At 70.2% G+C, this 53,637-nt stretch carries 63 protein-coding genes and 1 pseudogene (1 of these 64 only partly in view); 37 read left to right on the top strand and 27 right to left on the bottom strand.

The genetic code is table 11. The features are described 5' to 3' along the window. From QSJ40_RS00310 to QSJ40_RS00295, 4 genes are all read right to left on the bottom strand, one after another. A protein-coding gene (locus QSJ40_RS00310) for an alpha/beta hydrolase family protein (RefSeq protein WP_285728324.1) crosses the window boundary here: on the bottom strand, window positions 1–152 show its 5' portion. The gene continues 841 nt to the left of window position 1, outside the view; only the first 152 of its 993 coding nucleotides appear in the window; it begins with the start codon at window positions 150–152; the stop codon falls past the left edge of the window. Continuing rightward, window positions 149–1,234 (bottom strand): alpha/beta hydrolase family protein, encoded by a 1,086-nt coding sequence (locus tag QSJ40_RS00305; RefSeq protein ID WP_285728323.1) that lies wholly within the window; start codon window positions 1,232–1,234, stop codon window positions 149–151. The genes QSJ40_RS00310 and QSJ40_RS00305 overlap by 4 nt, the downstream gene beginning before the upstream one ends. Further along, entirely contained in the window at window positions 1,231–2,088 is an 858-nt protein-coding gene (locus QSJ40_RS00300) for a sulfurtransferase (protein ID WP_201023902.1), read from the bottom strand. Before QSJ40_RS00300 ends, QSJ40_RS00305 begins: the two co-directional genes overlap by 4 nt. A gap of 76 nt (window positions 2,089–2,164) precedes the next feature. Next, entirely contained in the window at window positions 2,165–3,037 is an 873-nt protein-coding gene (locus QSJ40_RS00295; protein ID WP_058871926.1) for an ArgP/LysG family DNA-binding transcriptional regulator, read from the bottom strand. 72 nt (window positions 3,038–3,109) lie between these two features. Between QSJ40_RS00295 and QSJ40_RS00290 the strand changes: the two genes are divergently transcribed. From QSJ40_RS00290 to QSJ40_RS00275, 4 genes are all read left to right on the top strand, one after another. After that, a complete protein-coding gene (locus QSJ40_RS00290) occupies window positions 3,110–3,715 on the top strand; it encodes a LysE/ArgO family amino acid transporter (RefSeq protein ID WP_204782418.1) in 606 nt (201 codons plus the stop codon). 43 nt (window positions 3,716–3,758) lie between these two features. Further along, a complete protein-coding gene (locus QSJ40_RS00285) occupies window positions 3,759–4,361 on the top strand; it encodes a dihydrofolate reductase family protein (protein WP_285728322.1) in 603 nt (200 codons plus the stop codon). A 68-nt stretch (window positions 4,362–4,429) separates the two neighbouring features. Continuing rightward, window positions 4,430–4,783: a YciI family protein gene (locus QSJ40_RS00280; protein ID WP_006214006.1), complete on the top strand. Its 354-nt coding sequence runs from the start codon at window positions 4,430–4,432 to the stop codon at window positions 4,781–4,783. 66 nt (window positions 4,784–4,849) lie between these two features. Then, on the top strand, window positions 4,850–5,191 hold the full coding sequence (locus QSJ40_RS00275; protein ID WP_281196863.1) for an SRPBCC family protein: 342 nt from the start codon (window positions 4,850–4,852) through the stop codon (window positions 5,189–5,191). A gap of 33 nt (window positions 5,192–5,224) precedes the next feature. Here QSJ40_RS00275 and QSJ40_RS00270 read toward each other — a convergent pair whose 3' ends face one another. Beyond that, a complete protein-coding gene (locus QSJ40_RS00270) occupies window positions 5,225–5,644 on the bottom strand; it encodes a GNAT family N-acetyltransferase (RefSeq protein ID WP_285728321.1) in 420 nt (139 codons plus the stop codon). Window positions 5,645–5,851: 207 nt separating this feature from the next. On the opposite strand from QSJ40_RS00270, the gene QSJ40_RS00265 reads away from it, so the two are divergent. From QSJ40_RS00265 to QSJ40_RS00240, 6 genes are all read left to right on the top strand, one after another. Beyond that, window positions 5,852–6,337 (top strand): Lrp/AsnC family transcriptional regulator, encoded by a 486-nt coding sequence (locus QSJ40_RS00265; RefSeq protein ID WP_206391195.1) that lies wholly within the window; start codon window positions 5,852–5,854, stop codon window positions 6,335–6,337. Continuing rightward, a complete protein-coding gene (locus QSJ40_RS00260; protein WP_206391196.1) occupies window positions 6,330–7,103 on the top strand; it encodes a hypothetical protein in 774 nt (257 codons plus the stop codon). The genes QSJ40_RS00265 and QSJ40_RS00260 overlap by 8 nt, the downstream gene beginning before the upstream one ends. Next, window positions 7,100–7,795, top strand: coding sequence for a hypothetical protein (locus QSJ40_RS00255; protein WP_206391197.1), 696 nt, complete (start codon window positions 7,100–7,102; stop codon window positions 7,793–7,795). The genes QSJ40_RS00260 and QSJ40_RS00255 overlap by 4 nt, the downstream gene beginning before the upstream one ends. A 104-nt stretch (window positions 7,796–7,899) precedes the next feature. Continuing rightward, a complete protein-coding gene (locus QSJ40_RS00250) occupies window positions 7,900–9,300 on the top strand; it encodes a dihydrolipoyl dehydrogenase family protein (RefSeq protein ID WP_082331102.1) in 1,401 nt (466 codons plus the stop codon). Between the two features lie 164 nt (window positions 9,301–9,464). Further along, complete coding sequence (locus QSJ40_RS00245; protein WP_006213996.1) at window positions 9,465–10,415, top strand: L-lactate dehydrogenase; 951 nt, start codon at window positions 9,465–9,467, stop codon at window positions 10,413–10,415. A 145-nt stretch (window positions 10,416–10,560) separates the two neighbouring features. Beyond that, the gene (locus tag QSJ40_RS00240; protein WP_058871916.1) at window positions 10,561–12,162 is read left to right on the top strand and encodes an L-lactate permease; all 1,602 of its coding nucleotides are present in this window, start codon (window positions 10,561–10,563) and stop codon (window positions 12,160–12,162) included. A gap of 90 nt (window positions 12,163–12,252) precedes the next feature. Here the strand turns inward: QSJ40_RS00240 and QSJ40_RS00235 are convergent, their stop codons facing one another. Further along, complete coding sequence (locus QSJ40_RS00235; RefSeq protein ID WP_285728320.1) at window positions 12,253–12,837, bottom strand: DUF421 domain-containing protein; 585 nt, start codon at window positions 12,835–12,837, stop codon at window positions 12,253–12,255. 148 nt (window positions 12,838–12,985) lie between these two features. Between QSJ40_RS00235 and QSJ40_RS00230 the strand changes: the two genes are divergently transcribed. Together QSJ40_RS00230 and QSJ40_RS00225 are read left to right on the top strand one after the other, a co-directional pair. After that, complete coding sequence (locus tag QSJ40_RS00230; protein WP_285728319.1) at window positions 12,986–13,306, top strand: nucleotide pyrophosphohydrolase; 321 nt, start codon at window positions 12,986–12,988, stop codon at window positions 13,304–13,306. Continuing rightward, complete coding sequence (locus QSJ40_RS00225) at window positions 13,293–15,059, top strand: DNA/RNA helicase domain-containing protein (RefSeq protein ID WP_285728318.1); 1,767 nt, start codon at window positions 13,293–13,295, stop codon at window positions 15,057–15,059. The genes QSJ40_RS00230 and QSJ40_RS00225 overlap by 14 nt, the downstream gene beginning before the upstream one ends. 63 nt (window positions 15,060–15,122) lie before the next feature. Here the strand turns inward: QSJ40_RS00225 and QSJ40_RS00220 are convergent, their stop codons facing one another. Both QSJ40_RS00220 and QSJ40_RS00215 read right to left on the bottom strand, forming a co-directional pair. Beyond that, entirely contained in the window at window positions 15,123–15,839 is a 717-nt protein-coding gene (locus QSJ40_RS00220; protein WP_285728317.1) for a hypothetical protein, read from the bottom strand. A gap of 91 nt (window positions 15,840–15,930) precedes the next feature. Further along, a complete protein-coding gene (locus QSJ40_RS00215; protein WP_285728316.1) occupies window positions 15,931–17,415 on the bottom strand; it encodes a protein adenylyltransferase SelO in 1,485 nt (494 codons plus the stop codon). 271 nt (window positions 17,416–17,686) lie between these two features. Here QSJ40_RS00215 and QSJ40_RS00210 point away from each other — a divergent pair, with 271 nt between their 5' ends. From QSJ40_RS00210 to efeB, 6 genes are all read left to right on the top strand, one after another. Next, window positions 17,687–18,631 (top strand): winged helix DNA-binding domain-containing protein, encoded by a 945-nt coding sequence (locus QSJ40_RS00210; RefSeq protein ID WP_285728315.1) that lies wholly within the window; start codon window positions 17,687–17,689, stop codon window positions 18,629–18,631. 121 nt (window positions 18,632–18,752) lie between these two features. Continuing rightward, on the top strand, window positions 18,753–20,060 hold the full coding sequence (locus QSJ40_RS00205) for an aromatic amino acid transport family protein (protein WP_006214275.1): 1,308 nt from the start codon (window positions 18,753–18,755) through the stop codon (window positions 20,058–20,060). A gap of 353 nt (window positions 20,061–20,413) precedes the next feature. After that, window positions 20,414–21,193 (top strand): glycosyltransferase, encoded by a 780-nt coding sequence (locus tag QSJ40_RS00200; RefSeq protein WP_006214276.1) that lies wholly within the window; start codon window positions 20,414–20,416, stop codon window positions 21,191–21,193. Then, a complete protein-coding gene (locus tag QSJ40_RS00195; protein ID WP_235044730.1) occupies window positions 21,190–21,726 on the top strand; it encodes a hypothetical protein in 537 nt (178 codons plus the stop codon). Before QSJ40_RS00200 ends, QSJ40_RS00195 begins: the two co-directional genes overlap by 4 nt. Beyond that, window positions 21,723–22,127 carry a hypothetical protein gene (locus QSJ40_RS00190; RefSeq protein WP_006214278.1) on the top strand — a complete coding sequence of 135 codons (405 nt, stop codon included), beginning with the start codon at window positions 21,723–21,725 and terminating at the stop codon, window positions 22,125–22,127. The genes QSJ40_RS00195 and QSJ40_RS00190 overlap by 4 nt, the downstream gene beginning before the upstream one ends. Continuing rightward, the gene (gene efeB / locus QSJ40_RS00185) at window positions 22,127–23,476 is read left to right on the top strand and encodes an iron uptake transporter deferrochelatase/peroxidase subunit (RefSeq protein ID WP_006214279.1); all 1,350 of its coding nucleotides are present in this window, start codon (window positions 22,127–22,129) and stop codon (window positions 23,474–23,476) included. Before QSJ40_RS00190 ends, efeB begins: the two co-directional genes overlap by 1 nt. 31 nt (window positions 23,477–23,507) lie before the next feature. On the opposite strand, the gene QSJ40_RS00180 is transcribed toward efeB, so the two are convergent. The 3 genes from QSJ40_RS00180 to QSJ40_RS00170 form a co-directional block, all read right to left on the bottom strand. After that, entirely contained in the window at window positions 23,508–24,035 is a 528-nt protein-coding gene (locus QSJ40_RS00180; protein WP_006214280.1) for a hypothetical protein, read from the bottom strand. Between the two features lie 67 nt (window positions 24,036–24,102). After that, window positions 24,103–24,387, bottom strand: coding sequence for a YrhK family protein (locus tag QSJ40_RS00175; protein WP_006214281.1), 285 nt, complete (start codon window positions 24,385–24,387; stop codon window positions 24,103–24,105). An 81-nt stretch (window positions 24,388–24,468) separates the two neighbouring features. After that, window positions 24,469–25,443 (bottom strand): TIGR03571 family LLM class oxidoreductase, encoded by a 975-nt coding sequence (locus QSJ40_RS00170; protein ID WP_285728314.1) that lies wholly within the window; start codon window positions 25,441–25,443, stop codon window positions 24,469–24,471. 58 nt (window positions 25,444–25,501) lie between these two features. On the opposite strand from QSJ40_RS00170, the gene QSJ40_RS00165 reads away from it, so the two are divergent. The 3 genes from QSJ40_RS00165 to QSJ40_RS00155 all read left to right on the top strand — a co-directional run bounded on the left by QSJ40_RS00165 (window position 25,502) and on the right by QSJ40_RS00155 (window position 28,237). Continuing rightward, entirely contained in the window at window positions 25,502–26,134 is a 633-nt protein-coding gene (locus QSJ40_RS00165; protein WP_271403893.1) for a hypothetical protein, read from the top strand. A gap of 73 nt (window positions 26,135–26,207) precedes the next feature. Next, window positions 26,208–26,711, top strand: coding sequence for a DUF4282 domain-containing protein (locus QSJ40_RS00160; RefSeq protein ID WP_285728313.1), 504 nt, complete (start codon window positions 26,208–26,210; stop codon window positions 26,709–26,711). 158 nt (window positions 26,712–26,869) lie between these two features. Continuing rightward, on the top strand, window positions 26,870–28,237 hold the full coding sequence (locus QSJ40_RS00155) for a CHAD domain-containing protein (protein WP_285728312.1): 1,368 nt from the start codon (window positions 26,870–26,872) through the stop codon (window positions 28,235–28,237). A gap of 115 nt (window positions 28,238–28,352) precedes the next feature. Here QSJ40_RS00155 and QSJ40_RS00150 read toward each other — a convergent pair whose 3' ends face one another. Further along, a complete protein-coding gene (locus QSJ40_RS00150) occupies window positions 28,353–30,236 on the bottom strand; it encodes a BCCT family transporter (RefSeq protein WP_006214288.1) in 1,884 nt (627 codons plus the stop codon). 149 nt (window positions 30,237–30,385) lie between these two features. Between QSJ40_RS00150 and QSJ40_RS00145 the strand changes: the two genes are divergently transcribed. Genes QSJ40_RS00145 through QSJ40_RS00130 form a run of 4 tightly spaced genes read left to right on the top strand, consistent with a single transcriptional unit; the run spans window position 30,386 to window position 32,511 of the window. After that, window positions 30,386–30,895, top strand: a complete 510-nt coding sequence (locus QSJ40_RS00145) for a VOC family protein (RefSeq protein WP_006214290.1) — start codon at window positions 30,386–30,388, stop codon at window positions 30,893–30,895. A gap of 26 nt (window positions 30,896–30,921) precedes the next feature. Continuing rightward, the gene (locus tag QSJ40_RS00140; RefSeq protein WP_285728311.1) at window positions 30,922–31,626 is read left to right on the top strand and encodes a MerR family transcriptional regulator; all 705 of its coding nucleotides are present in this window, start codon (window positions 30,922–30,924) and stop codon (window positions 31,624–31,626) included. Between the two features lie 9 nt (window positions 31,627–31,635). Next, entirely contained in the window at window positions 31,636–32,127 is a 492-nt protein-coding gene (locus QSJ40_RS00135; RefSeq protein WP_285728310.1) for a GNAT family N-acetyltransferase, read from the top strand. A 6-nt stretch (window positions 32,128–32,133) separates the two neighbouring features. Then, complete coding sequence (locus QSJ40_RS00130; RefSeq protein ID WP_006214295.1) at window positions 32,134–32,511, top strand: MmcQ/YjbR family DNA-binding protein; 378 nt, start codon at window positions 32,134–32,136, stop codon at window positions 32,509–32,511. Between the two features lie 9 nt (window positions 32,512–32,520). On the opposite strand, the gene QSJ40_RS00125 is transcribed toward QSJ40_RS00130, so the two are convergent. Genes QSJ40_RS00125 through QSJ40_RS00110 form a run of 4 tightly spaced genes read right to left on the bottom strand, consistent with a single transcriptional unit; the run spans window position 32,521 to window position 35,724 of the window. After that, on the bottom strand, window positions 32,521–33,708 hold the full coding sequence (locus QSJ40_RS00125; RefSeq protein ID WP_006214297.1) for a thiolase family protein: 1,188 nt from the start codon (window positions 33,706–33,708) through the stop codon (window positions 32,521–32,523). Next, on the bottom strand, window positions 33,689–35,086 hold the full coding sequence (locus QSJ40_RS00120) for a class I adenylate-forming enzyme family protein (RefSeq protein ID WP_278857728.1): 1,398 nt from the start codon (window positions 35,084–35,086) through the stop codon (window positions 33,689–33,691). The genes QSJ40_RS00125 and QSJ40_RS00120 overlap by 20 nt, the downstream gene beginning before the upstream one ends. A 2-nt stretch (window positions 35,087–35,088) precedes the next feature. Further along, complete coding sequence (locus QSJ40_RS00115; RefSeq protein ID WP_006214300.1) at window positions 35,089–35,313, bottom strand: hypothetical protein; 225 nt, start codon at window positions 35,311–35,313, stop codon at window positions 35,089–35,091. Between the two features lie 6 nt (window positions 35,314–35,319). Further along, complete coding sequence (locus tag QSJ40_RS00110; protein WP_006214301.1) at window positions 35,320–35,724, bottom strand: hypothetical protein; 405 nt, start codon at window positions 35,722–35,724, stop codon at window positions 35,320–35,322. A gap of 150 nt (window positions 35,725–35,874) precedes the next feature. Here QSJ40_RS00110 and QSJ40_RS00105 point away from each other — a divergent pair, with 150 nt between their 5' ends. Beyond that, window positions 35,875–36,894, top strand: coding sequence for a zinc-dependent alcohol dehydrogenase family protein (locus QSJ40_RS00105; RefSeq protein ID WP_006214302.1), 1,020 nt, complete (start codon window positions 35,875–35,877; stop codon window positions 36,892–36,894). Window positions 36,895–36,963: 69 nt separating this feature from the next. Here QSJ40_RS00105 and QSJ40_RS12740 read toward each other — a convergent pair whose 3' ends face one another. The 4 genes from QSJ40_RS12740 to QSJ40_RS00090 are packed head-to-tail and all read right to left on the bottom strand — an operon-like array spanning window position 36,964 to window position 39,042. Beyond that, a complete protein-coding gene (locus QSJ40_RS12740; RefSeq protein WP_352155757.1) occupies window positions 36,964–37,191 on the bottom strand; it encodes an LbetaH domain-containing protein in 228 nt (75 codons plus the stop codon). 23 nt (window positions 37,192–37,214) lie between these two features. Continuing rightward, entirely contained in the window at window positions 37,215–37,388 is a 174-nt protein-coding gene (locus QSJ40_RS12735) for a hypothetical protein (protein WP_349654431.1), read from the bottom strand. A gap of 40 nt (window positions 37,389–37,428) precedes the next feature. Next, window positions 37,429–38,118 carry an MOSC domain-containing protein gene (locus tag QSJ40_RS00095; RefSeq protein WP_006214304.1) on the bottom strand — a complete coding sequence of 230 codons (690 nt, stop codon included), beginning with the start codon at window positions 38,116–38,118 and terminating at the stop codon, window positions 37,429–37,431. An 18-nt stretch (window positions 38,119–38,136) separates the two neighbouring features. Then, on the bottom strand, window positions 38,137–39,042 hold the full coding sequence (locus QSJ40_RS00090) for an aldo/keto reductase (RefSeq protein ID WP_040560643.1): 906 nt from the start codon (window positions 39,040–39,042) through the stop codon (window positions 38,137–38,139). A 116-nt stretch (window positions 39,043–39,158) separates the two neighbouring features. On the opposite strand from QSJ40_RS00090, the gene QSJ40_RS00085 reads away from it, so the two are divergent. Continuing rightward, the gene (locus tag QSJ40_RS00085; RefSeq protein ID WP_204782452.1) at window positions 39,159–39,557 is read left to right on the top strand and encodes a VOC family protein; all 399 of its coding nucleotides are present in this window, start codon (window positions 39,159–39,161) and stop codon (window positions 39,555–39,557) included. A gap of 52 nt (window positions 39,558–39,609) precedes the next feature. Further along, on the top strand, window positions 39,610–40,392 hold the full coding sequence (locus QSJ40_RS00080) for a thioesterase family protein (RefSeq protein ID WP_285728309.1): 783 nt from the start codon (window positions 39,610–39,612) through the stop codon (window positions 40,390–40,392). Window positions 40,393–40,543: 151 nt separating this feature from the next. On the opposite strand, the gene QSJ40_RS00075 is transcribed toward QSJ40_RS00080, so the two are convergent. The 5 genes and pseudogenes from QSJ40_RS00075 to QSJ40_RS00060 all read right to left on the bottom strand — a co-directional run bounded on the left by QSJ40_RS00075 (window position 40,544) and on the right by QSJ40_RS00060 (window position 43,672). Then, the gene (locus QSJ40_RS00075) at window positions 40,544–41,545 is read right to left on the bottom strand and encodes a bile acid:sodium symporter family protein (protein ID WP_006214308.1); all 1,002 of its coding nucleotides are present in this window, start codon (window positions 41,543–41,545) and stop codon (window positions 40,544–40,546) included. Window positions 41,546–41,609: 64 nt separating this feature from the next. Then, entirely contained in the window at window positions 41,610–41,978 is a 369-nt protein-coding gene (locus QSJ40_RS12730) for a RidA family protein (protein ID WP_081609482.1), read from the bottom strand. Between the two features lie 56 nt (window positions 41,979–42,034). Next, a pseudogene (locus tag QSJ40_RS12725) lies at window positions 42,035–42,280 on the bottom strand (FAD-dependent monooxygenase); the annotation flags it as partial. Window positions 42,281–42,785: 505 nt separating this feature from the next. After that, window positions 42,786–43,208 (bottom strand): hypothetical protein, encoded by a 423-nt coding sequence (locus QSJ40_RS00065; protein ID WP_285728308.1) that lies wholly within the window; start codon window positions 43,206–43,208, stop codon window positions 42,786–42,788. After that, on the bottom strand, window positions 43,205–43,672 hold the full coding sequence (locus QSJ40_RS00060) for an Lrp/AsnC family transcriptional regulator (protein WP_285728307.1): 468 nt from the start codon (window positions 43,670–43,672) through the stop codon (window positions 43,205–43,207). The genes QSJ40_RS00065 and QSJ40_RS00060 overlap by 4 nt, the downstream gene beginning before the upstream one ends. Before the next feature lie 166 nt (window positions 43,673–43,838). Here QSJ40_RS00060 and QSJ40_RS00055 point away from each other — a divergent pair, with 166 nt between their 5' ends. Together QSJ40_RS00055 and QSJ40_RS00050 are read left to right on the top strand one after the other, a co-directional pair. After that, window positions 43,839–45,062 (top strand): NAD(P)/FAD-dependent oxidoreductase, encoded by a 1,224-nt coding sequence (locus QSJ40_RS00055; RefSeq protein ID WP_053448110.1) that lies wholly within the window; start codon window positions 43,839–43,841, stop codon window positions 45,060–45,062. Window positions 45,063–45,078: 16 nt separating this feature from the next. Beyond that, window positions 45,079–46,029, top strand: coding sequence for a pyridoxal-phosphate dependent enzyme (locus QSJ40_RS00050; protein WP_285728303.1), 951 nt, complete (start codon window positions 45,079–45,081; stop codon window positions 46,027–46,029). A 94-nt stretch (window positions 46,030–46,123) separates the two neighbouring features. Here the strand turns inward: QSJ40_RS00050 and QSJ40_RS00045 are convergent, their stop codons facing one another. Beyond that, window positions 46,124–47,521 carry an SNIPE associated domain-containing protein gene (locus QSJ40_RS00045; protein WP_231861271.1) on the bottom strand — a complete coding sequence of 466 codons (1,398 nt, stop codon included), beginning with the start codon at window positions 47,519–47,521 and terminating at the stop codon, window positions 46,124–46,126. Window positions 47,522–47,842: 321 nt separating this feature from the next. Here QSJ40_RS00045 and QSJ40_RS00040 point away from each other — a divergent pair, with 321 nt between their 5' ends. The 6 genes from QSJ40_RS00040 to QSJ40_RS00015 all read left to right on the top strand — a co-directional run bounded on the left by QSJ40_RS00040 (window position 47,843) and on the right by QSJ40_RS00015 (window position 52,404). Next, window positions 47,843–48,055, top strand: coding sequence for a heavy-metal-associated domain-containing protein (locus QSJ40_RS00040; protein WP_006214316.1), 213 nt, complete (start codon window positions 47,843–47,845; stop codon window positions 48,053–48,055). Continuing rightward, window positions 48,052–48,237, top strand: coding sequence for a hypothetical protein (locus QSJ40_RS00035; RefSeq protein ID WP_006214317.1), 186 nt, complete (start codon window positions 48,052–48,054; stop codon window positions 48,235–48,237). Before QSJ40_RS00040 ends, QSJ40_RS00035 begins: the two co-directional genes overlap by 4 nt. 57 nt (window positions 48,238–48,294) lie before the next feature. Continuing rightward, window positions 48,295–50,619: a heavy metal translocating P-type ATPase gene (locus QSJ40_RS00030; protein ID WP_006214318.1), complete on the top strand. Its 2,325-nt coding sequence runs from the start codon at window positions 48,295–48,297 to the stop codon at window positions 50,617–50,619. A 95-nt stretch (window positions 50,620–50,714) separates the two neighbouring features. Continuing rightward, on the top strand, window positions 50,715–51,035 hold the full coding sequence (locus QSJ40_RS00025) for a metal-sensitive transcriptional regulator (protein ID WP_036307642.1): 321 nt from the start codon (window positions 50,715–50,717) through the stop codon (window positions 51,033–51,035). Window positions 51,036–51,205: 170 nt separating this feature from the next. Continuing rightward, on the top strand, window positions 51,206–51,937 hold the full coding sequence (locus QSJ40_RS00020; protein ID WP_006214321.1) for a hypothetical protein: 732 nt from the start codon (window positions 51,206–51,208) through the stop codon (window positions 51,935–51,937). A 26-nt stretch (window positions 51,938–51,963) separates the two neighbouring features. Next, the gene (locus QSJ40_RS00015; RefSeq protein WP_006214322.1) at window positions 51,964–52,404 is read left to right on the top strand and encodes a carboxymuconolactone decarboxylase family protein; all 441 of its coding nucleotides are present in this window, start codon (window positions 51,964–51,966) and stop codon (window positions 52,402–52,404) included. 71 nt (window positions 52,405–52,475) lie between these two features. Here the strand turns inward: QSJ40_RS00015 and QSJ40_RS00010 are convergent, their stop codons facing one another. Then, entirely contained in the window at window positions 52,476–52,622 is a 147-nt protein-coding gene (locus QSJ40_RS00010) for a hypothetical protein (RefSeq protein WP_200860733.1), read from the bottom strand. Between the two features lie 138 nt (window positions 52,623–52,760). Between QSJ40_RS00010 and QSJ40_RS00005 the strand changes: the two genes are divergently transcribed. Then, complete coding sequence (locus tag QSJ40_RS00005; protein WP_081609475.1) at window positions 52,761–53,453, top strand: transposase family protein; 693 nt, start codon at window positions 52,761–52,763, stop codon at window positions 53,451–53,453. Window positions 53,454–53,637: the final 184 nt, after the last annotated feature.

Raw genomic sequence — 53,637 nt, 5'->3', positions numbered from 1 at the left:
TCGTCCCAGCCGCCGGCCCGGGAGCGCCCGGCGACCACGAGCGACTGTGCCTGCCCAGGTCGCACTGGAGTGCTCGCTGCCAGACCGGCACCGGCCAGGACCGTGAGGCCGGCACCGCGCAGCAGCACCCGCCGCGGGATCCGGGCGCTCACGCGGCGCCGAGCGGGATCTGCTCGAGCAGGGCCTGGCGCGCCCGGAACCAGGGCTCGCCGTGGACGTCGGCCCACGCGTCGTGATCGGCGTAGTCCAGGATCACGATCCGCCCGGAGTTGCCGGTCTCCTCGTGGCGCTGCACGTAGCTGCGGGTCGTGGACTCGGGAATGGTGGCGTCGTTGCGCCCGTGCAGGACGTTGACGGCCCGGTCCAGGGGCAGCTGGTCGATCGGGGAGGCCATCTCGTAGCGCTCGGGATCCTCGTCCGGGTCGGCGCCGCTGAGCAGGGAGCGCACCAGCCAGCCTCGCTGCGAGCGCTCGGCGAGCTCGAGGTCGTAGACCCCGGCCATCGCCGTCGCCGAGTGGGCGATGACACGGCAGTCGCTTCCGGGGGCGCCCTCCGGGAGCAGGTCGCGCCCCAGCGCCCACGCCGCCAGATGCCCGCCGGCGCTGTGGCCCAGCAGGTGGACCTGTTCCAGATCCGGGGTGAACTCCCCCGGCTCGCCGAGCTCGGCCACGTAGTCGACGGCATCCGAGACATCATCGAAGGTCTCCGGCCAGCCGCCGGGGCCGTCGCTGCCGTCGATCCCGCGGTAGGTGGGCACCCACACGGCCACGCCCCAGCCCGCCAAGTCCCATGCCAGATCGGCCATATACGAGGGGTCGGAGGCGTCGTTCCAGGAGCCGCCGTGCAGCATCACGACCACGGGATGAGTGGGGCGCGAGGACCCGTCGCCCCAGGCCTCCGGGTCGGGCACGAGCAGCCAGCCGGTCTGGCGCTCGTCATCCGCGCCCCAGGTGTGGCGGCCGCGGTCCACGGGCCTGCCCGCGGGCTCGCGATCCGCGGGGTCCCGCCACTGCTGCGCGCGCTGCTGGCCCACGGGCGTGGCGACGCTCGCCCCCACGCCGATGGCCAGGGCCAGACCTCCAGCAGCCTGCAGCAGGCGGCGACGTCGGATCGCCCCCGGCGCTGCGGCCCTCTCGGCGCGCTCCTGGAGCCGACGGCGCTCCTGCTCTGCTGCCAGCTCGCGCGCCTCTCGCCTGGATCCCGGTTCGGGGCGCGGCTGCTGCGCGCCGTTCACGACCCGCGGACCACGGGACGCAGGGCGAGGTCCTCGGTCTCGCGCCCCCACTCGGACCAGGAGCCGTCGTAGATCGTGAGGTCGCGGTCCTCCCACCCGGCGGCCACGGCCGCGAGCGCCCCGACGCAGGCGGAGACGCCCGAGCCGCAGCTGAAGGCCACGGGGCCTCTCCCGCCCAGGCGCTGCTGAAGCAGGTCGTCCAGCTCGGCGGGCGGCAGCAGGTGCCCGCCGGGGGCCAGGTCGCTGAACGGCAGGCTCACGGCGCCGGGCATGTGACCGGCGCGCAGCCCGGGACGCGGCTCGGGGGCGGTGCCGGCGAAGCGCTCGGCGGAGCGGGCGTCGGCCACGGCGCCGTCGCGCTCGGCCAGGCGACGGGCGACGTCGTCGGCATCCGTGAAGGCGCGCGGATCCAGCTGCACGCGCGGAGCGGCGACGGGTTCGGGGCTGTCGTCGAGAGGACCCTCCGGGCGGCCCGAGGCGATCCAGGCGGGCAGGCCGCCGTCGAGCACGTAGGGCGTGCCGACCCCGGCGGCGCGCAGCATCCACCAGGCGCGAGCCGAGGAGAACAGGCCCTGGCGGTCGTAGGCGACCACCACGGTCTCGTCCCCGATCCCCAGCTCGCCCAGGCGCTGCGCGAAGTCGTCGGCGCCGAGCATGGTGTGCGGGATGTCGGCCTCCTGATCGGACAGCGGGCCGTCCAGATCGAAGCGACGCGCACCCGGGATACCGGTGGCGGCACCGCGCTCACCCATGATCGAGGCGTCGATGACCACGACGTCGTCCAGGTGATCGGCCAGCCAGTCGGCGTCGACGACGGGGCCCTGCGGGAGATGCTCGGAGCGCGCGGTGTCCATGTCCGGCATCTTCGCACTCCCGCCCGTCCAGCACAGCGGCGCAGGCCGCACTGGAGGCGGATCGACCCGAAAGGGACTACAGCAGCGCCCGCGCGCCGCGGCGCACGGCGTCCTCCAGCTGAGCCAGGGCCGGAAGCGCCGTGGACCAGCGCTGCAGGTGCAGGCTCACCGCCTCCGGGTGGAGGCCGGGAACGGGCAGCAGCGGGGTGTCGGCGGCGGCGAAGGGCGCCCCCGGCAGCTGGAGCCGCGGCACCATGCCCCATCCGATGCCGTCGGCGATCGCTCGCACGAAGGCCTCCGCCGAGGGCACCCGGTGCTCGGGCGGGCGGCCCGTGATGCCGGCCCGGTGCAGCGCCGCGGACTGGAGGTCGTCCTTGTCGTCGTAGACCACCACGGGGAGACGGGCGAGGTCAGGCTGCGGTCCCGCGTGCTCCAGCAGCCAGGCCACCGCGCGGGGTTCGTAGACCATGGCGCCCAGGGGGATCGTGCGGCAGCCGGTGACCGGAGCCGAGGACGTGGTGATCGCCGCCGCCACCTCACCGGCCAGCAGGAGCCGGCGGGAGTGGTCCTGGTCCTCGGCGCGCAGTCGCACGCTGATCCCGGTGCCGGGTGCGGCCAACTCCGCCAGGACAGGGCGGAACCAGGTGGCCAGCGAGTCCGCGTTGACCGCTACGTCCAGCGGCGTGGACTCGGCCTGATCCATGCCGAGCTCGACCCGGGCGGCGTCGTGCAGGGACAACACCTGCCGGGCCATCCGCAGCACGGCCTCCCCGGGCTCGGTGGGGCGCACGGGCGCGCTGCGGCGCAGCAGCACGCGGCCCGTCTGAGACTCCAGGGCCTTGATCCGCTGGCTGACCGCCGGCGGGGAGATCTGCAGCCGGGCGGCAGCGCGGTCGAAGGCGCCCTCGTCCACGGCCGCCACCAGGGTGCGCAGCTGCTCGATGTCCACTTTTGAATCTCTTATCTGTGTTCAGGATCTTTCGCTGGCCTGAAGGGTAGCTGCACCGTAGGTTTCCTGGCCATGGACATCTACTTCACCGGCATGCTCACCGGCCTGGCCCTGATCGTGGCCATCGGCGCCCAGAACGCATTCGTGCTGCGGCAGGGCATCCGCCGGGAGCACGTGCTGGTGGTCGTGGCCATCTGCACGGCGGCCGACGCCTTGCTGATCACGGTGGGCACGCTGGGCATCGGCTCGGTCGTGGAGCGGGCTCCGTGGTTGCTCACCGCGCTGCGCTGGGGCGGGGTGGCATACCTGGTCTGGTTCGCGATCGGGTCGTTCCGCTCGGCCCTGTCTTCTCATTCCCTCACAGCCGACGACGCGGTGGGCCCCGGCGGGTCGCTGCGCAGGGTCGCCCTGACCACCCTGGCGCTGACCTTCCTCAACCCGCACGTCTACCTGGACACCATGGTGATGCTCGGCAACCTGGCCAATCAGCACGGGGACCAGCGCTGGACCTACACGCTGGGCGCGATCACCGGGTCGGTGCTGTGGTTCCCCGCGCTCGGGCTGGGGGCGCGGGCGCTGGCCAAGCCGCTGAACCGCCCCGGGACCTGGCGCGCCGTGGACATCGGGGTGGGCGTGGTCATGCTGCTGGTCGCGCTGCGGCTGGTCGTGGCGGGGTGAGAAGCGGGCTTGTGCTGTCGGATCCTCGGCGCATCCTGCTGACATGGACACGCACGCACCGGCTCCCGGGCCCGGCCGCGGCTGGAGCGGCACCGTCTTCTGCGGGGTGAGCCTGGACGGCTTCATCGCGCGGACCGACGGGGACATCGGCTGGCTGGAGGCGCCGGTTCCTGCCGGGCAGGCAGCGCCCTCCGGCTCGGGCGCCGAGGCCGTCCCGGACTTCGAGGCCCTGCTGGCGCGCGTGGACCACCTGGTGATGGGCCGTGCCACGTTCCAGAAGGTCCTGGAGATCGGCTTCTGGCCCTACGACCCCGTCCAGGTCATCGTGCTCAGCTCCACACTGACCGGCCCGCAGCCCCACGGCGCGCTCGTCGCACCGGACATGTCCGCCGCCGTCGCACTGCTGGAGTCCCGCGGCGCCCGCGGCGTCTACTGGGACGGCGGCGCCACGATCCAGGCGGCTCTGCGCGCCGACCTGGTGGATGAGCTCGTGGTGACCACGGTGCCCCGGCTGATCGGCGGCGGCATCGCCCTGTTCGGGGCGCTCGAGCACGATCTCCCGCTGCGGCTGCGCGGCAGCAGGGTGCTGGACGGCGGGATGGTGAGCACACGGTACGACGTCGTGCGGGAGGTCTCGTCGGGCTGAGCTGCTCGCCGTATCGTGGCCCCGGATCACCGCAGCGGTGCTCCGCACCCCTGTCGAGAGGACCCGCCGTGCCCCAGTTCTTCATCTCCGTGAACCACTCCGATGACTTCCAGATGCCCGAGGGCGTCTCCATCGAGCAGCTGCACACGGACGTCATGGCCTTCAACGAGAAGATGGCCGCAGAGCAGCGCATCGTCTTCGTGGGCGCCCTCGAGCAGCCCGCCTCCGACGCCCGCCTGGTGGATGCCACCAGCGGCGAAGCCCTCGTGGCGCAGGAGACGGCCTCCGGTGCGGAGATCCAGCTGGGCGGCTTCTGGATCCTCGAGGCGGCCGACCTGGACGAGGCGCTGAATCTGGGGGCGCAGGCCTCCGCCGCCTGTCAGGGCGCCGTCGAGGTGCGCAAGATGCAGGGCGAGGGCTGAGCCCTGTCCGCTGAGCCGGCGCGGGTCTGCGTCGTCGTCGATCGACCGCTCGCGGCGGTCGCCGCCGTGGCCGCAGACCCGCGCCGGCTGCCCGAATGGGCCGCCGGCCTGACCGGGGCAGAGGTCACACCGAGCGAGCAGCCCGGGGTGTGGGTCACCGAGTCCCCCATGGGCCGCGCCCTGGCGCGCTTCACCGGCGGAGACGACCCCGGCGTGCTCGATCACGAGGTCACCCTGCCGGACGGATCGACCACGCTGAACCGGTTCCGGGCTTCGTCCTGCGCCGGCGGAACCGAGCTCGTGTTCCTGGTGGAGCCCGCTGCCGGCGCCTCGGCGGACGACCACGCGCGGGACGTCGCCATGGTGCGCGCGGATCTCGAGCGGCTGCGGGAGCTGCTGGAGGGCTGAGATTCTGCCTGAGGGCTCGACCCCGCGTGGCCCTCAGGGCATCCGACAGAACATTCCGGCGGAGACGTCGTGCCGGTCCTGGAACCCGTGACGCGCGTACAGCCTCCGGCCCGGAGGATCGGCCATGAGGGAGACGTATGCGCCGGCTGGTGCGCGATCGGCGATCTCCTGGAGCAGCCGGGTCAGGATCGCATCGCCCAGGCCCTGCCGCTGATGCTGCGGGTGCACGGCCATGTCCGTCACCTGGAACATCCAGCCGCCGTCGCCGATCAGGCGGCCCATGCCCACGGCCGCTCCCTCCTGCGTGACATGAGCGGCGGCCCAGCCGCCTGCGACCGCGATCGACGCCTGCTCGGGAGTGACCGGCGAGAGCCCCGCCTCCCGCCGCAGCATCGCGAAGTCCTCCGCCGACGGCGCGGCCATGTGCAGCTCATACCCGTCCGGAATCTCCATCCCCCCATCCTCCCCCTCCCACGCCGAGTGGATACTCAGTTGCGCTATTCGGGCGGATAGCGCAACTGGGTATCCACTCGGTGGTGGGGGTGGATGCAGGAGTGTTTCGGTTTGATCACGATCACATCGCGGGACTCGAAAGTGCACTGCTCATCTGGGCACGGTGGGGCTATGGAGACACTTCCTGCGACTCCGACGGCGGACCGGGTGACGAATGCGCTGCGCGCCGTGCAGCGGCGATTCCGTCCGGTCTGGTGGCACCGTCTGCCCGAAGGACTCGACACTGACCACCATGCTCGTGATCGCGGGCTGGCCGTCATGCTCGTCCTCACGCTGAAGGTCGCCGACCGCAGCTATCACCGCAACATGTCGCGCATGTGGGCCGACCTGGGCGCCGCTCCCGGCCACGCCGAGGCCGCACCTCCGCTGGACGATCCGCGCACCCTGCAGCTCAGGGCGGCCCAGGGCGCCTCCCAGGAGGCCCGGGGCTCGGCCTTGTGTGATGACCTCGGGATCAGCGCGGACGAGGCCCTCGAACGGCTCCGGGAGCTCGAGGACTTCGGTCTGATCAAGGGCTACCGGCGGTTCCTCGAGAGCCGCTGGGAGGAGAGCCGCTGGTATCGGAGCACCCCTGTGGGCGAATCCGCGCTGGCCGGCCAGCTGGCGGCCATGAGGCAGGACTCCCATGCGTGAGCACACGCCATCCGCCGCAGGAGATGCGTTGACAGCTCCGCGGGAGAGCTCGTGGGCTGACGTCGACGTCGCCCTGGAGCAGGCGCAACGGCGGTTGCATCCTCGCTGGTGGGCCAGCTTGCCCGAGGCCGCTCTGCTCCTGGTCGCACTCACCGCCATACTCAGCTCCGTTGCCTGGGGATGGCTGATCTTGGTCTGCATCAGCATCCTGATCATCTTCGGACGCATGCGCCCTGCTCTGGTGGGGGCCGAACACCGCTACCCCGCGTATGGCCCGGCCTCCGTCTCGCTCCTTGTGTCGAAGTCCCTCGCGCTGATCTGGATCATCTGGGCCATCTGGAGCGTGCCGGAAGGCCGCCCGCTGGGCACATCCTTCGCGCTGGCACTCCTCACCGTGACTGTCGTCGGAATTCTCGAGCTGCTCACCCAGCGGATGCTGGCCACCTCGATGCCCAGTGCCGGTCGGCGGTGGGCCTCCCTGGCCAGACGACCCGAACTGCATCCGGCACTTCGTGACCCGCTTGTCCTGCGGGCCATGGTGATCCTTCACCCCACACGGAAGATGCGAGTGACGCAGCTGGCCGCCGACCTGGAGCTGGACCGTGACCGCGCAGAGGCCGTTGTCGAGGACCTGGCTGGTCAGGGGCTGGTCACGCTCCGGAGGAAGATCGTCGACGGCCCCGACCGTCTCTGGGCGAGTTCCATGGGCCGCGGCCAGACAGTGCTGGAGGCGCACCTGGCAGCCATCCAGAGAGGAGCAGAATGACCACCGCTCAGCCCAACCCGTCTCCCGCGCAACGGCTCGGACAGCGGCTCATGCCGGGGCGGTTCGACTTCCTTGTCTTCACCCTGGCGGGGTTCTGGTATCTCCTGGCGAACTGGGCGGGTTCCCCATGGCTCATGGTGGCAGCATCCACCGTCGCCCTGATCGCAGGAGGCCTGGGCCAGTTCCTCCGTCATCGCCGCGACGGCGCGGTGGCGCACCAGCGCTTCGGCATGAATGGCCGGCTGGGCTGGGGGATCGCCGCGATCTGGCTGACAGCCGCTGTCGCCATTTTCGTCTCGGGGGTGGTCTTCGACCCGCAGGAGTGGCCGGCGTGGAGCCGGGGCGCGCTGGCCTTCGCGGTTGCCTTCGGACTTCTGATCACCGGCCGCCGATGGCTTGCCGCGCGATCTCAGCACATCGCCCAGTCCCCTGGGCCTGCATCCTCACTCCGTGCGGATCCCCGAGGGACCCCCGCCGACGTTCTGTGCGATCTGCTGTCCCGCACCCAGATGATGCGCGTCGACGCCCTCTCGGTGGACCTCTCGATCCCACCCGAAGAGCTCGGCCCGCGCCTGGAATCACTGATGGACGCTGGCGTCGTCGGCCGCAGGATGAAGGACGACGGCCCCGTGGACGACCACCATTGGGTGCACCTGAGCTTCCACGGGGAGCGGCAGCTCACCACCGCCTGACACCTCCGCCGAGTGGACACCCAGTTGCATTGTTCGCCCCGATAGCGCAATTGGGTATCCACTCGGCGGGGTGTGGCGGGCGTAGCGTAGGAGGCATGTCTGAGATGCAGCGAAGTGTCGACGTCGTCGTGGTCGGCGGCGGATCCGTGGGCGAGAACGTGGCCCAGTACGCGATCGAGGGCGGGCTGTCCGCGGCGATCGTGGAGCACGAGCTGATGGGCGGCGAGTGCTCCTACTACGCCTGCATGCCCTCGAAGGCACTGCTGCGCCCGCTCGAAGTCGTGGCCGCCGCGCAGCACCTGCCCGGGGTGACCGGCGCGCACACGGACGCGGACGCGATGCTGGCTCGCCGCGACAGCTTCGTCTCCCACTACGACGACGCCGGCCAGGTCTCCTGGGCCGAAGGCGCCGGGGCGGCCGTCGTGCGCGGTCACGGCGAGCTGAGCGGCGAGCGTACGGTGCGCGTGCGGGCCGACGACGGCAGCGAGCAGACCCTGCACGCCGAGCGCGCCGTGGTGATCGCCACCGGCAGCACCGCGTCGATCCCGTCGATCTACGACGGGCTCGGTGCTTGGACCTCGCGCGATGCGACCGGCGTCCGCGAGATCCCGCAGCGCCTGGCGATCGTGGGCGGCGGTGTGGTCGCCTGCGAGGCCGCCGCCTGGATGGCGGGGCTCGGCTCGCAAGTCACCATGCTGGTCCGCGGTGAGACGCTGCTGGGCGGCATGGAGCCGTTCGCCGGCGAGCACGTGGCCGAGGGGCTGCGCCGCGCCGGTGTCGAGATCCGCTTCGGGGCCTCCGTCTCCTCGGCCTCCCGGCCCGACCTCCGCGACACCGGCCTGGGCAGGATCCATGGCGGCCCGGTCTCGCTGTCGCTGGGCGACGACGAGCTCGAGGTTGACGAGCTGCTCCTGGCCACCGGGCGCCGACCGGCGCTGGATGCCGTGGGGCTCGAGGCCGTGGGCCTGAGCGCCGAGGACGTGCTCGAAGGGCGCCTGCCGTCGTGGCTCCACAGCGTGGGCGATGCCTCCGGCGCCGCCATGCTCACCCACACCGGCAAGCACGACGCCCGTGTGCTCGGCTCCCGCCTGGCCGCTGAGGCCGGGACGGCGCCCGCCGAGACGCCCGAGCCCCAAGACATCCCCGTGCCGCAGGTGGTCTTCACCGACCCGCAGGTCGCCGCCGTGGGATGCACCGAGGCGCAGGCCCGCGAGAGCGGTCTCGATGTCGTGGTCGCGCAGGTGCCATACGGATCCGCGGCCGGATCGGCGCTGCTGCGCGACGACGTCGACGGCACCGCCCAGCTCGTGGTCGACCGCGGCGCGGGAGTCGTGGTGGGCGCGTCGTTCGTGGGCCCGGAGGCCGCCGAGCTGCTGCACGCTGCCACGATCGCGATCGTGGGCCGGGTTCCGGTGTCCCTGCTGCGCCATGCCGTCCCGGCCTATCCCACGGTCTCGGAGCTGTGGCTGCGTCTGCTGGAGCAGCTCCCCCGCGACCTCCGCTGACCCCAGCCCCGCCCACCCCGCCCCCTCCTCGCCGAGTGGGAGCGGGGCGCAGTGTGGGTTCATGCGCGATTGAGACGTGAACGGGACATAATCCCTCCGCACAGCTGACAGAAAACCACGACAACCCCACACGAAACGACATGCCCTCCTCGTAGCGTGAAGGCATGAACAGGAACTCGAAACTCACCGTCGTCGGAGCCGGAGCCGTCGGATCGAGCGTGGCCTACGCCGCCATGATCCGCGGATCCGCCCGCCACATCGCCCTCTACGACATCGCCGCTGAGAAGACCGAGGCCGAGGTGCTCGACCTCGCCCACGGCAGCCAGTTCACCGGCGGAACCGACATCGTCGGCAGCAGCGATATCGAGGTCGCTCGCGACTCGGACATCGTCGTCATCACCGCCGGCGCCAAGCAGAAGCCGGGGCAGTCCCGCCGCGAGCTCGCCGACACCAACGCCCGGATCACCCGCACCCTGATGGAGCAGCTGCTGTCGGTGGCCCCGGAGGCCGTCTACGTCATCGTCACCAACCCGTGCGATCCCATGGCCATGGTCGCCCAGGAGTTCTCCGGTCTGCCGGCCAACCAGGTCTTCTCCTCCGGCACCACGCTGGACACCTCCCGACTGCGGTGGCTGCTGGCGGACCGGGCCGATGTGTCGCGCACGAGCGTGCACGCGCACATCGTCGGCGAGCACGGCGACTCCGAGTTCGCCCTGTGGTCCACTGCCTCGATCGGCACCGTGCCGATCCTGGAGTGGACCCGCGACGGGCAGAAAGTCTTCACCCGCGAATCCCTCGACGCCCTGACCGACGAGGTCCGGGGCGCGGCCTACAAGGTCATCCAGGGCAAGGGCGCCACCAACTACGCGATCGGGCTGTCGAGCGCGCGCATCGTCGAGGCCGTGCTCGGGGCGCAGAACGCCGTGCTCAACGTGGCCCCGGTGCTCTCCGACTTCCAGGGGATCGACGGCGTCGCCTTGTCGGTGCCGTGCATCGTCGGCGAGGACGGCGCCTTCCCCATCCGCGAGACCCCGTTCTCCGACGACGAGCTGACCAAGCTGCAGGACTCCGCCGAGACGCTGCGCGAGGTCGTCGACGGCCTCAGCGCCGGCTGAGCCGCACCCCCGTCGCCGAGTGGATACCCAGTTGCGCTATCCGAGCGAACAGCGCAACTGAGTATCCACTCGGCGGGGTGGGGGTTCGACGCCCACCGCCCCCGCACTCGATCGCGCCCTCCCTCCAACCCGGAAGACCTCTCCCATGTGGACCCAGAACATCGACCCACTGGGCAGCCTCGCCCTGTCTGCGATCGTGGCCGCCCTGCCCATCCTCGTCTTCCTGCTGTGCATGATGGCGCTGAAGCTCTCCGGGCTGACATCCGGGATCATCGCGCTCGTCCTGCAGGTCATCGTCTCCGTGGCCGTGTTCGGAATGCCCGTCTCCGCCGCTGGCGGCGCGGGACTGCTGGGGCTGCTCACGGCCCTGTGGCCGATCGCGTACATCGTGGTCATGGCCGTGTGGCTCTACCGGATCACCGTGCGCTCAGGACGGTTCGACGTCATCCGCTCCTCGATCGCCGGCGTCTCCGATGACCAGCGCGTCCAGGTCCTGCTGATCTCCTTCGCCTTCGGCTGCTTTCTCGAGGGCGTGGCCGGCTTCGGCGTGCCGATCGCGATCTGCGCAGCGCTGCTCGTGCAGCTGGGCTTCAAGCCGGTGCGCGCCGCCGTCCTGTCCCTGGTGGGCAACGTGGCCGCCGGCGCCTACGGGGCCATCGGCCTCCCCGTGCTCGTGGGTGCGCAGGTCACCGGGCTGGAGGTCCACGAGCTGTCCCGAGCCCTGGTGCTGCTGCTGCAGCCCCTGACCTTCCTGGTCCCCTTCCTCATGGTCCTCATGCTCGGCGGGCTGCGCAGCCTGCGCGAGACCTGGCCCGCAGCGCTCGTGGTGTCGCTGGCCTTCAATCTGGTTCAGGGCGGGCTGCTGTGGTTCGTGGGTCCCGAGCTCGCCGACCTGGCGGCCGGACTGGTCGGCATGGTGGCCCTCATGGGGCTGTCGCGGATCTGGAAGCCGTCGCGGATCTCCCGTCCGGAGGGCGCCCCGGAGCCCGACGGCACCCGGACGACGGCCCGCGACGTCCTGGTCGCCTGGAGCCCCTTCTACATCCTCTCGATCCTCATGCTGATCTGGTCCGTCCCGGCGGTGAAGGCGCTGTTCTCGACCGGCGCGCTCAGCGCCACCACCTTCCAGGTGCCCATGCCGGGGCTCACCGGCCAGGTCATCGCCGCCTCCGGTGCGGTCGTGGAGGCCACCTGGTCGTTCTCGATCCTGGGCGCCACCGGCACCGCGATCCTGATCGCCGTGATCCTGAGCTTCCTGAGCACCCCGCAGGTCGACGCCAAGGCGCTTTTCGAGGAGCTGCGCACCACGCTGACCTCGCTCGGCCCGGCGATCGCGCTGATCGCCGTCATCCTGGTGCTGGCCAACCTGGCCAACTACTCCGGCGGCTCCACGGCCATGGGGCAGGCGCTGGCCGCCGTCGGCCCGATCTTCCCGCTGATCGCCCCGATCATCGGCTGGATCGGCGTGTTCCTCACCGGCTCGGTGACCAACAACAACACCCTGTTCGGGCCGCTGCAGTTCGCCACGGCGGAGGGCATCGGAGCGGCTCCAGCAACCCTGGTCGGCGCCAACACCGCCAGCGGCACCACGGCCAAGGTCGTCTCGCCGCAGTCGATCGCCATCGCCGCCGGCGCCGTGGGGCTCTCCGGGCGCGAGGCCGAGATCCTGCGCGGCTCCATCGGCTACAGCTTGGGCATGCTGGGGTTCATGTGCCTGTGGAGCTTCGCGCTGGCAGCCCTGCTCTGACCCCTTCCCCTCCCGCCGAGTGGATCCCCAGTTGCGCTATCGGGGCGAACAGCGCAACTGGGGATCCACTCGGCGAGGTGGGAGCGCGGATCAGGGGGCTCCTGGTCCGGGAGGCGTCTCGGAGAGCACCAGCTCCGACCCGATCACGCCGTCGAGCATCCCCGGCCCGATCGGGTCGCCCGTGCGGATCACGCTGAGGCCGCCGGTGGACTCCAGGATCACGCACTGGACCTGGTCCTGGTGCGAGATCCCGCGATGGCGCAGCACGCCGTAGACCTCGCGCGGGGTGAGGTGGGTGCGCCGCAGGGCGGAGTCCACGAACCGGCCGTGGGCCATGATCACCCGGGGCCGCGTGCGCAGCCCGGGGACGCCGGCGGCCTGCTGCACCGCGCCGAAGGCCGCCTCCAGCAGCAGCAGCGTGAGCAGCCCGATCGCACCAGCCGCCAGCGTGGGCGGGTGGCCGATGATCACGCGTCCCGCCACCGATCCGAGCATGATCAGCACGACGGCGTCGAACCCCGTCCAGCCCGAGAGCACCCGCACGCCGAACACGCGGACCAGCAGCAGGAAGATCAGGTAGATCCCGATCGCCGAGGCCACGACCACGGGGATGCGCCACAGCTCGATCCCCAGATGCTCGATGAATGCCTGCGTCCAGCCGCCCGGTGGTGTCATGCCCTCCATCTTGGCCGATGGCGTGCGACCGTCGTCGCTCCTCCGTCGCCATCCCCTCCTCACCCCGCCGAGTGGATCCCCAGTTGCGCTGTTCGGGCGAACAGCGCAACTGGGGATCCACTCGGCGGGGGTTTGCTACGTTGACCGCATGCCTGCCGATGACGTGATGCCGCAGCTGCGGGAATTCGTCCGCGAGCGCGACTGGGCGCAGTTCCACTCCCACGAGAACCTGGCCAAGTCCATCAGCATCGAGGCCGCCGAGCTGCTCGAGTGCTTCCAGTGGTCCGGCCAGGCGGACCAGGCCGAGGTGGAGTCCGAGCTCGCCGACGTCCTGACGTACGCGTATCTGCTGGCCGATCGCCTGGGGGTCGATCCGCACGGGATCATGCGGCAGAAGCTGGCCGTGACCGAGCAGAAGTACCCGGTCGAGACGGCCCGCGGCAGGAGCACCAAGCATGACCGGCTCTGAGGGCTCCGTCGTTCCGTTCACGATCGAGCGGATGCCGTTCACCGCCCAGGCCATCGATCGCGGCGGTCTGGAGATGGAGATGTTCCGGGACTGGCCGATCGTCTATCTGCTGGACGACGCCCGCCGGGTCTACGTCGGCGAATCCCTGCACGGCGTCTCCAGGATGCGCCAGCACCAGGCCTCCGAGGCCAAGCAGGGCATGCGCACCCTGCGACTGGTGCTCAGCGAGATGTTCAACAAGTCCGTGTGCCTGGATCTCGAGTCCACGCTGATCCGCCTCTTCCAGGGCGACGGCAGCTTCCACGTCGTCAATCGCAATATCGGGATCGTCGACGCCGGCTATTACCAGCGCGAGCGCTACCGAGAGGCCTTCCGCGAGATCTTCGAGGAGCTGCGCGCCGGCGGCATGTTCCAGCGGACAATCCCGCAGATCGAGAACAGCGAGCTCTACAAGTTCTCGCCGTTCAAGACGCTCACCGCGGATCAGGCGGTCGCCGTCGGGGAGATCGTGGAATCCCTGCTGCAGGACTTCGAGTCCGACGACGGCGGCATCAGCATCATCCAGGGCGATCCCGGGACCGGGAAGACCATCGTCGCGGTCTATCTGCTCAAGCTCCTGTCGGATATCGCCGCATATCAGGACGGCGATGAGGCCGACCCTGAGGAGATGTTCTCCGAGCATTTCGACGAGAGCACCCGGGATCTCATGGCTGATCGGAGGATGGCGTTCGTCGTCCCGCAGGAATCGCTGCGTCACGCCATTCAGGGCGTGTTCTCCCGGCTTCCGTCGATGTCCGAGGTGAAGGTCCTGACGGCCTTCGAGGTCGGCGAGAGCGAGGAGGACTTCGATCTCGTGATCGTGGACGAGGCGCACCGGCTGAACCAGTACGCCATGCAGGCCCACGGCACGCAGCTGAAGCGATTCCGGGATATCACCACGAAGCTCTTCGGGCATCTCGATGAGGACAAGAACCAGCTCGACTGGATCCGCGCCAAGTCCAGGCACGTGGTGCTGATGCTGGACCTGCACCAGAGCGTCCGGCCTGCGGACATCCCCCGCGCCGAGCTGGAGGCCGTCGTCGGGCAGGCGCGCGAGCGCGGCCGGGTCCACCCCCTGCACACCCAGATGCGGGCCGCAGGCGGCAACGACTACATCGCCTACGTGCGGGATCTGATGGCCGGGCGGTCCCCTGAGCGTCGGCTCAGCTTCGGCGAGTACGAGTTCACCATGTTCGACGACGCCGGGGCCCTCAAGAATCGCATCGAAGCGCTGGAGCCCGAATACGGGCTGTGCCGGATGACTGCGGGATTCGCCTGGCCGTGGCGCTCGAATCCTCGCGGCAAGATCCGGGCAGATCACGACTTCGAACTGGACGGCACAGCGTTCCGCTGGAACTCCGTGACCACGGACTGGGTCAACTCCCCCGGGGCCCCGTCGGAGGTCGGCTCGATCCACACCCTGCAGGGCTACGACCTCAACTACGCCGGGGTGATCATCGGCCCGGAGCTGCGCTTCGATCCCGACGAGCGGCGGCTGTGGGTCGATCGGGCGCACTACGCGGACCGCAACGGGAAGATCGACAACAGGCTGCGCGGCCAGACGACGACCGACGACGATCTCCTGCACTACGTGACCAACGCCTATGCCGTGCTGCTGACCCGCGGCATGCGAGGAACGTTCGTCTACGTCTGCGATCCGCAGCTGCGCCGCCACCTGGAGCGCTTCATCCCCAAGGCCGCCCCGCTTCCCTGAGACCCTCCCACCCCACCCCGCCGAGTGGATACCCAGTTGCGCTAAAGCAGCGAACAGCGCAACTCAGTGTCCACTCGGCAGAAGGAGGGGGAACAGGGCCACCAGGGAGAAGGCCACGCCCGCGAGCACCAGCCCCCACCCCATCACCGGGCGGAGGTCGCGGGAGGTCACCCAGTCATAGACCGCAGTGACCCTCCGGGCGGCCGACGGCACTCGCGGCCAGGCCCAGGCCGCCAGCAGGTACGGGCCCACCAGAGTCAGCAGGAACGGCAGGAAGGCGACCGCCTGCCACAGGATGTCGTGGCTGAGACCGGTGAGGATGCGCCCGACGACATACATCGTCGCGAAGCCGCTGAATCCCAGGAACGTGTTCACGAACCCGACGCCGGCCATGCGCAGCCGATCCTCGTGCGGCACGTTCTCCGGCACGGTCGGGGCAGGGCGGGGGCGGCGGGCCCGCCGCAGCACCACCGCGCCGGCGATCAGGACCACGACGGCGGCCACGAGATCCACGGCGCGGCGGATGAGCACGGCCTCGACGTCGCTGCGGGCGGCGTCGATCCAGGTGTTCGGGTCGACAGTGCGGAAGACCAGCAGCATGACCGTGGAGCCGACGGCCAGACCCGCGGCCAGGGCGGCGATCGGCGGTTCGGGGCGCGAGGCGCGCGTCAGCACCCGCAGGCTGACGCCGTAGAGCGTGGGGCTGAACCCCACGACGAGGCCCAGCCCCAGCAGCATCGGCGTCGCCGCGACGACGGCTGCGATCTCAGTCCACCCCATGCGCTCCAGTGCCCCCGCCGAGTGGATGCTCAGTTGCGCTATCGGGGCGAATTGCGCAACTGGGTATCCACTCGGCGGGAGAGGGGGAGGGTCAGGTTCCGCAGTAGGTCGTGAACGGGCGCGCACCAGGGGCCGTGCCCGAGGACTCCAGGCCCGCGAAGTCCACGTGCTCCTGGAAGGGCGAGCGCACCGCGGCCAGCAGCCGCTCGTATGCAGTGAGATCCCCCGCCTCCGCGCGATCCAGCGCGTGCTGCAGGTGGTGGTTGCGCGGGATGTAGACCGGGTTCACCGAGGCCATGAGATCGCGCTGCTGCTCCGCCGACGGATCGCCGAACCGGGTCAGCAGGTCGCGGCGCTCGGAGTCCCAGGCCCGGAAGGCCGCGGCGTCGTCGAACAGCGACTCGGCAGCCCCGAAGCTCAGCGCGCGGAAGAACGCCGTGAAGTCCTGCCGGTTCTCCTGCAGCAGCCCGAAGGTCCGCTCCACGAACGCGTCCAGCGCCGAGAGCGCGGCATCGCGCTCCTCATCCGGCAGCCCGTCGACGTCGAGCCCGATCTTGCGCCCCATCCCCCGCGAGAGCGCCTCCCGGAAGGCCGGCGCGTACTCGTGGAGCACCTCGGTCACGGCCTCCACGCCGGCGTCGGGATCATCCGGCGCCACAAGATCCACGAGCGACTCCGCGAACCGCGACAGGTTCCACAGCCCGATCTCCGCCTGGCGCCCGTAGGCGTAGCGCGCCCCGCGGTCGATCGAGCTGAACACCGCGCCCAGGGAGAACTCGTCCACGAACGCGCACGGCCCGTAGTCGATGGTCTCCCCGGAGATCGTCATGTTGTCCGTGTTCATGACCCCGTGCACGAACCCCACGAGCATCCACTGCGCGATCAGCTGCGCCTGCGCGTGGACCACGCAGCGCAGCAGTTCCAGCGGCGGATTCTCAGACGACGCCGCGTCCGGCCAGTGCCGCTGGATCGCGTAGTCGGCCAGCTCCCGTCGGGTCTCGAGCGAGCGCTGCGTGGCCGCGAACTCGAAGGTCCCCACGCGCAGGTGGCTGGCGGCCACGCGGGTCAGGATGGCCCCGGGCTCCGGCCCCTGTTGCCGCAGCACCTCCTCGCCGGTGCTCACGACGGCCAGCCCGCGCGTGGTGGGGATGCCGAGGGCGTGCATGGCCTCGCCCATCAGGTGCTCGCGCAGCATGGGCCCCAGCGGCGCCTTGCCGTCGCCGCCGCGGGAGAACGGGGTGCGCCCGGAGCCCTTCAGGTGCAGGTCGCGACGGCGGCCGTCGGAGTCCACGAGCTCGCCGAGCAGCAGCGCGCGGCCGTCGCCGAGCACGGGATTGAACTGCCCGAACTGATGCCCCGAGTAGGCCTGCGCGTACGTGGTCTCGGCGGTGTCGCCGCTGAGCAGCGCGAGACCCTCCGGGGAGCGCAGCCAGTCCGGGCCCAGTCCGAGCTCGCGGGCCAGCTCGTCGTTCACGACGACGGCGCGCGGCTCTCGCCCCGGAGCCGCCGACCACTCCCGGGAGAGATCGGGCAGGGCTGCGGCGTAGGTGTGCTCGAAGGATGGGGAAGCGACCATGTCACCCAGGCTATCGACGACGACAACCGCCCCCTGCCGTTGAGGCCGCATATCTGAGGCCCATCACCGCCCTTGGGCTGCGCTGGTGCGGCGTCACCATCGCCCCTGCCGTGAGGCCGCACCTGCGCAGGCCATCAGCCCCGATCAGCTGCGCTAGTGCGGCCTCGCGGCGAAGGGCCGGTGACTGGGGCTGGGAGCAGGCGGGAGGCGGCGGGCAGCTGGGGGCAGCGGGCAGGAGGCAGACGACGCACGCGCGAGTAGCTTTGAGCCCATGCACCTGCGCAGCTTCCGCGATGTCCTGGCCCACCGGCTGATCGCCCAGGCCCTCGTGGCCCCGCGCGCGGATGCCGCCGCGCACATGCTCGCCACGCAGGATCAGATCTACGCCGCGGGCGTCACCGCTCTGCAGATCCGTTCCGGCTCAGACGTCCTGCGGGAGATCCGCGAGCACCGCATCGTGCGCGCCTGGACGCAGCGCGGCACGGTGCACCTGGTCGCCGCGCAGGATGTCGGCTGGCTGACGCGGCTGTGCTCACCGCGCGTGGAGGCCGCCGCCGCCAAGCGACGCCCCGGCCTGGGCCTCACCCCGCAGGACTACGACCGCGCCCACACCGCCTTCCGCGAGCGCCTGGCCGACGGGCCCCTGACCCGCCCGCAGGCCTACGACCTCTTCCGCGCGGTCGGGATCTCCCCGGAGAACGGCCCCGGTCAGCACCTGCTGCGCAGCTTCGGAGGCCGGGGCGACATCGCCCAGGGCCCGCGGGAGGGCAGCGACGACACCTTCCTGCTCGTCGAGCACCTGCCCACGCCTCAGCGGGAGCTCGACGGCGACGACGCCCTGCGCGAGCTGGCCGTTCGCTTTCTCGCCTCGCACGGGCCCGCGACGGTCCAGGACCTCTCCTGGTGGTCGGGGCTGACGGTGCGCGACGCTAAACGAGCCGTCGAGCTGGCGGGGGACCACGCCGAGAAGGTGACGATCGAGGGCCGGACCGAGACCCTGTACGCGCCCCCGGAAGCCGAGCAGATCACCGAGGAGCAGCTCGCTTCGGCCCTGCAGACGGAGCTCGAGCTGCCGGCCTTCGACGAGTACCTCCTCGGCTACAAGGACCGCTCCGAGTTCCTGCCCGCCGAGCTGGTCCCGATCGTCGGGCCCACCAAGAACGGCATGTGCCGGCCGTTCCGCGTGCGCCAGGGGATCATCGCCGCCGCGGAGTGACCCGAAGGCACCGCATGACGCCTGGATTGTTGAACAATCACGGTCGTGCCTGATATACCGTGAGCCGTATCACTGAAGTCGCGCGCCACAGCGCCCGCACCCCCACAGGACGGAGACCACGGTGCCCCACGGATCCACCGCGGCCGATAGCGCGGACACCCGCACCGCGAACCCCGAGGACCCCCAGAGCTTCCAGACGCAGGGATCGAGCCCCCGCTTCGAGCTGAGCTGGACCATCTCGCTGTTCGGCACCGCCGTCGGCGCCGGCGTCCTGTTCCTGCCCATCAACGCAGGCCTCGGCGGCATCTGGCCGCTGCTGGTCGTCACGATCCTCATCGGCCCCATGACCTACCTGTCGCACCGGGCGCTCTCGCGCTTCGTGTGCGCCTCCCCCGATCCGGGTGCCGACATCACGGTCGTGGCGCGCAAGGCCTTCGGCGAGGGCGTCGGGCGCGTCATCACCGTCCTGTACTTCCTGGCGATCTTCCCGATCGTGCTGATCTACGGCATCGGCATCACCAACACGGTGGACTCGCTGATGGTCAACCAGCTGGGCATGGGCTCGCTGCCGCGCTGGCTGCTCTCCGGCGTGCTGATCGCGCTGATGATGCTCGTGATGGTCTCGAGCCAGCGGATCATGCTGATCGTGACCCAGTGGCTGGTCTACCCGCTGATCGCGATCCTGCTCTTCGTCACCCTCTACCTCATCCCCAGCTGGAAGCTCGACGGCCTCACCGCCGCCCCGAGCGCCGGCGATCTGCTGATGTCGATCTGGCTCGTGATCCCCGTTCTGGTCTTCGCGTTCAACCACTCCCCGGCGATCTCGCAGTTCTCCCTGGCCATGCAGCGCCAGTACGGCCCTCGCGCCAGCGAGCGCGCCTCCGTCGTGCTGCGCCGCACCACCGCCCTGCTGGTCATCTTCACCATGGGCTTCGTGTGGTCCTGCGTGCTGTCCCTGGGGATCGACGGGCTCCAGGACGCCAAGGACGCCAACCTCCCGGTGCTGTCGCACCTGGCCAACGTGCACGGCAGCCCGTTCATCGCCTACCTGGGCCCGGTCGTGGCGCTGGCGGCGATCGCCTCCTCCTTCTTCGGCCACTACCTGGGCGCGGCGGAGGGCGCGGCGGGCATCGTCCGCTCGATGGTCGACTCCGACGGCTCCCGGATCAGCGATCGCGCCCTGCACATCGGCATCGCCGCGTTCATCTTCCTGACCACCTGGGCCGCCGCGATCATCAACCCCTCGATCCTGTCCATGATCGAGTCGATCGCAGGCCCGGTCATCGCGATGATCCTCTACCTCATGCCCATGTACGCGATCCGGAAGATGCCCGCGCTGGAGCCGTACCGCGGCCGCCTCTCCAACGTGTTCGTCACCATCGCCGGTCTGGTGGCCGTCAGCGGCATCATCTACGGACTGGTCTCCTGACGCTGATCGCAGCCGGCTCGGCCCGCTGAGCGTCACGACGACGCACCCCCTGCGCGCCCCAGCGAGAATTCCACCTCTCACCTGCGAAGGTATCGAGAATCAGGTCGTCTGCCGGGCGACACCTCCACGGGCAATGACCAGATCGTGGACTCGCGCCAGGACACCGTCACCGACGGCGGCAGGGCCAACAAGGGCATCTTCTGAGCCGACGGCAGCGCTGAACGCCCCTCCGCAGGAGGCGGGTCTCACATGGAGACCCGCCTCCTGCGCCGTTGCGGTCACCTCCCCGCGGATACGCTGGATGCCCGCATCGCAGCCCGTCCTTCGCGATGCCACTAGGAGGAACCCCCACCGTGACCGGCCCCGCCGCTCCGAGACCCGGCATCAGCGTGGTCCTGCCTGTGCGCGACGACGCCCCCGCCCTGCGCAGCTGCCTGGCGGCCCTGGCCCGCCAGGACCGCCCCGCCGACGAGATCGTGGTCGTCGACAACGGGTCGAGCGACGACCTCCTCGCCGTCATTGCCGCCGCCGAACGGGACCAGGACCTGCCACTGCGCCTCCTGCAGGAGCCGCGTCCAGGGGTCTCATTCGCCGCCCACGCCGGCTACGACGCGGCCTCCCACGAGATCATCGCCCGCTGCGATGCCGACAGCATCCCGCCGTCGTCGTGGCTGGCACGCATCGAGCGGCAGCTGGCGGCGGAGGACGACAAGCTGGTCGCCATCACCGGGGGCGGGCGCTTCGCCCCCGGGCCGCGCGCGCTGGGCCGCTGGCTGTGCGGCCTCTACCTGGGGCTCTACGGCCTCGCCTCCGGACTGGCCCTGGCCCACCCGCCGCTGTGGGGCTCCAACATGGCCATGCGCACCTCATGGTGGAACCGGGTCAGCCCACGACTCGCTCCGCGCCCGGGCATCCATGACGACTTCGAGCTGAGCTTCGAGCTGCAGCCCCACGAGGCCATCGCGCTGGACCGCGGGAGCGTCATGCCGGTGTCGTGGCGGGCGGTCGTCTCCCCCCGTCGGCTGCTGGCCCAGCAGCGCATGGCTCGTCGGCTGCTGCTGCGGCGCTGGGAGCAGGAGCCGCCTTGGGAGAGGCATCGACGCCGATGGGCGGGACGCAGGTCGCCCCTGTGAGCACCCTCGCCCGCCTCACGGCCTCCGCGCTGTGCTTCACGGGCATCGCCGTCGCCGCGGTTTACGCGCTCCAGGCACGCTGGGTGGACGTCGCGGTGCTGCTGCTCGTGGGGCTGGGGCAGGTCCTGTGCTTGCTGGCCTTCCGCACCGTAGGAGCCACGGCCACGGGCAGCCTGATCCTGCTCGTCGCCGGGGTGAGCGCCGCCGAGCTGGTCTACGAGCGCATCCTCCTGTGGGACCTCGTGATCCATCTGCTGGCCACGGGTGTGCTGACGGCGCTGTGGCGCAGCTTGCGCGGTCATGGCGACCCGACCGACCGGCCGCCAGGCAGGGAGGGAGGGGCGACGGCGAGCAGGGTCCGGGTCTGCGCCGCGGTGGGCCTGGTCCTGGCGGTGATCTGGGAGCTCATGGAGGCCGCGGGATCCGTGCTGGTCACCCCCGAGATCCACAACCCGCCCCTGGACACCGTGCTGGACATCGGCGCGGGGATGATCGGCGCGGCCATGGTGGGGCTGCGACGCCGCCCGCTGTGAAGAGCATCGCCCGAGTTCCCGATGACGCATCGATCCCCCGAAGGATCCCCATCCTCATCGCCAACCTGCTGATCGCTCTGCGCGAGGGTTTCGAGGCCTCGCTCATCATCGGCATCCTGGTCGCCTACGGCAACGTCCAGGACCTGGTCCGCGCTCAGGACCCGGACCTGGCCGATGAGATCGAGGGCGGCTTCGGCGACGGCAACGCGCTGATCGATGCCCAGGCCACGGGCGAGGACGCCGACGGCAACCCGAACTACCCGTCGTACGCGGACATCGCCGCCGTGCAGGAGGATGCGACCGGGGAGGCTCCCACCGAGAAGGACTACACCGAGACCCAGCGCGACTTCTCGGATGCCGTCAACGGGCTGTCCGAGGTCGCCGGGACGGTCCTGCACTGATGAGCGACCAGCAGCCGACCGGCCCGGACCCGCAGCGAGCCGACGAGCAGGAGGCCACCGACGGACGCACGCGGGGCTTCTCGCGGCGCCGCCTGGTGGCGGGCACCGGGCTGGCCGGGATGCTGGGCATCGCGGGCTTCGGCGGTGCCGCGATCGGTCGGGCGACGGCCGATGACGGCGGTTCGCACACCGAGCTGACCTATCCGTTCCGCGGCGATCGCCAGGCCGGGATCCTCACGCCGGCGCAGGACAACATGTACTTCGCCGCCTTCGACCTGGACACCGACGACGTCGAGGATGTGAAGGAGCTGCTCGGCGAGTGGGCCGTGGCCGCCGAGCAGATGTGTGCCGGCGAGCTCGTGGGCGGCGAGCCGGATGCCGATCCGAACCGCCCGCCCAAGGACACGGGCGAGGCCTGGGACTACCCGCCCGCCGGGCTCACCATCACCTTCGGCTTCGGGGCCACGTTCTTCGCGGACGACGACGGCCAGGACCGCTTCGGGCTGCGTGATCGCATGCCGGAGATCCTCTCCGACGGGGTGCCGAAGTTCGCCAACGAGAAGCTGGTCCCCGGAGGCACCGGCGGGGACCTGATGATCCAGGCCTGCTCCAACGACCCGCAGATCTGCGTCCACGCGATCCGCAATCTCACGCGCATCGGCTTCGGCACCGCCGTGCTGAAGTGGGGCCAGATCGGCTACGGGCGCACGTCGTCCACCTCGACCGAGCAGGAGACCCCGCGCAACCTGTTCGGGTTCAAGGACGGCACCGCGAACCTCAAGGCCGAGGACGGCGAGAGCACCCTGGCCGAGCATGTGTGGGTCCAGGACGGCGACGACGATGCAGCCGCGTGGATGTCCGGCGGCAGCTACCTCATGGCGCGCAAGATCCGCATGACCCTGGAGGTGTGGGACCGGGTCCGACTCTCGGAGCAGGAGCAGATCATGGGCCGGGACAAGCGCTTCGGGGCGCCGCTGTCGGTGACGGAGCCCAGTGCGGAGGCCGAGTTCGAGCCCCTGGACCTGACCGCCCAGGGCGAGGACGGCCCGGCGATCCCCGCGGACTCGCACGTGGCGATCGTGGCGCCCGAGAACAACGACGGCCGCCGGATGCTGCGCCGCGGCTACAACTACACCGACGGCAACGACTCCCTGGGCCGCCTGGACGCGGGACTGTTCTTCCTCGCCTTCACCCGCGATCCGCGCACCGGCTTCTATCCGGTCCTGGAGCGGATGACCCAGAAGGACGCCCTCACGGAGTACCTGCAGCACGTGGGCTCGGCGCTGTTCGCCGTGCTGCCGGGCATGCGCGAAGGCGACACCATGGTGGGCCAGCGGCTCTTCGAGTGAGACTCCTGCCGACCACAGTCGGCGCGTGCACTCAGAGGCGCGGCGGGGCGTCGAGGGGGCGGTCGTCGTCGCGGTGCTTCCCGGCGCCGGCCTGCGACGGCTGCTCGTCGTCGCTGTCGGCGTCGAAGTACTCCAGCGCCCAGCCGACGACCAGGCCGGTCGCGCCCATGACCAGCAGCGGCCGTCGCACGCCGTGATGCACCAGGAAGCGCTCGAACGCACCGTCGAGGGCCATGCTCAGGGCGGCGGAGCCGCTGAGCAAGGCCGCGATCGTCGCCGTCACGCCGACCAGCTGAGGCGTCGCCTTCGGGCGGGTGCCCTGCTTCCCCGAGCTCCCCGGTACGGACAGCTGCGGCATCCCCTGCGCCTGATCCGCCTCGCCGCGCCGCGTCATCGCCCATGCGACGACGCCGGCGTAGCCGAGGCCCGGAGCGGCGATGATCGCAGCTCGCCCAGCCCCGCGCGCCCGGTGCCAGGGGATCATCTCGGCCAGCCCCGAGGCGGCCGCGAAAGCCAGGGTCCGGGGCGCGTACAGCCTGCTCAGCGGTGGACGTGCCATGCACTCCACGGTACGGCGGCACGGTCAGGGCGACCAGGGCAGCAGCCGACCCTTCTCCCGCCCGAGCTCAGAAGTCCATGGATGTCTCGTGCGGCTGGACGGGGCGGATGCGCTGCAGATGCGTGCGGCGCACGAAGCGGATCGTGGGGCGCAGCATCATCTGCACCGAGCCGAGCACGAACAGCCAGGTCCCGAGGTAGACGGTGTCCTCCCCGAAGAACAGGATGCTGCCCACCAGGAAGACCAGTCCCAGCACGAAGTCGTTGGCGATCGACAGCACCTCGTAGCGCTGCCGGATCACCAGCTCGTGGTGCCCCATGCGGATGTCCAGATCTTTGTCCTGCTTCGCCATGTGCGTCTGCTCCTGTGCTCTCAGGGACCTTCGGCTGCAGCTCCTCCGTCGTCACCGACCAGTGGACCACACCGGAGGCGCTCACAGGTGCGGGACGACCTCGCGGCCCAGCTGCCCGATGACCTCGCCGGTGGGGCGGTCATCGCTCGCCTTGGCGAAGATGCAGTGCTCCAGGCCGATCTCCCGGTACCGGCGCAGGGTCTCCACCAGGGCCTTCGACCCGGTGCGCAGGCCCAGGCTCATCTCCTGCGCGGGGGCGTCGGGATCCTTGAGCAGGTCCAGGCTCATGGACTGGATCAGCGCGGGGTCGTTGCCCTGACCGCGCTGCTCCACGGCCTGGCGCCACAGCCCGAAACGGCCCCTCTGCTCCTCGAACGGCCGGTAGTAAGTGGCCCAGGCATCGGCGTGGGCGGCGTTCCACTGCAGGGTCTGCTTGGCCGAGCCCACGATGACCTGCGGGATGCGGTGAGCGGGCGGGACCATGAGCTCGTACCCGTCGGTGGCCTGCAGAAGGTGCTCGCGCTCCTGCTCGTCGGGGCTCAGCGCGGAGCGCAGAAGGGCCCAGCGGTCGCGGAACGCGTCGCGGCGCTCGTCCAGGGAAGCGCCGAAGATCCCGAACTCCTCCGGGCGATCCCCCGTGGCCACGCCCAGCAGGAGCCTGCCGCCGCTGATCCGGTCTAGGGACAGCGCGGTCTTGGCCAGGTGCAGCGGGTGGCGCAGCGGCAGCACGGCGGCCGCCGTTCCCAGCGCGATCGTCGACGTGGCGCCGGCGAGCATCGACAGCCACTGGAAGGGGTCGTCCAGCGACGACGCCAGCCGGTCCTGTCCCTGCGGGATGGCCAAGGGGACGTCGCGCGTCCACAGTGCGGCGATCCCCTGCGCCTCGGCGAGCTGCGCCAGCTCCCGAGCCTCGGCGGGATCGGCCATGGAGCCCTGGGGCTGCGGCGGCGGGGTCATCAGCCCGAGCGTCAGGCGGCCGTCGGGAGAGCGGACGGCCGCCATGGCCGGCGAGAGGTCCTGGTGCACAGGTGAGGCCTCCTGTCCCTGAAGCGGCATCGCGAGACTCCACACTATCCAGACGTCCGGCTCCTGTATCGCGAGTACGGTGCCTCCCATGTCCTCCCCACAGCTGCACCGCTTCACCGGGCACATCGCAGGAGCTGGCACCGCCGAGGGGACTCGCCTGGTCCTGGGGTGCTGGACCCGCACGCCGCACGGGCCGTTCGCCGACGTCATGGTCGAGGACCGTGACGGCCATCGGATCCTGCTGGCACCCGATCGCTGGGTGGCCGATTTCGTCTCCGCGACCTACACCTTCGACGAGGTGCGCCTCGTCCCCGTCTCGGTGTCCCGCACGGGCCTGGGCCGGACGGGGCAGTGGGCGGTCCAGGCAGGACCTCTGGAGTGGCGCTTCCGGATCGGGGCGCGGGCGCCGCTGGGACATCTGCTGCGCCTGATCCCCCGACCGATCAGCCGCAGCCTCGCCTTCGCGCAGCTCAGCGATCCGATCGCCCGAGCCACGATGCCGGGGGTCCGCACTCTGGGTCAGGCCGGCCCGGGCCGCACCGAGTGGTACGCCGCCGACGATCTCCACCGGCTCAGGAGCAGCACCGCGATCTGGGAGGGGCAGAACCTGGGCGGCATGCGCGAGATGGTGCCCCCGCCGCGCTTCGGATTCAGCTCCACCCCTCGGCAGCCGTCGCTCACCGCGGTGACCAGCACGGTCCGGGTCGACTCCGCGGCGTGAGGCCTGCGCGCCTACGATGGCGAGGGGAACGCCACAACGTCCCGTCCTCGCACCACCACCCCAGGAGCTCCCCATGTCCTTCTCCTCGCAGAACCCCCACGATCCGCAGCACAACCCGCAGGGCCAGCAGCCCAGCTACGGCGGGCCGACGTACGGCGGGGCGAACCAGCCGATGCAGCAGCCGGGTCAGCACCAGCAGCCCTCGTACTCCGCACCCCAGGGCGGCTACACCCAGCCCGGCGGCCAGCCCCAGGGTCGTCCCGGCCGTCAGCCGGGGCAGGAGAAGGGGTTCTTCGCCGCCCTGTTCGACTTCTCCTTCAAGAACTACATCACCATCAAGTTCGCCTCGATCCTCTACATCGCGGGCATCGTGCTGCTGACGCTGGGCTGGTTCATCATGACGGTCGCCGCTTTCGCCACGGACAGCATGCTGGCCGGCATGGCGACGCTGATCTTCGGTCTGATCGTCCTGTTCATCTACATCGTGCTGTTCCGCCTGATGCTCGAGTTCTACGTGGCCATGGTCCGCACGGCCCAGAACACGTCGATCCTGGTGGATCGCGGCAACCGCCTCTGACGCGGGTCCACCCGAAGCCTCCACCGCCCGCCCGGTCGCCTCCTAAGACCGGGCGGGCGTCGCCTTCCCCAGGAATCCGGGCCTCCGCGCCGATAGGATCGGAACCACTCACCGATGAGGGAGCGATTCGTCACCGGCTCCCGTCCGAGAGGACCGACATGCCCGCCGCAGAGACCTCCGAACCGCGCACGGTCCGCCTGTCGGGGCGGGCGAGCGCGCAGATCCAGCGCCTTCCGCTGCCGTCGCCGGCATCCGGAGAGGAGATGGCCGGTGCCGTCTTCCACGACACCGACGACCGCGCACTGCGCCGCTGCGGCATCACCCTGAGCCGCAGCGCGGACCCCGAGCGCGGCTGGCTGCTGAGCGTCCCCGAGGGCGACGACCACTGGGCCGTGGAGGTCCCGCGGCTGCGCAGCGCACCGGAGCGCCTGCCTGCCGCAGTGGCGCAGCTGCTCAGCGGGATCGTCGGGCAGGACGAGCTGATCGAGATCGACGACGACGGCCAGGCCGCGGAGTCCGAGACCGGCGCCAAGGAATCGGCGAGGCCTGCCAAGAAGGCCCCGAGCAAGAAGGGCAAGGCGAAGAACCGCAAGGCCGTGGCGACGGGCGGTGAGCCCTCGGGCGTCGACGTCCTGCAGGCGGTGCTGGCTCAGCAGGCCGCGGCCCTGGAGCTGTGGGACCTGAAGGCGCGGCTGGACCTGCCGGACGCCCTGCATCAGCTGAGGGTCGCCGCGCGGTCCCTGCGCGGGCTGCTCAAGTCCGCGCGACCGCTCCTGGACCGCGAAGCCGCCGACGAGCTCGGCGATCGTCTCCAGCAGCTGGGCCGGTCCCTGTCCGCGGCCCGCGATGCCGAGGTCCTGGCCGAACAGCTTCCGGCACGTGCCGAGGCTCTCCAGGGGCGCGTGGGCGAGAAGACGGTGCAGGCGCTGGCGCAGACGGCTCTCAAGGACGCCGAGGCCTCGGCCGCCAAGGTGCGCGGCGGCGCGCAGCCGGAGCGGGCTGCCACTCTGGAGCTCGCCCGCTGCGCGGCACAGAACCCGCCCTTCACGGACAAGGGCCGGAAGAAGGCCGAGGAGCTGACCCCGCGGCAGATGAGCGATCGGCTGGTGCGCCGCGCACTGCGCAAGGCAGCCAAGGAGACCGACCGCACCCTGGCGGCCGACCGCGACGAGCAGCTGGATGCCGAACAACGCCTCGAGCACCTGCACACCGTCCGCAAGGCCACCAAGCGGGTCCGCTACGTCACCAAGGTCCTCAAAGCCGCAGGCTTCCGCCCGGCCAAACCTATGCGGAAGCTCGGCAAGGCCGCCAAGAAGGCGCAGGACGGGCTCGGCGAGACCATGGACGCCTCCGTGGCGCTCACCTGGCTCCAGGACTCCACCGCCGCGCTGCGCCGCGCCGGAGCCGACCCGTTCGAGCTGGGTCTGCTGACCGGCGCCGAGCTGCAGCGCCTGGCGCACGGAATCGACGACGGCTACGAGGTCATGGCGCGGCTGGCCCGGCGGTTCGAGGACCACAGCAGCTGAGCCGACGGAGCTCCGGCGTTCGTCGTCAGTGGTGCTCTGCGAAGGGGCGCTGATGCCGTCCTTCCCAGCGGGATGAACGGCATCAGCGCCCCCTCACAGGCCGTATCGAAGGGTTTCAGTCCTTCTTCGGCTCGCCGTCGATATCCGTCTCATGCTCCTCGGCCACCGGGTTGTACCACTCCGTGAGCGCGGGGTCGGCGCTCTCGAAGTCGGCTCCGGCGCCGTCGTCGTCCACGTGCGTAGCGCCGAAGACGAAGTCGTCGCCGTGCTCGTCGATGCCGCGGTGGACGCCCTTGTAGATCGCCTCGCGCGCGTAGCGGCGCCGGATCATGTACGGGTCGTTCCGGAGGTCCCTGGCCCAGGAGATCATGATCCCCAGGATGATCAGGCCGAACGGCAGGGCGCAGGTGACCATGACCGACTGCAGGCCCGACAGGGCGAACTGGCCGCCGGCCAGCAGCAGGAACATCGAGACCAGGCCCAGGGCCAGGCCCCACATGATCGTGACCGGGGTCGACGGATTCGACCGCCCGGACTGCGACATGGAGCCCATCACGTTGGTCGCCGAGTCGGCTGCCGTGGTGAAGAAGATCAGGATCGCGACCAGGACCAGGAACGACGTCAGCCCGGTCAGCGGCAGGTTGCCCAGCATGTCGAACATGACGTTCTCGCCGCTGCCCTCCACGCCGATCGGATGGCCATTGAGCTCCATCCACATGGTCGTGCCGCCGAAGACCACGAACCACAGCACCGAGATCGCCGACGGGGCGAACATCACGACGGTGACGAACTCGCGCAGCGTGCGGCCCTTGGAGATCTTGGCGATGAACATGCCCACGAACGGGGACCACGAGGTCCACCAGGCCCAGTACATCATCGTCCAGCTTGCGGAGAACTCGGACTCGACCTCGCCCTGGCTCGGCGCCACGGACAGCATCGCGAAGGCGTTCTGGATGGTCGCGTAGAACGTGGTGGGGATCAGATCGAGCAGGAACAGCAGGGGTCCGGTCACCGCCACGAAGATCGTCAGGCCGATCACCAGGACCATGTTCGTGTTGGACAGGAGGCGGATGCCGCGCTTCACGCCGGAGACCGCGGAGATGATGAAGACGACGGTGAGCACGCTGATGATGACGACCAGGATGCCGTCGCCCTCCAGCGGCTGCCCCGTGATGATCGAGGTGCCGGTGCGGATCTGCAGCGCGCCGATGCCCAGCGAGGTCGCGGTGCCGAACAGCGTGACCATGAGGGCGAAGACATCGATGATCTTGCCCGGGATGCGGTTCGTGGCGTTCGGGAAGATCGGGTCGAACAGCGCGGAGATCAGCGGGAGACGGCCGCGGCGGTAGGCCGCATATGCCAGGGCGCCGCCGATGAACGAGTACACGCCCCAGGGGACGATCGTGTAGTGCAGGCTGGTCTGGGCCATGGCGGCGGGGACCGCGTCCATGGAACCGGCCTCGACGTCGAAGGCCGGGGGCGGGGTCATGAAGTGGCTCAGCGGCTCCAGCGGACCGTAGAAGACCAGGCCGATGCCCAGGCCCGCCGCGAAGAGCATGGAGATCCAGGAGCCCGTGGAGAACTCCGGCTCGCTGTCATCCGCACCGAGCTTGATCTTGCCGGTGGGGCCGAATCCGATCACCAGCATGAACAGCACGACGAGTGCGACGAGAGAGCCCAGCAGCCAGCCGAAGTGCGTGACCACCCAGGTCTGCATCTGCGGACCGATCGCGCCCAGGTTCTCCGGGGCGATGATCGCCCAGCCCAGCACGCCGATGACCAGCACGGCGGCGGCGGCGAAGACGACCTTGTCGGTGGGGAAGTGGTCCCTGGCGTCCTCGACGTCCAGCCCGGGGATCAGCGCCGGATGGATCGTGCGGTGCCCGCCGGCTGCCAGGCGAATGGTGGTCTGGACGCTCTCGGGCGCCTTCTGCGCATGGATCCTGTTCTCGATCTGGATCTCCGAATCGGACTCGCTGTCCGAGGCTCGGTGTCTCATCTGAAGCTCCCTGACTTCTCGGCGACGTCCGAGGCTAGCGGGATGCTGGGCAGAACCCCAGAAGAGCCTGTCTGCGCGAGGCGATGTTCCTCCGGGATTCGCCGTCGGCGCTTGACCCTCTCATCGCGTGAGGTCCCACGCTGATCTCCATGGATGACAACCGCACTTCCGCACCGGCGAGCCCCGTTCCCACCCCCGACAGCAGTGCCCAGCCACCGGAGCTGTGCCGCGAGATCTACGGGATGCCGATGTTCGTCTCGATCCCCTGCCGGGACCTGACCGCCTCGTCCGCGCTCTGGACCGAGGGGCTCGGATTCTTCGAGCTGTTCGCGATCCCGGGCCAGCTGATCCACCTGCGGCGCTGGGCGTTCCAGGATGTCCTGCTGATCCCCGCCGAGGCGCAGCCGCTCGAGGCTTCCTCCCAGCCTCCGACGGTGAGCTTCGCGTGCGTCCTGGACCAGCTCGACGTGATCGCCGAGGCCTGCCGCTCAGCCGGCGGGGCGGTCGACGGCCCGCATGATCGCCCGTGGAACGCCCGCGAGCTCGCCGTCATCACACCTGAGGGGACTCGCGTGGTCATGACAGCAGCGAAGCCCTTCGTGCACGATTCGCGGGAGGACCACGCGCTGCGGGCCATGAGCATCTCCGAGTCCGCATGAGCACGTCGATCTGTTCCGAGGACGGCATGAGCACCACCGAGCAGGACCTGACCATCGGCCCCGCCGCAGCGGCATTGGGCGTCTCCGTGCGCACGCTGCGCCACTGGGATGACCTCGGCATCCTGCGTCCCGCCGGGCGGGCAGCGAGCGGATACCGGCTCTACTCGGCAGATGATGTGGTTCGCGGCCGACGGATCCTGGCATATCGGGAGCTGGGCTTCTCCCTGGACGAGGTGACGGCCCTGCTCCACGAGCCCGCACAGCAGACGGTTCGACGACTGCGCGAGCGCCGCAGCGCCGCGGAGGCGGAGGCCCGACGGCTGCAGGCCGCGCAGGACGACCTCGACCGCCTGGCCGATGCCCTCGAGCAGGGCATCCTGCTCTCCGAGGCCGACCAGGCGGAGGCCTTCGGTCCCGACTGGGATCCGCAGTGGACCCGAGAGGCCCGTGACCGCTGGGGCGGCACCGACGCCTGGACGGAGCAGGCGGAGCGCGGCGCACGGCGCGGCCCTGAGCAGTGGGCTCGTCTCGCCGCAGCGCCATGTCCTGCTCGGCAGGATGTAACCGACGGATCCGTCGTTCCGGGCCCGCTGCGACCGCCTGGCCGAAGGTCTGGTCGGCTGGCTCGCGCTGGTGATCGATGCCCGAGCCCGATCACTGGGCATCGACCCGGAGACCGCGGCCTGGGAGCGACGGTGACCGGGTCCAACGTCGTCGGGCGGCGGTGCTAGCTTCAGGCCATGACCGAGATCACCATCCGGACCGCAGTCCCCGATGACGTCCACGAGATCGTCGAGCTCGTGCACGACCTGGCCGTGTACGAGAAGGAGCCCGACGCCGTGAAGCTCACCCCGGAGGTGCTGCGGGAGCAGCTCTTCGGCGAGCGCCCGGCGATCTTCGCCCACGTCGCGCCCGCCCCGGAGGGCTCCGGACGGCGGATCGAGGGCTTCGCGCTGTGGTACCTGAGCTACTCCACCTGGGAGGGGACGCACGGGATCTACCTGGAGGACCTCTTCGTGCGGCCGGAGGCACGCGGCGCAGGGCACGGCAAGGCGCTGCTGCGCACCCTGGCCCGCACCGCCCGCGAGCGCGGCTATCAGCGCGTGGAGTGGTCCGTGCTGCAGTGGAATCAGCCGTCGATCGAGTTCTACCGCTCCCTCGGCGCGGTCCCCATGGACGGCTGGGACGTCTACCGGCTGACCGGCGACGCCCTCGTCTCCTTCGGCAGCTGAATCCCCGTGGACGAGCAGGAGCTGATGACCTGGGCGGAGGAGGTCGCCCTGCAGTGCCCCGGTGCTGAACTGGAGCACCCCTTCGGCCCGGAGACGGACGTGTTCAAGGTCCGCGGGCGGATGTTCCTCATGCGCCTGGAGCTGCGCGGCCAGTGGATGGTGAACCTCAAGGTCGAACCGCAGGACGGACAGGCCCTGCGCGATGAGTACGCCGAGATCACCCCCGGCTACCACATGAACAAGAGGCACTGGGTCTCGGTGCGCGCCGGCGAGGCCCTGAGCAGGAGGTTCGTCCGCGAGCTCGTCGTGGACTCCTACCGCCTGGTGCTCGAGAAGCTGCCGCGCAGCGTCCGCCCCGTGGATCCGGAGACGTACGGGGGCTGAGCTCCCGGCTCAGCGCGTGGGCCCGGGGACGGCGGTCTTCTCGAAGAGCGCCGCCGTGCCGATGCCGCCGGCCGAGCTGATCATGGCCAGCAGCAGGCTGCCCTCCGGCAGATCGCGCGCTCGGGCCAGCAGCCGGACCACGGAGACCGCCCCGGAGGCGCCGTAGGCGTGGCCGAGGGCCAGGGCGCCGCCGTCGGCGTTGAGCACGCGCTCGTCGATGCCCAGCAAGTCGGTGCAGGCGAGCACCTGCCCGGCGAAGGCCTCGTTGAACTCGACCGCCGCGAGCTGCCGCGCGGCTACCCCCTGCTCCGCCAGCAGCCGGGCCGCCGCGGCTGCCGCCCCCAGGCCCAGCCGCGTGGGATCCACCCCCTGGGTCGACGCGCCGCGGAAGGCCAGGGCCGTCGTCGCTCGCAGGCCGTGCGCCGCCGCCGGGGTCGCGATCAGGACTGCAGCGGCCCCATCCGCATCGGCGCACGAATTCCCTGCGGTCACGGTGCCTCCGTCGACGAATGCCGCCGGGAAGCGGGCCAGCAGCTCGGCGTTCAAGCGCGGACGCGGGCCGTTGTCGGCGGTGACTTCGCCGCGGGCTCCGGTCACCGGCACGAGCTCCTCATCGAACCGGCCGGCGGCCGCCGCCTCGAGCGCCCTGCGGTGGCTGCGCAGGGCGAAGGCATCCTGGCGCCGGCGATCGATCCCATGCTCCCGGGCCACGGTCTCCGCGGCTTCACCCATGCCCGGATCCCCCAGGTGCTCGGGGCTGAAGCGGGCGCGCCGGTAGAACTCGACCTCCCCGTCCGCGCCGCGACGGCCTCGCAGCGGAGCCGTGCTGATGCTCTCGGCGCCGCCGGCCAGGAAGGCGCTTCCCGCTCCGGCCTGCGCCAGTCGGCAGGCCAGCACGACGGCGTCGAGCCCCGAGCCGCACTGCCGATCGACCGTGACCCCCGGGACCGACAGCGGCAGGCCGGCCTCCAGGGCCGACAGCCGTGCCAGGTTGCCTCCGGCTCCCACCGCGTTGCCCATCACGACGTCCGCGACAGACTCCGGCGCCAGGCCCGTCTCTGTCACGAGCCGCTGCAGGATCGGCGCCAGCAGACGGTGCACGGGCACGTCGGCCAGCGCGGTCCCTGCTCGTGTCAGCGGGGTCCGGCGCCCGAGCAGGAGCAGAGGCGCTGAGGGATCAGCCGAGCGGTCGGGCACGGGGATCTCCCTCCTCGATCCAGGACCGCAGCACGGCTCGACTGATCTTCCCTCCGCCGGTGACGGGCAGTTCACCCAGACGCCAGTACTGCTGGGGCCGCTTGGTCGAGGCCAGCATGGTCTCCAGCGCGGCCCGCAGACTCTGCCGATCCGCCCCTTCGTCCTCGAGAAGGACGCCGGCGACCAGGCGCTGTCCGCGAGAAGGATCCGGCAGGCCCACCACGACGGCCTCGGCCACCCCCGGCACAGAGCCGATCGCGGCCTCCACCTCCTGGGGGTAGATGTTCAGCCCGCCCGTGTTGATCATCTCGGAGGCCCTGCCCAGCACGTGCAGCCGCCCATCGCGAAGGAAGCCCTGATCCCGCACCGTCGCCAGGTCTGCGATCCGCGCGAATGCCCGGCCGTCATCGCCCCACAGGTAGCCGTCGCACACCAGATCGGAGCGCACGGCGATGCTCCCGGTGCTCCCCTCCGGGAGGACACGGCCGTCGTGGTCCACGATGACCGCCTCCACGCCGGGGAACGGCAGCCCCACCGCCGTCGGGTCGAGCGTCCGGATCTCCCCCGGCGAATGCTCCTGAGCGGCCACGAAGCCGAGCTCCGCGGCGCCGAAGTACTCCCAGATCACGGCATTCGGCGCCCATCGGCGGGCCGCGGTCAGCGTCTGCGGATCCAGCTTCTGCCCCGCGCAGACGATTGCACGCAGTCCATGCGCAGACTCTCCGGCAGCCAGGGCGCGCTCGGCGATCAGGCGCAGCATCGTCGGCACGGCCACCACCCGGGTGACGCCCTCGGCGGTGATCGCCGCACGGGCCGCCGCGCTGTCGAAGCGCGGCAGGACGACGGCGGCGGCGCCGGCGTGCAGGCACTCGGAGAGAGCGTAGAGATTCATGCTCGACGACAGGGGGCCGGGCACCAGCACTCGGTCCTCGCTGCGCAGGTCGAAATGCCGGGTCGAGGCCTCGAAGGAGCGTCGCCAGGAGCCGCGGCTGCGCAGGAACCCCTTGGGCACGGAGGTGGTGCCGGAAGTCAGGCCCACCAGGAAGGCGGAGGCGTCGGGCCCGTCGCGCAGGTGTGCCGGTGCTGCGCTTTCCGGGAGCACGTCGCGGCAGCGCTGGCTCACCGCGCCGCCGATGCTCTCGGGCAGAGCCGGATCCAAGACCGCGCACACGCGCCGCTCGGCCACCCCCGCGGCCCATCGCACGACGAACTCCGTGCCGGTGCCCTGCTGCAGGATCCCGACAGCCTCCCCTGAAGCCGCCAGCTCGGCAGCCCGCGAGCGCAGCCCGCTCCAGCTCAGCCGGTCGTCGGCGCAGACGACGGCCGTGTCCTGCGGACGCTGCTCGGCCCAGCGGGAGAGACGGTCCAGGAAGGGCACGGCTAGGCCGTTCCCAGCATGAGCTTGAAGCCCTCGTGGCTGCACTCGAAGCCCAGCCGCTCGTAGTAGCGGTGGGCGTCCTTGCGCTGCCTGTCCTCCTCCGAGCGGATCCCATCGCGGGAGGCGCCCAGCATGTCGTGGGACATCAGCTCGATCAGCGCCGGCAGGCCCTCGGCCGTCGCCTCCTCCAGCACGACGTCAGTTCCCGGAAGCTCGATCCTGTCCATTCGTCCTCACCATCCCGGCTGGTTGCTGCTGGTCCACGGGTCGCTGCGATCGCGCCACGGATGCGGGCTGCCGTGGTCGATCTCGCGGCGCATCTCGACCAGGCGGTGATCCGCCTCGGCCCATCCGAGAACGCTCTCACGGTGGGCCACGTGCCCGCGCTCCGTCACGACCAGCGGCACGGCGGCCATCCCTGACGCACGGGCGAGCAGGACGAACGGCAGCGCGATCCACTGCGCCAGGGACTCGAGCAGCCACAGCACCAGCAGCGGAAGCAGCAGGATCATGGCGATCGCGCCCACGACGGCGGAGATCGGATCGTCCACGGCCGAGCCCGGCATGATCTCCAGGACGCCGGCCATCCAGCGCCGCGAGCGGCTTCGCCACGGAAGGAGGCGTCGGCGCGCCTTCATGGCTGTCTCCTCGGTCTCATGGCGGCCGACCGGCCGCGGATCGGTTCGTGAGCAGTCTGCCAGAGGTGCCCCGACAGGGCCTCTGTGTCGTCGGAGCCCCCTTCTACGCTTTCCAGCGGAAGGCACGACACGACTCATCAGGAGGTACCCATGCGCGGCGTCATCATGCACAGCCCCGGCGAGGTCCGGGTCCAGGATCGCGACGACCCCCAGATCGTCGAGCCCACGGACGCGATCATCAAGGTCACGGCCGCCTGCGTCTGCGGGTCGGACCTGTGGCCCTACCGCGGGGCCCAGGACGTGGAAGATCAGCCCATGGGCCACGAGTACGTGGGCGTCGTGGAGCAGGTCGGCGACAGCGTCACCACGGTGAAGCCCGGGGACTTCGTGGTGGGGTCGTTCATGACCTCGGACGGCACCTGCGAGATCTGCCAGGCCGGTTACCAGTCGCGCTGCGTGGACACCACGCCCATGGGCGGGATCGGCACGCAGGCGCAGCTCGCTCGCATCCCCCAGGCAGACGGCACGCTCGTGGCCACCCCGGAGCACCCGGACGAGGACCTCATCCCGTCGCTGCTCGCAGCCTCGGACGTGCTGGGCACCGGCTGGTTCGCCGCCGACGCCGCAGCCGCCGGCCCGGGCAAGACCGTGGCCGTGGTCGGCGACGGCGCCGTGGGCCTCATGGGCATCCTGGCCGCCCAGCAGATGGGCGCAGAGCGCATCATCGCCATGTCCCGCCACGAGTCCCGGCAGAAGCTTGCCCGCGAGTTCGGCGCCACGGATATCGTCACCGAGCGCGGAGACGACGGCGTGGCCAAGATCAAGGAGCTCACCGGCGGCCTCGGCGCGCACAGCGTCATCGAGGCTGTGGGCACCCAGGAGGCCATGCTCCAGGCCATCAAATCCACCCGCCCCGGCGGTCACGTGGGCTTCGTCGGCGTCTCCCACGGCGTGGAGCTGCCCGGCGACCTCCTCTTCGGCAGCACGGTCCACCTGCACGGCGGCCCCGCCCCGGTGCGCCGCTACCTCCCGGAGCTGATCCAGCTGATCCTGGATCGGAAGATCGAGCCCGGCAAGGTCTTCGACAAGCGCCTGCCGCTCGAGGAGGCCGCGGAGGCCTACCGCCTCATGGACCAGCGCGAGGCCATCAAGGTGCTGCTGGAGGTCTGAGCGGGTCCTCCAACTCCCAGTCTTCTCCAAATCCAAATTGGGACTTGGAGAAGACTGGGCGCAGTGGATTCAACGCTCGTACCCGGGCACCGAGCTGATCTGCTTCGCGGGGGTGCCGACCACCACGGCGCCCGCGGGCACGTCCTTGGTCACGGTCGAGGAGGCGCCCACCACCGCCCCATCGCCGATGGTGATCCCGCCCTGATCCTGGAACGCGCAGCCGGAGTTGATGAACACGTCGCGCCCGACGCGCAGGGCCTTGCCGAAGTCCGAGCGCAGCGGCGGGAAGACGGTCACGGAGGCGTCGATCTCCTGCCCGGTCAGAGCGCCCCCAGCAGCCGTCGGACCTCACCAGGGTCCTGATAGCCGGAGTTGAGCGCGGCGGTGATGCGCGGCGCCTCCTGGCTGATCTCGTGCATGGCCGCATGCAGGTCCGATCCGCCGCGGATGATCTCCCCGCGGCTCATCCGCTCCAGCAGCTCCTTGCGCTCCACGGTGTGCTCCGTCGTCGTCTTTCGCTGCTTCCTGCCCGGTTCAGGCCGCGAGCATGGCCCTGACGGGGTCCCCCACCGCCAGCTCGCCCTCCGTCACGACCATGCAGCCGTAGGCCAGCAGCGCCCCGGGACGGATGCGCCGCAGCAGGGAATGGTCCTTCTGCCCGGTGACGGGGTCATGGTCGATGATCACGCAGCGCTCCAGCTCCCCCACGACCTCCAGAGTCACCGCACCGACCTCAAGGCGCGATCCGGCCGCGAGCGCCAGCGGGGCGTCGCGGTCGTCGATCACCAGATTGGGACGGTAGCGGTCCGTGTCCGACGGCAGCCCCGCCAGCTCGGAGCGCAACAGCACGCTCACAGGCGCACCCCAGACGATCGCGTCCGAGAAAAGGGTGCGGGCCAGCAGGACCTGCCGCCCGGCCTCGGCCGAGAGGCGCCGCGCCAGAGGTCCGTCGTGCACGCGCGCAGGGATCCGGCGGTCGTAGTAGCGGATCCGTGCCTCCTGATGGACCACGTGCTGGTCATCCCCGGGAAGATCCCCCGGCTCGACCACCAGTCGGACCATTGACGGGAACTGCGGGGCCCGCAGGCAGGTCAGGTCATCGGCCCAGACCGGCGTCCAGCGACGGTCCCGGTCCAGCCCGCCGACCGCCACCCCGATCCGCTCATGCTGACTCCACCCCAGTCCCTTGACGAGGGTGGAGCCGATCCGCTCGAGGTGCGCCATGGTGGCCCGGCCGGCGGCTCAGGCCTCCGGGATCTCCTTGCCGAAGTCCTCGAGCGTGACCTGGTGCGGCTCCGGTCCGCCGCGCTTGCCGGTGTTCAGGGCATCGAGCTGCCCCAGCTCGTCCTCGGTCAGCTCGAAGCCGAAGACGTCCAGGTTCTCGCGGATGCGCTCGGGATTCACCGACTTGGGGATCACCTGACGGCCGCGCTGCAGCTGCCAGCGCAGCATGACCTGCGCCGGGGTGGCCTGGTGCGCCTGGGCGATCTGGGCGATCGTCGGGTCGTCGAACGTGGTGGTCTCCTGGCCCTCGGAGCCGCGGTAGCTGGTGATGCCGCCGATCGGGGACCAGGACTGGACCAGAATTCCGTGCTCGCGGCAGAACTGCTCCACCTCGGTCTGGGCGAAGTACGGGTGGTACTCGATCTGGTTCACAGCAGGCACCACGGTGGTGCGCTGCATGAGCTCCTCCAGGTGGCGGACCTCGAAGTTGCTGACACCGATCGCACGGACCTTGCCGTCTGCGAGCAGCTGCTCGAGGGCCATGTACGCCTGGATCGTGCGCTCGAACTCGCCTTCGAGGGCCTGGTGCAGGATCAGCAGGTCGAGCTGCTCCACACCGAGCTTGCCGGCGGCCTTGTCGAAGGCGTGCAGCGTCTCCTCATAGCCGTAGTCGTTGATCCAGACCTTGGTCTCCAGGAAGACCTCGTCACGCGGGACGCCGGAATCGCGCAGGCCCTGCCCGACCTCGCGCTCGTTGCCGTAGGCCGCGGCGGTGTCGATCAGGCGGTATCCGGCGCGCAGCGCGGCCTCGACGGCCTGGGCCGTCTCCTCCGGCTCGGACTGGTAGACGCCGAGCCCGATCACGGGCATCTCGACGCCGTTGTTCAGGATGAACGTGCTGGTGGGATTCTGCAGATCTGTCATCTGTCCATCATGCTCTGCGGCAGGGCATCTGCGGCAGGCCTTCTCCTCGACGCGAACACCCGCTCGCCACACGCGTCCTTGTTGTGACGTGCGCGACATCGACGCAGACTGGCCTCATGGACACCGCACCCCGCCCCGCCCTGCACACCACGGTCCTGGACACCCAGAACGTGGCCTCGCTGGCTGACTTCTACCGTTCGCTGTTGGGCTGGGACTACGCGCCCGGGACCGAGAAGGACTCCGGCGAGTGGCGCACGCTGCTCGGACCCGGCGGCGTCAGGCTCTCCTTCCAGCGGGTGGAGGCGCTCCCGCCTTCGACCTGGCCGAGTCCCGACGTGCCGCAGCAGATCCACCTCGATCTGACTCTCGAGACCGTCGACGAGCTGCGGGCCCTGAAGCCTCGCCTGCTCGAGCTCGGTGCCGTCATGCTGCAGGACTCCCTGGATGATCCGGAGGAGCGGCTGCTGATCGTGGCAGACCCGGCCGGTCACCCGCTGTGCGTCTTCGTACCCTGATCCCTCACTCCCCCTGACGACTCCCCCGCTCCCTCGCCGACCCAGGAGACCCATGACCGCCGAGCAGGCCTTCTTCCATCGCACCGGCCCCACCACGTTCGAGCCCACCGAGCACGCCTCGGGCGCCTGGTCGGAGGAGGATCACCACTTCGCCTCCATCGCCGGCCTCGTGGTGCACGAGCTCGAGCGCTTCCGCTCCGACCAGGGCGACTCGCAGCTGCAGCTCGGCCGGATCAGCTACGACATCCTGGGCCGCCTGCCCATGTCCGAGCTGACCGTCGAGATCGAGGTCCTTCGGCCGGGGCGGACGATCGAGCTGCTGCAGGCCACCGTGACCATCGGAGGCCGCGCCGTCGTCATCGCCCGGGCCTGGTACCTCTCGCGCGCCGACACCGCCGATGTCGTCGGCGGCCAGGCCGAGCCGATGCCCTCACCGGAGGAGGTCGAGCCCTGGGAGATGAGCAACGGGTGGCCGGGCGGCTACATCGCCCAGATCCAGGCCAGGGTCGTGCAGCAGCGTCCGGGGCGGGCGACCGTGTGGCTGCACAGCCCCTCGGAGATCGTGGAGGGGGAGACCGCCGGCGACCTCGCCCGGTTCTTCTCCAGCATCGACGCCGCCAACGGGATCGCCGTCCGCCAGCAGACGGACCGGTGGACCTTCCCCAACGTGGACCTGACCGTCCACCTGCACCGGGTCCCGGAGGGCACCTGGACCGGCCTGGACACCGAGGTCATCTGGGGCCCGGACGGCGTGGGCCTCACCAGCTCCACGCTGCACGACGCCCGCGGACCCGTTGGCACCGCCGAGCAGGTCCTGACGCTGCGTCGGATCTGAGGGTCTCTGCGACTGGCCGAAACGACACCTCAACCTCATCGAGTGGCTGATTGCTCACCGTTTCGTCGCTGAAACGGTGAGCAATCAGCCACTCGAGGGAGGGGCGGTGGCGATTTGGCCAGTCGTGACGACGACGGGTGACGCGACTGCCTCAGCGGTGCGTGGGCTCAGCGTGATCGTCCGGACGACGACGGCCCCAGATCGAGGCCAGGATCCCGCCGGAGATGTTGTGCCACACCGAGAAGATGGCCCCGGGCAGGGCCGCCTCGGGCGTGAAGTACTGCGCGGCCAGGCCTGAGGCCAGCCCCGAGTTCTGCATGCCGACCTCGACGGAGACTGCGCGTCGGGAAGCCACCGGGAAGCGCACGAGCGCTGCAACTGCATACCCCAGGCCGTAGCCCAGCAGGTTGTGGAGGATGACGCCCACGATCAGACCCAGGCCGGCAGCGGCCAGCACCTCGCCGGAGCCGGAGACCACGGCGATCACCACGTAGGTGATGCCCAGCACCGAGACCCACGGCAGGATCGGCTCGATCCGCCGCACGAATCCGGGCAGCAGAGAGTGGATGATCAGCCCCAGGATGATCGGGACCAGCACGATCTGCACGAGCGACAGGGCCAGGCTCCCGGTGGGCACCTCCAGGAACTGACCGGCCAGCGCCAGGGTGATCAGCGGCGTCAGCAGCGGCGAGAGCAGCGTGGACAGCGACGTCATGGTCACCGACAGCGCCACGTCGCCCTTGGCCAGGTAGGTCACGACGTTCGACGACGTCCCGCCCGGCACCGAGCCCACCAGGATCATGCCGGCCGCCAGCTGCGGCGGCAGATCGAGGGCGGTCGCGATGCCCAGAGCAAGCAGCGGCATGATCGTGAACTGCAGGATGACTCCGGCGATCACGGGCAGCGGCCGCTTCAGCACGAGCGCGAAGTCCGGCAGGGACAGCGTCAGCCCCATGCCGAACATGATGATCATCAGCGCCGGCGTCACGCCCGCGCCCCAGCCGGCGAAGGCCTGCGGGAACAGCAGGGCGACGGCGGCTCCGGCCAGGATCAGCAGCGGGAACACCGTCACGGCGCGTCGGCTGCTGCGCTGCTCCTGGCTCGATCCGCCGGTTGATCCTCCGCTGGGTGCGGTCTGCGAGTGCTGGGCCATGCTCGCCCTCCCCTTCCGTGTGCGATCCGTCGAGCCTATCGGCGGAGCACGGAGGAACGTGGGCTCAGCCCAGGTGCGCGATCGCAGAGATCTCCACCAGGAACTGCGGGCGGGCCAGGGCGGCCACGCCGATTACCGTGTGCGTGGGCAGGACGTCGCCGGTGAAATGCCGAGCGCGGGCGGCGCTGATCGACGGCGCCTGGGTGACGTCGGTGAGGTAGGTGGTCGTGGAGACGATGTCGTCCATGGACCCGCCGGCCTCCTCCACCACCGCGCACATGTTCGTGAAGACCTGCTCCACCTGGACGTCGATGTCTCCCTCGCCCACGATGGTGCCGTCCGAGGCGAAGGACACCAGTCCGGAGATGTGCAGATCGTCGCCGGCGCGCACGCCGTAGGAGCACACGGTGCGAGCGGCGGGCTCGGCCGGCAGCGCGGGCCGTCGGGCAGGTGGAGCATCTCGCCCACCGCGACCGAGGCGTCCACGACGCGACGGGTCCGGAAGCGCCGTCGTCGTTCGTATTCGAGGCGAGCGGCATCCCAGTCGTCGGAGCCGGCCAGCAGGTCCGAGAGCACGATCGCGTCCTCGATGGACTGGTTCGCGCCCTGCCCGTGGTGCGGGACGGTCGCGTGGGCGGCGTCGCCGAGCAGAGTGATCCGGCCGTCGGACCAGTGCGTGAGCGGCGGTCGGAAGAACAGCGCCCACCGCGCGGTCACGGGCACCGCGGTGACCATCTCGACGACGGGTGCGTCCCCGTCGGCGCAGTGCAGGACGGCTGCGTCGCCCGAGTCGTCGATCTGCGTCACGTGCTTGGACAGGTGCAGGGACTCCGGGTCCAGGGCGCCGAACAGGATGGCCTGCAGGTCCGCGCGGTGGATGCCCAGGAACGAGGCGCCGAAGCGGCTGCGGTACTCATCGTGCGACGACAGCCGTGCGATCCGCGCGCCGGTGCGGCCGTCCCGGAAGATCAGCCCGTCCACCTCCGCGGAGACGGCCCCCAGGGGCTCGGCCAGGCCGAAGCGCTGGTCGTAGAAGCGCGTGGCGTTGGCCGACAGCGACACCGCCGCCCCGACCTCCCGCAGCACCGGGGTCTGCTCGTAGAGCTGGACGTCCAACCCCCGGTGCTGCAGCTCGATGTCCAGGGTCAGGCCACCGATCCCAGCGCCGATGATGGCGATCCGCTTGCTCATGAGGTCTCCTTCGCAGGCCTGCGGCGAGCCTACGGCCTCGTGCTGCGCATCACATCCCCCGGGCCGCCAGCGCCCCGTGGCACGCCGCGAGCACTTCCGTCGCCGGCTCCCCCGCCCGGCAGGTGGACATGGGGACCTGGCCGAAGGCGCCGCGCGGCAGAGGATCCCGGCACAGCTGCGCGGTGCGCGGCCCATCCCAGTCGATGTGCACGAACCACGCACCGTCCTCCTGGACGATCTCTGCCACCGTCCCCACGGCGCACAGCTCCTGCCGCCGGGAGAGGTAGGCCCAGACCAGATCCCCGGGCCGCATGATCCGGAAGCCCGTGCGCAGGCACCAGCGGCGGATCGGCTGCGAGCGCCCGATCGCGTCCCAGACGGCCGTGGCATCTGCGCGGGTGCGCCAGTCGCTGGGCAGGTGCTCGGCGTGGGCGGCGGGGTCGATGGGCAGCAGCCAGTGCGCAGATCTCATCGCGGCGAGTGGTCGAAGATCAGGCTGGTGTTCGTGGAGGCGACCTCCTCGCGCATGCTGATCCGGTCCGAGACCAGAGCGCGCAGGGCCTCGGTGTCGCGCACGGCGGCGTGGACCAGGAAGTCTCGGTCGCCGGCGAGGAAGTAGACCTGCCGGGACTCGGGCATCTCGGTCAGGTAGGCCTGGAATCGCGTCAGGGAGCGACGGGCGTGCGGGTGGACGCGGATGCTGATGAGCACCTCGATCGACAGCCCGAGCGCAGCAGGATCCACCTCGGCGCGGAAGCCGGTGATCACCCCGGACTCGACCAGCGCACCCACCCGCTTGTGACAGGTCGACTCCGCCGCCCCCACTCGACGAGCCAGCTCGCTGATCGCCATTCGCCCGTTGCCGCGCAGCTCGCGCAGCAGGGCCTGATCCAGCTCATCCAGGGCACGAGGCGAGGCGGATTCTGCGGTGACCATGGGCTCTCCTGAGGGTCGGTCAGCGGATTCCGTCGATTATCGCTGAATGCGCACGGATTCCTCCATGGACCATGGAGGAATCGGCAGAGTCCTTCTAGTGTTCCGGATCACATCATCAGCAGCGCCCGCGGCCATCCGCACCGCACGGTCCCCCAGGAGGAGAGGCATGAGCCACGCCATCGTCATCGGAGCAGGAATGGTCGGTCTGGCCACCGCCTGGCACCTCCAGGAGCGCGGTCTCGAGGTCACCGTGATCGACAAGGAGGGCGTGGCCGCGGGGTCGTCGTGGGGCAATGCCGGCTGGCTCTCCCCGGGCAAGACCATCCCGCTGTCGCACCCGAGCCTGTGGGGCTACGGGCCCAAGGCGCTGCTGGACCCCGACGCCGCCCTGCACGTCCCCGCCCGCGTGGACCCCACGCTGTGGAGCTTCTTCGCCCGGTTCATGGCGCACGCGACCACCAAGTCGTGGGATCGCACCATGGCCGCGCTGACGCCGATCGACAAGCTCGCGCTGGAGGGCTTCGACGAGCTGACCGACGGCGGCATCGAGTCCTGGACGCGCAAGAGCCCGTTCGTCGTCGGGTTCGAGAACGAGAGGCAGTCCCAGGGGTTCCTGGGCGAGGTGGCCGGAGCGGTCCGCCACGGCCAGGACGTGCCGTTCGAGCCGCTCGAGAACCCCCGCGAGCTCGCGCCGATGCTCTCCGAGAATGTGAAGGTGGCCTACCGGCTGGAGGGCCAGCGCTTCTTCGAGCCCGGCCCGTTCATGGAGGCGCTGGGTCAGGCCTTCGTCCAGCGCGGCGGCACCCTGCGCACGGGTGTCGAAGTCACCGACGTGAACTCCACGCGGACCCCGTCGGTGACTCTGTCCACGGGCAAGCATTTCACCGCGGACACCGTCGTGATCGCCACCGGCGCCTGGCTGCCCCGGCTGGCGGCGCCGCTGGGCGTGAAGGTGAAGGTCCAAGCCGGGCGCGGGTACTCGTTCTCCGTGGCCACCGACCAGCCCGCCGAGCACCCCGTGTACCTGCCGCACGCGCGCATGGCCTGCACCCCCTACCAGGGGCGGTTCCGCATCGCCGGCACCATGGAGTTCAAGCACGCCGACGAGCCCTTCGACCCGGGGCGCATCACCGCGATCGTCAACGAGGCGCGGAAGCTGATGACCGGCGTGGACCTCGACGCGCGCCAGGACGAGTGGGTCGGCTCGCGCCCCGTCACCCCGGACGGCCTCCCGCTGATCGGCGCCACGCAGGTCCCCAATGTCTACGTGGCCGGCGGGCACGGCATGTGGGGCATGGTCCTGGGGCCGATCACCGGGCGCCTGCTGGCCGATCAGATCACCACCGGAGCGATCCACCCGGCGGTCAAGGCCTTCGATCCGCTGCGCTGAGACGGATACTGGGGCCATGAGCCCCACCTCCGACGACGTCCTGGCCGCCGACCGCATCCTCGAGGGCGTCGCGCACCGCACCCCGGTGCTGAGTTCGAGCACGCTCGACGAGCAGCTCGGGTGCTCCGCGCACCTCAAGGCCGAGAACCTGCAGCGGGCCGGAGCGTTCAAGTTCCGCGGGGCGTTCACCGCGCTGTCACGGCTGCCGCACGACGACGCCGTCGTCGCCTTCTCCTCGGGCAACCATGCCCAGGCGGTGGCCCTGGCCGCTGCGCTGCAGGGGCGTGCGGCCACGATCGTGATGCCGTCCGATGCCCCGGCGATGAAGGCGGCGGCCACGCGCGGCTACGGCGCCGAGGTGGTGGCCTACGACCGCCGCACCGAGGATCGCGCGGCGCTGGCGGCCCGTCTGGCCGAGGAGCGCGGGGCGCATGTGATCCCGCCGTTCGACCACCCGGACATCATCGCCGGGCAGGGCACGGCCACCCTCGAGCTGCTCCAGGAGACCGGGCCGCTCGATCTGCTCTTCGTGCCGCTGGGCGGCGGGGGCCTGCTCTCAGGGTCATTGCTGGCCGCCGGCCTGCTGGCTCCGGACTGCCGCGTGATCGGCGTGGAGCCCGCCGCTGGGGACGACGTCCAGCGCTCCCTGGCTCTGGGGCGCCCCGTCACCATCGACGTCCCCGAGACGCTGGCCGACGGGGCCCAGACCACCCGGGTGGGCGACACGACGTTCGCGATCATCCGCGAGCGCGTGGAGTCGGTCATCACCGTGGCCGACGACGCCCTGGTGGCCGAGATGCGCTTCCTGGCCGAGCGCATGAAGACGGTCGTGGAGCCCACCGGCTGCCTGGGGCTGGCAGGACTGCGCGCCTGGGCTCAGGAGCACGACGTCGGCGGGCTGCGGACGGGTGCGATCCTCAGCGGTGGGAACGTGGACCTGCGGAGGTTCGCGGCGCTGGTGGGGTGAGTCCGGTGGGCTCGGACTGTCACATCTACTGAAACATCGGTGCTGCAGCAGGTGTGACAGTTGATGTCATGTCACTTTTCGCGAGAAGTCCACGTCAGCTGTCGATGATCGCTTGGCTGGCGCGGAACTGCTCAGCTTCCGGAACTTCGACGAACTCCAGAAGATCGCCCTGAATCTTGACCAGCTCCTCACGAACCTCTGCCGGAGTCGCATAGAAGAACTCCCGGCGGTTGTTGATGCGATTGACGCGCCTGTCAGCGAAGCGTCGATGAAGCTCCGCTTCCACATCGACTGCGTCCTCCGAGAAGAAGAGGGCGTGCACATCGAACATGAACGGCACTGAGGCGTCCCCCAGCTCTCTGACACGATCCATCGGATCGAGTCGTCGAGTCAGTCCGATCTTGACGACCCGCTCACCGAATGCGCCCAGATTCGAGATCACGTACACGTACCCAGCCCGCTGATTGGCCTGCCTGTACTCGACATCGGCGATGCCGACCTCGATCTCGACGATCTTCTGCTGGATCTCCTCGGCCCTTACCTCATCGCCCAGATCTCGGATCTGGCCGAGAACCTTCTCGTAGTGAGCCCGCTCCTTCTCGAGCCGGGCCCGCTGCGCATCCATCTCCGCATCGATGCGAGCCTGCTCCTTGAGCTCAGCCCGTCGCTCACGCTCAGCTTCCTTCTCGATCTTCCTGGCGGACTCGACCTTCACCGCCAGCTCGAGCTCGCGAGCCTTCAGCTCCTGGTACTCCGTACTGATGCGCACATCAATCGGGGCCATCAGCCGGTCGATGGCGTCGGCCACTGAGTGGATCTTGTTCAGCGACGGCTGAAGGTTGGCAGCAGTCGCTGCTTGGACGATCTTCTCGGACTCAGCATTGAAGCTACGTGCCATAAGTCGCCGGACATTCTTGTCGAACCGCCGCTTTGCGGCAGGCGTCGCGGGAGTCACCCCCTCCCCCTCGATGGCATCGTCATCGGTGATCGCACGCTTCATCTCAGACCTCAGGGAACGGAGCTCGGACTGAAGCGCGACGAATGACTCCGCAGGGTGCGCAAAGTCCTCGAGCGCCGTGGCTGAGATCAATGAGCTCTCCCGAACCTGCGGGATCAAGGCCTCCAGCTCACGGTGCTCGGCCCGCAGTTCAGCACCTGCAGCACGCGCATTTTCAAGCTCTCGTGCCGCCGCTGCTCTGTCGGCACCTGCAGTCGACTCGGTTCTATCCGCCTGCTGACGCGCCTTCTCAATAATCTGCGCGGCCTCCACCCGGGCGCCCTCAAGGATCTGGGACCGCTTGTCTTCAGCCTCGGCCAACACCTTGGCCTCACGCTGCCGAGCCTGCTCGATGGATTCGTGCTGACGCTTGAGCACTACATCGGACTCCCAGACTTGGACACCGCCGTGGAAGTTGAGGAACGACTGGACGTGGGTGAGATTTGCCCGCTCTCGGTCCAGGTCGGTCTTCAGTCGGGCGATCTCCTCTGCCATCTTCCGAGTTCGCCCAATCCGAGGCATTTCACCGAAGTACCTCTCAACGGCGTCTGGACTCGTCGACTCGATGTGCGCTGGCCCCATCAAATGGCGCGGGTCGCTGTACATACGGGCTCCTCCTGGTCACTGCGACAGGGTCGCGCATAGGCCTGTTGCATGAGTTTCTCTCAACTCTAAGGGCATTTCCCCTGATCGGAACCCGCTGCCTTGGTCTCCCGGGCGAGATGACACCCACCCTTGACCGCCATACCCCAAGGGGGTATACCTGAAGTCAGCATCTACCCCATAGGGGTATCACCACGAGCGAAGGAGCGCACCATGGCCACCACCGAGTTCAACGTCACCGGCATGACCTGCGGGCACTGCGAGATGTCCGTGCGCGAGGAGGTCGAGGAGATCCCCGGCGCCTCCGTGAGCCAGGTCAGCCACGAGACCGGCCGCCTCGTCGTCGAGAGCGACCAGCCCGTCGACGACGCCGCCGTGAAGGCCGCCGTCGAGGAGGCCGGCTACTCGGCAGAGCGCGCAGCGTGAGCGCCGCCGCCCGCCTCGGGGCCTACCTCGCGGCGCTGGCGGCGGTCTTCGTCGCCGCCTTCTTCATCGGCGGCGCCGTCGTGCCTCAGAGCACCGTGGACTCCTGGACCCAGCAGGCCGAGGAGTCCTCGCACTCGCAGACCCCGGACGAGCCTGAGAACCCCGCCGATTCCGATCACTGACCCCCCGATCCGCCGCACCGGGCCGGGGAGAGCACCGACTTCCAGGAAGAAGCACCCATGACCACCTCCGCGCCCACGGACTCCAGCACCCAGCCGCAGTCGTCGGGTCCCGACGTCGAGCTGCTGCTCGGCGGCATGACCTGCGCGTCGTGCGCCAACCGCATCGAGCGCAAGCTGAACAAGCTCGACGGCGTGAGCGCCTCGGTCAACTACGCGACCGAGAAGGCGCGCGTCTCCGTGCCGGAGGGCTATGACAGCCAGCAGCTGATCAGCACGGTCGAGCAGGCGGGCTACACGGCCGAGCTGCCCAAGCCCAAGGCCGCGGGGCCGCAGAAGGACGACGAGGGCGAGGACCCCGAGCTGACCTCCCTGCGCCATCGCCTCATCGGGGCGGGTGTGCTGGGCGTTCCGGTCATCATCCTGGCGATGATCCCCGCACTGCAGTTCACCTACTGGCAGTGGCTCTCGCTCACCCTGGCCGCCCCCGTGATCGTGTGGGCCGGCTGGCCCTTCCACAAGGCCGCCTGGACCAACCTGCGCCACGGCTCGGCCACCATGGACACGCTGATCTCCATGGGCACGATCGCCGCGTTCCTGTGGTCGCTCTACGCCCTGTTCTTCGGCACCGCCGGGATGCCGGGAATGACGCACGCCTTCGAGCTGTCGGTCGAGCCCACGGACGGCGCCAGCTCGATCTACCTGGAGGTCGCCGCAGGCGTCATCTTCTTCATCCTGGGCGGGCGCTACTTCGAGAGGCGCTCCAAGCGCCAGGCCGGCGCTGCGCTGCGCTCGCTCATGGAGCTGGGCTCCAAGGAGGTCGCCGTCCTGCGCGACGGCGCCGAGACCCTCATCTCCATCGATGATCTCGCCGAGGGCGACGAGTTCGTCGTGCGCCCCGGCGAGAAGATCGCCGCCGACGGCACCGTGGTCTCCGGCTCCTCCGCCGTGGACGCCTCCATGCTGACCGGCGAGTCCGTCCCGGTCGAGGTCTCCGAGGGCGACGACGTCACCGGCGCGACCGTGAACACCGGCGGGCGCCTGGTCGTTCGCGCCACTCGCGTCGGCTCCGACACGCAGCTGGCGCAGATGGCCCAGATGGTCGAGGACGCGCAGTCCGGCAAGGCCGAGGTGCAGCGCCTGGCCGATCGGATCTCCGGCGTCTTCGTCCCGATCGTCATCGCGATCGCCGTGGCGACCCTGGGCGTGTGGCTGGGCGCGGGCTTCCCGATCACCGCCGCCTTCACCGCCTCGGTGGCCGTGCTGATCATCGCCTGCCCCTGCGCCCTGGGACTGGCGACTCCCACCGCGCTGCTGGTCGGCACCGGCCGCGGCGCGCAGCTGGGCATCCTCATCAAGGGCCCTGAGGTCCTGGAGTCCACCCGCAAGGTCGACACCGTGGTGCTGGACAAGACGGGCACCGTGACCACCGGCCGCATGACGCTGAAGAATGCATATGCCGCCGATGGAATGGATGAGCAGGAGCTGCTGCGCATCGCCGGCGCCCTGGAGGACTCCTCGGAGCACCCCATCGCGCGTGCCATCACCCGCGGCGCCCGCGAGCGCGTGGGCAAGCTGCCAGCCGTCGAGAGCTTCCAGAACCTCGAGGGCCGCGGCGTGCAGGGCGTCGTCGACGGACGTCTGGCGGTCATCGGCCGCGAGACCATGCTCCAGGAGTGGTCCCTGCAGATGCCCGAGGCCCTCGCCCGCGCCAAGGAGCAGGCGGAGTCCGATGGCGAGACTGCCGTCGTCGTGGCCTGGGACGGTGCCGTGGGCGGCTTCCTGACAGTCGCCGATGCGGTCAAGGAGACCAGCGCCGAGGCCATCCGCCAGTTCCGCGACCTGGGTCTGACTCCCGTGCTGCTGACCGGCGACAACCAGGCCGTGGCCGAGACGGTGGCCGCGGAGGTCGGGATCGAGAAGGTCATCGCCGGCGTCCTGCCGCAGGACAAGGTCACGACCATCCAGCAGCTGCAGGACGAGGGCCGCGTGGTCGCCATGGTCGGCGACGGCGTCAACGACTCCGCCGCCCTCGCCCAGGCCGATCTGGGCATGGCCATGGGCACCGGCACGGATGCCGCCATCCAGGCCGCCGACATCACACTGGTGCGCGGGGATCTGCGCGCGGCCTCGGATGCGGTGCGCCTGTCGCGCAAGACCCTGGGCGTGATCAAGTCCAACCTGTTCTGGGCCTTCGCCTACAACATGGCCGCGATCCCGCTGGCCGCCTTCGGACTGCTGAACCCCATGCTCGCCGGCGCGGCCATGGCATTCTCTTCCGTGTCCGTGGTGGCCAACAGCCTGCGGCTGCGCGGGTTCCGCAGCCGCTCCGGGGCCGCACCTGCCGCCGCGACGGCCGACGACCACGAGCCCGCCGCCGCATGAGCATCCCGAACGACCAGGAGACCAGCACCATGAGCACCGATCAGGACGCCGCCGACGAGGCCCTCGTGGAGCAGACGGCGGAAGCCACCGCGGACATGGCCCCGGACAGCGAGCTCGATCAGGACGGCCATGCCCACCACGGGTACATGTCGGACAAGCAGCGCTACCTTGCCCGCCTCAAGCGGATCGAGGGTCAGGCCCGGGGCATCCACCGCATGATCGACGAGGAGAAGTACTGCATCGACATCCTCACGCAGATCTCCGCACTGAACTCGGCCCTGCGCAATGTGGGCCTGGGCCTGCTCGACGACCACATGCGCCATTGCGTGGTCGACGCCGCCCAGGCAGGCGGCGAGGAGGCCGACGCCAAGATGCAGGAGGCCTCCCAGGCCATCGCTCGGCTCATGAAGGGCTAAGACCGGGCTCAGGAGCCCGCGAGAGATCGCACCCTGCCCGCGAGGGGTCGCTGATGCCGTCTTTCAGCACTGGAGGACGGCATCAGCGACCCCTCGGCGCGTGCCGAGGTCGCAAGGTCGTCCGACCCGCTAGATTCTCGATCGTTCACTATCGAGAAGAGGCCCCCTCCATGCGCAAGCGCCCTGTCCTGCTCTGCACCGCTGCCCTCCTGAGCCTGGCCCTGACCGGCTGCTCGGGCGGTGACGACGCCGAATCCGCTTCGGATTCGTCGACGTCCTCGGCCCCCGAGACCACGTCGAGCCCCTCAGCCACCAGCTCGACGACTCCCTCCGCAGAGGCCTCCGAGGAAGCCACCGCCCCGGCTGAGCCCGCCCCCGCCGCTCCGACTGCCGCAGAGGCGCCCGTGGATGCCCCCGCAGAGGCGGACGCAGCCTCGAGCTCAGGCATGTCCGCTGAGGCGCAGGCGTTCTTCGACGCCGGAGGCGCCTGCAACTCGGATACCTTCCCCACGGGCGCCCCGAGCCCCGAGCTCATGGCCGAGCTCCAGACCATCTGCGCGGCCCAGGCCGGGGATCAGCCGGGCTACGCCGGCCCGGGCTCCATCGACAACTACCCGATGTACCCCGACACCACGGATCAGACGGACTACGCCACCGACGACGGCAGCGGCTACCAGCGCCCGGAAGCCGACGCGGACGGCTACGTGGGCCCCTCGGAGGAGTACTACGGCTACAACGGCTATGTGGAGCCCGGCTTCGAGTACCAGGTGGGCTCCGAGTGCTTCGATGCCGATCTGGGCCGCTGCAAGACCAGCGGTGAGCTCCAGCTCGAGCACATGGAGGGCGCCGAGGTCGAGGAGCTCATGCAGGAGCAGGGCACCCCCCTGCCCTCGGAGCAGTGACCGGGCACTCGATTAGGCTCCGCCGCATGTCGCACATCGATATCTCCGAGCACCCCGCCTACAAGGCCATGCTGCGCATGGACGGCGAGGCCGCCAAGGCCGTCGCCGCGGCGGGCCTCGACCCGCTGCTGGCCGAGCTGGTGAAGATCCGCATCTCCCAGCTCAACGGGTGCGCCTTCTGCCTGCGCATGCACACGCGCGATGCCCTGCAGATGGGCGAGACCACGGATCGGCTGTCCGTGGTGGCCGCCTGGTGGGAGTCGCAGTACTTCACCGGGCAGGAGCAGGCCGCGCTGGGGCTGGCCGAGGAGATCACCCGCCTCTCGGTCCCCGAGCGCGCCGACTGGGACGACGGCTCCCTGAACGACGAGCAGGTCGCCGCGATCAGCTGGCTGGCCATCGTCGTGAACTCGTGGAACCGGATCGCGATCCGCAGCCACTACCCCGTGGGCCCGGACTCCGAGTGAGACCCGACTGATCCGCGCAGACACTACGACGGCCCCGGCATCTGCCGGGGCCGTCGTCGGTGCTCTCGCGCTCAGTAGTTGGCGGGCGGGTCGGAAGCCGGGAAGGACTCCCGCTCCTCCTCTTCCACCAGCTGCTCCTCGCGCTCGGACTCCGTCTGGGCGGGATGCTCCTGATCGGCGGGCTCCTGCGGGTTCTGCGATGCACTGGTTTCGCTCATGACCTGCTCCTTCCGTTCGACGATCACCTCTCCATTATCGGCCCTCCGCGCTTGAGCGGGGTGCCCGGTAGTTGATGGGGCTCGTGGCCCCGACATGCTGTTGGTCTCTCACAACGCGACAACAGCGAGGCCACGAGCATGAACGAGGGTACGTCAGTGCTGCTCGGGCTGGAGGACGAGTTCACCGTCCTGCAGCTCGAACGAATCGATGCCGACACGGTGCGTGTCGTCATCGAGGTCATCGACCCGGAGGGCGCCTGCCCCGAGTGCGGGGTGCTCACCTCAAGGATCAAGGAGCGGCCACTGGTTCAAGTCAAGGACTTGCCTGCCTCCGGCCAAAGAACCGATCTGTGGTGGCTCAAACGGCGCTTGGTGTGCCGCGAACCGGCCTGTGGGACAGCGACATTCACGCAGCAGTCCCGCGCTGTGCCGGCACGGTCGCGGCTCACGACCCGGCTACGAGAGAAGATCGGTTCGGCGATCGCGTCGGACAACCACGCCGTCAGCGAGGTCGCCAGCGAGTACCAGGTGGCGTGGTCGACCGCGCACCGGGCGCTCATCGCACTGGCCAACCAGTGGCTGCCCGAGCCGGAACCCACCCGCGTGCTCGGCATCGACGAGACCCGCGCCCGGTCGGTGCGCTGGGTGCTCGAAGAGGCCGGCTGGACACGGTCGAACCCGTGGATGACCTCGTTCGTCAACGCCGACCCCACCCTGCCCGGGCACCTTCTCGGGCTGACCCCGGGACGCTCCGGGGCGTGCGTGATCGACTGGCTCGCGCTTCAAGCCAGTGGCAATCCGGCCCGTGGTTGCCTCATCATGGAGCGGTGACTGCTGAGCGTGGCCGATCCACCGCCGATCCTGCCGAACCCCTTTCCGATGCCGAGGTGAATCGCCCCGGGTTTGTTAGAGGCTCGCAAGTGCCGCGTCGGCGGGTGCCGGTGCGGGGTGGTTGTGATGGTAGGTGTCCTCGAGCTCGACGGGCGGGATCATGCCGATCTCGCCGTGAAGTCGC

The organism is Kocuria sp. NBRC 114282 (assembly GCF_030268385.1).
Taxonomy (GTDB): domain Bacteria; phylum Actinomycetota; class Actinomycetes; order Actinomycetales; family Micrococcaceae; genus Kocuria; species Kocuria palustris.
This window is presented reverse-complemented; position numbering and strand designations above follow the sequence as displayed.

Bases quoted from the DNA above. Each gene is read 5' to 3' on its own strand.
- QSJ40_RS00300 (WP_201023902.1), bottom strand. From the start codon at position 2,088: ATGGACACCGCGCGCTCCGAGCATCTCCCGCAGGGCCCCGTCGTCGAC.
- QSJ40_RS00290 (WP_204782418.1), top strand. From the start codon at position 3,110: ATGGACATCTACTTCACCGGCATGCTCACCGGCCTGGCCCTGATCGTG.
- QSJ40_RS00285 (WP_285728322.1), top strand. From the start codon at position 3,759: ATGGACACGCACGCACCGGCTCCCGGGCCCGGCCGCGGCTGGAGCGGC.
- QSJ40_RS00270 (WP_285728321.1), bottom strand. From the start codon at position 5,644: ATGGAGATTCCGGACGGGTATGAGCTGCACATGGCCGCGCCGTCGGCG.
- QSJ40_RS00260 (WP_206391196.1), top strand. From the start codon at position 6,330: ATGCGTGAGCACACGCCATCCGCCGCAGGAGATGCGTTGACAGCTCCG.
- QSJ40_RS00255 (WP_206391197.1), top strand. From the start codon at position 7,100: ATGACCACCGCTCAGCCCAACCCGTCTCCCGCGCAACGGCTCGGACAG.
- QSJ40_RS00250 (WP_082331102.1), top strand. From the start codon at position 7,900: ATGCAGCGAAGTGTCGACGTCGTCGTGGTCGGCGGCGGATCCGTGGGC.
- QSJ40_RS00245 (WP_006213996.1), top strand. From the start codon at position 9,465: ATGAACAGGAACTCGAAACTCACCGTCGTCGGAGCCGGAGCCGTCGGA.
- QSJ40_RS00240 (WP_058871916.1), top strand. From the start codon at position 10,561: ATGTGGACCCAGAACATCGACCCACTGGGCAGCCTCGCCCTGTCTGCG.
- QSJ40_RS00235 (WP_285728320.1), bottom strand. From the start codon at position 12,837: ATGACACCACCGGGCGGCTGGACGCAGGCATTCATCGAGCATCTGGGG.
- QSJ40_RS00230 (WP_285728319.1), top strand. From the start codon at position 12,986: ATGCCTGCCGATGACGTGATGCCGCAGCTGCGGGAATTCGTCCGCGAG.
- QSJ40_RS00225 (WP_285728318.1), top strand. From the start codon at position 13,293: ATGACCGGCTCTGAGGGCTCCGTCGTTCCGTTCACGATCGAGCGGATG.
- QSJ40_RS00220 (WP_285728317.1), bottom strand. From the start codon at position 15,839: ATGGGGTGGACTGAGATCGCAGCCGTCGTCGCGGCGACGCCGATGCTG.
- QSJ40_RS00215 (WP_285728316.1), bottom strand. From the start codon at position 17,415: ATGGTCGCTTCCCCATCCTTCGAGCACACCTACGCCGCAGCCCTGCCC.
- QSJ40_RS00210 (WP_285728315.1), top strand. From the start codon at position 17,687: ATGCACCTGCGCAGCTTCCGCGATGTCCTGGCCCACCGGCTGATCGCC.
- efeB (WP_006214279.1), top strand. From the start codon at position 22,127: ATGAGCGACCAGCAGCCGACCGGCCCGGACCCGCAGCGAGCCGACGAG.
- QSJ40_RS00180 (WP_006214280.1), bottom strand. From the start codon at position 24,035: ATGGCACGTCCACCGCTGAGCAGGCTGTACGCGCCCCGGACCCTGGCT.
- QSJ40_RS00175 (WP_006214281.1), bottom strand. From the start codon at position 24,387: ATGGCGAAGCAGGACAAAGATCTGGACATCCGCATGGGGCACCACGAG.
- QSJ40_RS00170 (WP_285728314.1), bottom strand. From the start codon at position 25,443: ATGCCGCTTCAGGGACAGGAGGCCTCACCTGTGCACCAGGACCTCTCG.
- QSJ40_RS00165 (WP_271403893.1), top strand. From the start codon at position 25,502: ATGTCCTCCCCACAGCTGCACCGCTTCACCGGGCACATCGCAGGAGCT.
- QSJ40_RS00160 (WP_285728313.1), top strand. From the start codon at position 26,208: ATGTCCTTCTCCTCGCAGAACCCCCACGATCCGCAGCACAACCCGCAG.
- QSJ40_RS00155 (WP_285728312.1), top strand. From the start codon at position 26,870: ATGCCCGCCGCAGAGACCTCCGAACCGCGCACGGTCCGCCTGTCGGGG.
- QSJ40_RS00150 (WP_006214288.1), bottom strand. From the start codon at position 30,236: ATGAGACACCGAGCCTCGGACAGCGAGTCCGATTCGGAGATCCAGATC.
- QSJ40_RS00145 (WP_006214290.1), top strand. From the start codon at position 30,386: ATGGATGACAACCGCACTTCCGCACCGGCGAGCCCCGTTCCCACCCCC.
- QSJ40_RS00140 (WP_285728311.1), top strand. From the start codon at position 30,922: ATGAGCACCACCGAGCAGGACCTGACCATCGGCCCCGCCGCAGCGGCA.
- QSJ40_RS00135 (WP_285728310.1), top strand. From the start codon at position 31,636: ATGACCGAGATCACCATCCGGACCGCAGTCCCCGATGACGTCCACGAG.
- QSJ40_RS00115 (WP_006214300.1), bottom strand. From the start codon at position 35,313: ATGGACAGGATCGAGCTTCCGGGAACTGACGTCGTGCTGGAGGAGGCG.
- QSJ40_RS00110 (WP_006214301.1), bottom strand. From the start codon at position 35,724: ATGAAGGCGCGCCGACGCCTCCTTCCGTGGCGAAGCCGCTCGCGGCGC.
- QSJ40_RS00105 (WP_006214302.1), top strand. From the start codon at position 35,875: ATGCGCGGCGTCATCATGCACAGCCCCGGCGAGGTCCGGGTCCAGGAT.
- QSJ40_RS00095 (WP_006214304.1), bottom strand. From the start codon at position 38,118: ATGGCGCACCTCGAGCGGATCGGCTCCACCCTCGTCAAGGGACTGGGG.
- QSJ40_RS00090 (WP_040560643.1), bottom strand. From the start codon at position 39,042: ATGACAGATCTGCAGAATCCCACCAGCACGTTCATCCTGAACAACGGC.
- QSJ40_RS00085 (WP_204782452.1), top strand. From the start codon at position 39,159: ATGGACACCGCACCCCGCCCCGCCCTGCACACCACGGTCCTGGACACC.
- QSJ40_RS00080 (WP_285728309.1), top strand. From the start codon at position 39,610: ATGACCGCCGAGCAGGCCTTCTTCCATCGCACCGGCCCCACCACGTTC.
- QSJ40_RS00075 (WP_006214308.1), bottom strand. From the start codon at position 41,545: ATGGCCCAGCACTCGCAGACCGCACCCAGCGGAGGATCAACCGGCGGA.
- QSJ40_RS00065 (WP_285728308.1), bottom strand. From the start codon at position 43,208: ATGAGATCTGCGCACTGGCTGCTGCCCATCGACCCCGCCGCCCACGCC.
- QSJ40_RS00060 (WP_285728307.1), bottom strand. From the start codon at position 43,672: ATGGTCACCGCAGAATCCGCCTCGCCTCGTGCCCTGGATGAGCTGGAT.
- QSJ40_RS00055 (WP_053448110.1), top strand. From the start codon at position 43,839: ATGAGCCACGCCATCGTCATCGGAGCAGGAATGGTCGGTCTGGCCACC.
- QSJ40_RS00050 (WP_285728303.1), top strand. From the start codon at position 45,079: ATGAGCCCCACCTCCGACGACGTCCTGGCCGCCGACCGCATCCTCGAG.
- QSJ40_RS00045 (WP_231861271.1), bottom strand. From the start codon at position 47,521: ATGGCAGAGGAGATCGCCCGACTGAAGACCGACCTGGACCGAGAGCGG.
- QSJ40_RS00040 (WP_006214316.1), top strand. From the start codon at position 47,843: ATGGCCACCACCGAGTTCAACGTCACCGGCATGACCTGCGGGCACTGC.
- QSJ40_RS00030 (WP_006214318.1), top strand. From the start codon at position 48,295: ATGACCACCTCCGCGCCCACGGACTCCAGCACCCAGCCGCAGTCGTCG.
- QSJ40_RS00025 (WP_036307642.1), top strand. From the start codon at position 50,715: ATGGCCCCGGACAGCGAGCTCGATCAGGACGGCCATGCCCACCACGGG.
- QSJ40_RS00020 (WP_006214321.1), top strand. From the start codon at position 51,206: ATGCGCAAGCGCCCTGTCCTGCTCTGCACCGCTGCCCTCCTGAGCCTG.
- QSJ40_RS00015 (WP_006214322.1), top strand. From the start codon at position 51,964: ATGTCGCACATCGATATCTCCGAGCACCCCGCCTACAAGGCCATGCTG.
- QSJ40_RS00010 (WP_200860733.1), bottom strand. From the start codon at position 52,622: ATGAGCGAAACCAGTGCATCGCAGAACCCGCAGGAGCCCGCCGATCAG.
- QSJ40_RS00005 (WP_081609475.1), top strand. From the start codon at position 52,761: ATGAACGAGGGTACGTCAGTGCTGCTCGGGCTGGAGGACGAGTTCACC.